Consider the following 57,671-nt stretch of genomic DNA (forward strand, 5'->3'; position numbering starts at 1 on the left):
GATGCCCGCCGCGAGCTTCGAGGAAACCGTGCTCCGTTCGCTGGGTCTCACGGCGGACGCGTTGCGAGGTCTGGTTTTGCAGGCAGAGACGACCGGCCTCGGCCTTGCCGAGACCGCCATCGATGCTGGTCTGGCGAGCGAGGAGGGCTGGACCCGCGCCCTCGCCGCCCGGCTCGGGGTCCGGGTCGTCGACCATATCGCGATAGGCCCGGCGATCGCGGACGCGGCACCATCGCCGGTCGCCGCCCCGCCCCCCGTGATGTTCGACCGGACCCGGCTGGTGAGCGTCCCCGGTCCGGACCGACCCGCCTATGTGTTCGCGGTCGGGGGCCGGGCCGCCGATCCGTTCCGGCGCGTGCTCGACGCTTCGCCGCAACACCGGTCGCTGGTCATGCTCGCGACGCGGGCCACGATCAGACGCTCGCTGATCGAACGGTTCCAGAGGCCACTGCTGGAGGTGGCCATCGACGGGCTGGCCCTGCGCTATCCGGCGCTCTCCGCCGCCCGGCCACTCGGCGCCGCGCTGATGCTGACCCTGATCATGCTGGCGCTAACCTTCCTCACCGCCATGATGCTGGCACCCGATGCCGTCGTCGCGACGGTGGCGAGCCTGTTCCTGCCGGCGGGCCTGCTACGCTTCGCTGCCGCGTGGCCCCCGGCAGCGAGCAACCCCGGAGCAGACGAGGCCTCTGATGGCGCAGCCGCGCTCTCCCTGTCGACCGAGTGGCCCCGATATGCGGTGCTCGTGCCGGTCTATCGCGAGACGGCGGCGACGATCGAAGGGTTGGTTATAGCGCTGGGAGCGCTCGACTACCCGCACCATCGCCTCGACATCCGCATCATCGCTGAAGCGGACGACGAGGCGACGGTCGACCTCGTCGAGGCGGCCGTTCGCGGCACCGGGATCGAACTGATCCGCGTTCCGCCCGGCGGACCGCGTACCAAGCCGAAGGCGCTCGCCTTCGCGCTCGGGACCGTCGTCGCCGATCTGGTCACGGTCTACGATGCCGAGGACCGGCCGGAGCCGGACCAGCTCAAACGCGCGGCGCGCCTGTTCGCGGCCGGCCCGCCGGATCTCGTCGCCCTGCAGGCGGCGCTGGTCATCGACCACCACGACGAGGATCGGACCTGGTTCGTCCGCCAGTTCGAGATGGAATATGCCGCGCTGTTCCTCGGTCTGCTGCCGCATCTGGCGCGGCTCTCGGCCTTCCTGCCGCTCGGTGGCTCCTCGAACCATTTCCGCTATGCGCCGCTCGTCGCGGCCGGCGGCTGGGATCCGTTCAACGTCACCGAGGACGCCGACCTGTCGGTCCGGCTGGTCCGGCTCGGCGGTCGGATCGGCACATTCGACAGCCGGACCCGCGAGGAGGCGCCGGTCGACCTGTCGAACTGGATGGGCCAGCGCGTGCGCTGGTTCAAGGGCTGGATCCAGACGCTGATCGTCCACGCGGCGCGGCCCGGGCTCGCGGCGGGAGAAATGGGGATCCGGGCGTTTCTGGTGTTTCTGACCCTGATCGGGCTCGGGATCGTCTCGGCTCTGATGGTGCTGCCGGCCGCGATCACGATCGGGCTGGAACTCCTCGGCGCGATCCCGATGTTCGCCGACCGGCCATTTGCCGAGGATGTCGCGCTCGCCGCCTGCGTCGTCTCCGGGTTGATCGGCTGGGGTGGCTCGGCCGCACTGGCGCTCGCCGTCTGCCGACACAAGGGTCTCGGTCCAGGCGGCGCGCATGGCCGGCGGCCGCGCCTCGCCGACCTCATGACCATGCCGCTCTATTGGGGACTGATGTCGATCGCGGCCTGGATGGCGCTGCTGGAACTTTGCCGGAGGCCGTATCACTGGCGGAAGACCGCGCATGGCATCGCGCGGCGGAGCGATGCCACCGCCGCGCGGATCGGGGACGAGGGGGAAGCACCCGCGTCGGACTTCGCTCAGCCCTTGACCAGCGTCGCCGGATCGAACCGGTAGTGGGTCGAGCAGAACTCGCAGGTCACCACGATCTCGCCGTCGACGGTCATCTCGGACACGTCCTCGGCCGAAAATTGCTCGAGCATGCCCTGGACGCGCTCGCGCGAGCAGCGGCACTGGTCCTTCAGCGCCAGCGCGTCGAAGACGCGCACGCCGCGCTCGTGGAACAGCCGGAACAGCAGCCGCTCGTGGCTGACCTCGGGATCGGTCAGCTCGATGTCCTCAACGGTGTCGACCAGGCTCCGGGCTTCCATCCAGGCGTCGTCGTCGTCGAGCACCGGCGTGGCGGTGCCCTCCGGCCCGTCGCCGGGGTCGAGGTCACGGCGACGGACCCGGTCCTCGCTCTCCGGCAGGAACTGCACGATCAGGCCGCCGGCGCGCCAGCCATGCACCGGAGCGCCGCCCGGCGTGCGGGTCAGCATCTCGGCGACGGCGAGGCGCACGCGGGTCGGGATCTGCTCGGACTGGCGGAAATAGGTGTGTGCGACGTCCTCGAAGGTCGAACCGCCGTCGAGCGGCACGACACCCTGGTAGCGGCTCATGTCGCCGCCCTGATCGACCGTCATCGCGAGCTGGCCGCGGCCGAGCAGATCCGGGCTCGACGCCTTGCCGGCCGCGATCGCGGCGGCGACCGCATCGGCATCGAAGCTCGCATAGGCGCGGATCGCATCCGGCGTCGCGAAGTCGACCACGATCATCGAGACCGGACCATCGGTGCGGGTCTGCAGGATGAACCGGCCCTCGAACTTCAGCGACGAGCCGAGCAGGCTCGTCAGCACCACCGCCTCGCCGAGCAGGCGGGACACCGGCGCCGGATAATCGTGGCGGCCGAGGATGCGATCGAGTTCGGGGCCGAGATGGACCACGCGGCCGCGCACGTCAAGCGCCTCGACGGCGAAGGGCAGAACGGTGTCGTCGGCGACCGCGCGCGGCGGCCGGGTCTCGAGAATTGCGTCGGTCATTGGATCTGGCTCGCGTCGAGCGGGGGCGGGAGGCCGCCGGAAGAGCGCCCGATATAGGCGACGAACGCGCCGGATTTAAGGGGTCGCGGAGATTTGAGGGCCGCGCTGCATGGGCAGGAGCATCGCACGAAAACGGGCGCCGTGGCGCCCGTCGCTTGGTTGTTCACGCCGTGGCGCCCGTCGCCGGCGCTCACGCGGCCGTCGGCCCGAGGCACCCTCACGCGGCGCCGAGGCACCAGGCCAGGATACCCTTCTGCGCATGCAGCCGGTTCTCGGCCTCGTCGAACACCACCGACTGCGGACCGTCGATGACCTCGCTCGTGACCTCCTCCTCGCGATGGGCGGGGAGGCAGTGCATGAAGATGGCGTCCTTGTTGGCCGCCGCCATCAGCCGGCCGTTGACCTGATAGGGCTTCAGCAGGTTGTGGCGGCGCTCGCTCTCGTCGTCGCCCATCGACACCCAGGTGTCGGTAACGACGCAATCGGCGCCATCGACGGCCTCGAAGGCGTCGGCGGTCAGATGGACATTGGCGCCGTTGCGGCGCGCCCAGTTGACGATGTCGACCTTGGGTGCCAGCTCCGGCGGCGTCGCGACGCGCAGCTTGAAGTCGAAGCGCGCGGCGGCATGGATCCAGGAGGCCAGCACGTTGTTGGTGTCGCCGGTCCAGGCGACCGTGCGCCCGGCGATGCCGCCGCGATGCTCCTCGAAGGTCAGCACGTCGGCCATCACCTGGCACGGGTGCGAAACCTTGGTCAGGCCGTTGATGACCGGCACGGTCGCATTGGCGGCGAGCTCGGTCAGCGCCTGATGGTCGAGTATGCGGATCATGATCGCATCGACGTAGCGCGACAGCACGCGCGCGGTGTCGGCGATGGTTTCGCCGCGGCCGAGCTGCATCTCCTCGCCGGTCAGCATCAGCGTCTCGCCACCGAGTTCGCGCATGCCGACGTCGAAGGACACGCGGGTGCGGGTCGACGGACGTTCGAAGATCATCGCCAGCACCTTGCCGGCGAGCGGGCCCTCGCCGCGGCGGGCGCCGCGGCGCTCGCTCTTCAGCGTTTTGGCCGCATTCAGAATCCGCCGAAGCTCCTCGCCGGACACATCGGTCAGGTCGAGGAAATCACGCTTGTTACCATCCCGCTTCACGCTGCGGCTCCCTTTTCCCCCACGCGAGACAGTTCGACGGCCGCCTTCTCGGCGCGCGCCACCGCCTCGTCGATTTCCGCATCCGACACCGTCAGCGCCGGCAGGAATCGAACCACATTGTCCCCGGCGCCGACGCAGAGCAGTTTCTGCGCCCGGAACGCCGCCGCCACATCGGCGGACGGGACGACACATTTCAGGCCGACCAGCAGGCCCTCGCCACGCACGCCGGCGAACACGGTCGGATAGGTATCGACCAGCGCGGCGAGCTTCTGCTTGAGCTTCAGGCCGCGGCCGCGCACCGCCTCGAGAAAGGCCGGGTCGGCGACGATGTCGACGACCTTGCTCGCGACCGCCATGGCGAGCAGATTGCCGCCGAAGGTCGAGCCGTGCGAGCCGGGCGTCATGCCTTTGGCGGCATCCTCGGTCGCCAAGCACGCGCCGAGCGGGAAGCCGCCGCCAATGCCCTTGGCGACGCCCATGATGTCCGGCGTCACGCCCGACCACTCGTGGGCGAAGAACTTGCCGGTGCGGCCGACGCCGGTCTGCACCTCGTCGAAGATCAGGAGCAGGCCGTGCTCGTCGCAGAGCTCGCGCAGGCCCTTCAGGCACTGCACCGGCACCGGGCGCACGCCGCCCTCGCCCTGGATCGGCTCGACCAGGATCGCGGCCGTCTCGGGGCCGATCGCGGCGCGCACCGCCTCGTGGTCGCCGAAGGGAACCTGATCGAAGCCCGGGGCCTTCTCGCCGAAACCTTCCAGATACTTCTGCTGGCCGCCGGCCGCGAGCGTCGCGAGCGTCCGGCCATGGAAGGCGCCTTCGAAGGTGATGATGCGCGTACGCTCCGGCCGGCCGTTGACGAAGTGCCAGCGGCGCGCGGTCTTGATCGCGCATTCCATCGCCTCGGCGCCGGAATTGCAGAAGAACACACGGTCGGCGAAGGTCAGGCCGGCGAGCTTCTCGGCCAGCGCCTCCTGCTCCGGAATCCGGAACACGTTGGAGACGTGCCAGAGCTTGTGAGCCTGGGCGCTCAGCGCCTCGGTCAGCGCCGGATGGGCATGGCCGAGCGCATTCACGGCGACGCCGCCCATCATGTCGAGATAGGCGTCGCCTTCGGCCGTGTAGAGCCACACGCCCTCTCCTCGCTCGAAGGCCAGGCCGGCACGAGCGAAGGTCTGGAAGAGAGCATCTGCGGACATCGGTCGATCTCCGTGAACGGCGTGGGCAGCACGCCTTCTGGACGGCGCGGGCAGGCGCCATTTCCGATCTGAAATGTCTCCATCCGGCATCGTGCGGATGCCGTCAGGCCGGATGGGTCGAGCGGCGCTCCTCGGAGGCCGGCCCAAAAGAAAATGCCGCCTCTTCGGCGGCACCCTCGGACAACGGACGATTACGCGTTTTGTGGCGAAAAATCAACCCGGCCCGCCAGTTCGGAGCGGTCGGCGGCCATGCTTCACAACGCGGAGATTCAACCTTCGGGGCGCGCGTACGATAGGCTGCACCCGAGGTGTTGCACTTCGGACTCAGCTGTTGAAAAGCACGGGCTATTCACAGCCGTTCACGTCGCATCTGTTGCTGGCGAGTCTAGGGGTGGTGTAGGTTAACAACCAGTGAATACGACATGTCGTGAGCGACGGGCATCAACCGTCGTCCACAGACGTATGGTCCCCTTTCGAGTCGCGTCTCCAGCTAGTGCGCGCGGGCCTGAACCCCCGTGTGTGCACATGGCCGGATTCCGACTCCCTGCGGGAAGACAAGGAGCGGCGATGTTATCCTGGACAGACGAGCGGGTTGAGCTCCTCAAGAAGCTCTGGAGCGACGGCCTCAGCGCCAGCCAGATCGCCGGCGAGCTCGGTGGGGTGACGCGCAACGCCGTGATCGGCAAGGTGCATCGTCTCGGGCTCTCCGGTCGCGCCAAGGCGCCGGCGCCGCAGGCGCAGCGCCCGAAGAAGCCGAGCATCCGGACCGCCCAGCCGCAGTCGCGCCCGCACACCGGCCACGGCGCCACGATGGGCAATGTCGCGCTGAAGGCCGAGGTCGTGACGATCGCGCGGCCGCAGGTCGAGTACCAGCCGGCCATCTATGCGCTGAGCGAAGCGCCGCTGGTCGAAAACGCCTCGATCCTGCAGCTGACCGAGCAGACCTGCAAGTGGCCGGTCGGCGATCCGGGCGCGGACGACTTCCACTTCTGCGCCCGCCGGTCGGATACCGGCATCCCCTATTGCGGCTATCACGCCCGCGTCGCCTACCAGCCGGTCAACGACCGGCGCCGCGACTCGCCGCGCCGCCGCGCGCTGAGGTGAAGCCCCGCAGCCGGGTGTCGTTCGGGTCGGGAGGATCCGGATGGCGGAGGGGCGACGGAGCCCCCCCCCGGCGCGGCGCGCCTCGATCGAGCCGACGGCCAGCCGTCATGGACGGCGCCGACGGCGCCTAGAGTGTGTGGCGTACCTCCTCCCTGGACAGTTCCTGAGTCGTTGCGGCCGCGCCTCGCGAGAGACGCGGCCGTCTTTTCATTCAGAGGGAGAACATTCGGCCGCGACGCTGATCGCAGGCGGCGATCCGCGGCTCAAGCCGTGGCGGCAGCGGCGGCGTGGGCGAACTGATCGTTGAACGCATAACCGGAGCCGCGCACGGTGCGGATCGGATCCTTGTCGCGGGCGCGGTTGATCGCCTTGCGCAGGCGGCCGATGTGCACGTCGACGGTGCGCTCGTCGACGTAGACGTCGAGGCCCCAGACGCCGTCGAGCAGCTGCTCGCGGCTGAACACGCGGCCGGGCGACTGCATCAGGAATTCGAGCAGGCGGAACTCGGTCGGTCCGAGATGGATCTCGCGACCGCCGCGACGCACGCGGTGGGTCTCGCGGTCGAGCTCGAGATCGCCGGACTTCAGCAGCGTCGAGACCAGTTCCGGGCGGGCCCGGCGCAGCATGGCGCGGACGCGGGCCATCAGCTCGGGGATCGAGAACGGCTTGACGACATAGTCGTCGGCGCCGGTCGACAGGCCGCGGATGCGCTCGCTCTCCTCGCCACGCGCGGTGAGCATGATGATCGGCAACCGCTCCGTCTCCGACCTGCCGCGCAGGCGCCGGCAGAGCTCGATGCCGGACAGGCCCGGTAGCATCCAGTCGAGGATCAGAAGGTCCGGCGCCAGCTCGCGCAGCCGGGTGTCGGCATCGTCACCTCGGGCACAGACTTCGACGTCGTAGCCCTCGGCCTCGAGATTGTAGCGGAGGAGGAGGCTCAGGGCCTCCTCGTCCTCGACGATCAGAACGCGCGCCATCCGGCCTCGCTCCTTGCGGCTCGCCGATCGGCACGATCAGGCGGAGCGTTCGTTGTCTCAGATCCTCGTGCCACCCGGACGACCCCGACGGCGGCACAACGCTGCGAGGGCCCGACCACGGCGCGAGGCGCCGGCCGGGCCGCCCGCGATCACTCCTGACCGGCGACCTTGAGCAGGCTCGAGGCGTCGCTCTTCGGACGCTCATCGGTCATCTGCTCGCCGGTGACGACGTAGTGCACGGTCTCGGCGATGTTGGTGGTGTGATCGCCGATGCGCTCGATGTTCTTGGCCACGAACAGGAGATGCGCGCAGGACGAGATCGAGCGCGGATCTTCCATCATGTAGGTCAGCAGCTCGCGGAACAGCGAGGTGTAGAGCGCGTCGATCTCGTCGTCGCGGTCGCGCACCTTGAGCGCCGATGCGTCGTCGCGCGCCGTGTAGGCGTCGAGAACCGCCTTCAGCTGCTCGAGCGCGATCTCGGAGAGATGCTCGACGCCGATCAGCGCGGTCTTGGCATTCAGGTTCGGGCCGATCGCCATGACGCGCTTGGCGATGTTCTTGGCGAGATCGCCGACCCGCTCCAGGTCGCTCGACACGCGCAGCGCGCCGACGACTTCGCGCAGGTCGACCGCCATCGGCTGGCGACGCGCGATGACCAGGATCGCGTTCTGCTCGACCTCACGCTGCAGGCGATCGAGGCGGGTATCGGTCAGGATGACCTTCTGGGCGAGCGCCGTGTCCATGCGCGTCAGCGCCTGAACGGCATCCGCGACCAGACCCTCGGCCATGCCGCCCATCTCGGCGATCTTCGCCGCGAGGCCACGAAGCTCGTTCTCGTAGGAGCTGACGATATGCTCGGCCATCGGACTTTCTCCTTCTCGTTTCCACGCCGGCCCGCCGGGCCGCGCCATATGCCGGTCGATCCGGCTTCGGACTGGTGCGTCGCGTCGAGCGCGACATCGGGAACGGCCGCCCCTGATCAGGACCGGTCGCCGAGCGCCCTTCTTCTATGACACGGACTCGTCAGTTTCGTGACAATGCAGAGCGCTGATTTTCCAGAATTTTTTGGGGTTTTTTCGAATCGGCGTCACGCTCGGCCGCCTCGAGCCGGACCGTGAAGGTCGATCCCTGCCCCGGCACGCTCTCGATCGAGAGCCGGCCGCGATGACGGGCGAGGATGTGCTTGACGATCGCCAGCCCGAGCCCGGTGCCGCGTTTCTCGCGGCTGGAGTCGATGTCGGCGCGATAGAAGCGCTCGGTCAGCCGAGGGATGTGGACCGGGTCGATGCCCGGGCCGAAGTCGCGGACGGCGACGGTCCAGGCGCCGTGGGCGCCCTCCCCGGTCGCTGGCGCGGCCAGGATCTCGACCCGCTTGCCGTCGCGCCCGTATTTGACCGCGTTCTCGACCAGGTTCGAGAACACTTGCGTGAGTTCGTCCCGGTCGCCGCAGAGCGGCATCGGCGCGACCTCGAACCGGGCCTCGATCTTGACGTCCGAGGCCTGGGCGAGCGGGGCGAGCGCATCGACGACGTTGTTGACGATCTCGGCGAGGTCGATGCGATCCTCGGGGCGCACGTGCGCCTTCATCTCGATGCGCGACAGCGACAGGAGGTCGTCGATCAGCCGCTTCATGCGCGCGGCCTGCTCGGCCATGATGCCGAGGAAGCGCTCGCGCGCCTTCTCGTCGGCGCGCGCCGGCCCTTGCAGCGTCTCGATGAAGCCCGACAGCGAGGCGAGCGGCGTGCGCAGCTCGTGGCTCGCGTTGGCGACGAAGTCCGCGCGCATGCGCTCGGCGCGGCGGCGCTCGGTCAGATCCTCGAGGCAGATCAGCACGAAGTCCGGCCGCCGGTCCGAGCCGGTCGGGTCGGGCGGGTAGTGGATGGGCGCCAGATGCACCTCCCACCAGCGCTCGGTCGGGATGCGGTCCTGCCACTCGATCGTCTCGGCCTGATCGAAGGCGACGACGCGGTCGAGCGCGTCGTGCAGCGCGGTGACGCGCAACTTGAACGACAGCGGGTCGCCGGGGCGCACCGCGCCGAAGCGGACCGTCGCCTCGCGATTGACGAAACGCACGATGCCGCTCGCGTCGGTGATGATGCAGGGGTCGGGCAGGCTGTCGGCGACGACGCGCATGCCCGTGTCGGGCCAGATCACGCCGCGCCGCGGCGTGCGCAGCACCGAGCGGCGCGCCTCGGGTATGTCGATCCCGCCGTAGGTGGCGAGCAAGACGACCACGACGGCGACGGCGAGCGCATAGAGCGGCACGGCATAGAAGACGCCCAGCACGGCGGCGACCGCCACCATGGCAACCGCCGTCCAGCGCAGCGGGCGCTTGGGGTCGGCGAAAGGAGCCGTCTCGCTGCCCCGTTCGCGATCGTCACCGTCGAGATTCGTCATCAGGTCTTCTCCGACCGCCGCGCGGGCGATCAGGTTGTCTACAATTGCCGGACAGGTAGAGCCAGTCCCCTAGCGACCGCCTCCGCCGCATCCTCGCCCGGATCGCGGCGTTTCGCTTCGACCGGCGCTTGTTCTAGACTCAGCCGAACCGGATGGCTCACACAAGTCATCGAACAACCAGAGATCGAATCGGATCGACCGAATGGGCAATCACGACGACAGCAAACCCGCCAAGGACGACAGTTCGAAGAAGGACCGCAAGGACAACGGGCATGTTTTCGATCTCGACGATCCGAAACTGCCGAAATGGGTGGCCGACAACGCCTTCGCCTCCGGCGGTTATCCCCATGCCAAGCCGCTCGACGACGAGGAATTCGAGACGACGCTGACGCGGCTCCAGATCGAGCTCGTGAAGCTCCAGCAATGGGCGATCGCCAAAGGCGAGCGGATCCTGCTCCTGTTCGAAGGCCGCGACGCCGCCGGCAAGGGCTCGGCGATCGGCGCGTTCCGACAGTACATGAGCCCGCGCCGGACCCGCGTCATCGCGCTCGACAAGCCGAGCGAGACCGAACGAGGGCAATGGTATTTCCAGCGCTACGTGCCGCATCTGCCCTCGGCCGGCGACGCCGTGCTGTTCGACCGCTCCTGGTACAATCGCGCCGGCGTCGAGCGGGTGATGAACTTCTGCACGCCCGAGCAGACCGAACTCTTCCTCAAGGAAGTGCCGCGCTTCGAGGACATGCTGGTCGACGAGGGCATTCGGCTGGTGAAGTTCTACATCGAGATCGGTCGCGAGATGCAGCTGAAGCGCTTCCACGAGCGCCGGCACGATCCGCTCAAGGTCTGGAAGATCTCCTCGATCGATCATGCGGCGATCCAGAAGTACGACGACTACACCGCCGCGCGCGATCGCATGCTGGAGATGACCCACCGCGACAACGCCCCCTGGACCGTCGCGCTCGGCAACGACAAGAAGCGGCTGAAGCTCAACGCGCTGCGGCACCTGCTCGGGCTGTTCGACTATGCGGGCAAGGACCGCAAGGCGATCGGTGAGATCGACGAGAGCGTGCTCGGCCGCGGACCGTCGCTGCTGACGCGCCGGGAGTAAGGGCCGGCGCCCGGCATCGGCCGCGGGAGCCTCGGCGAAAAAATCTCGTCGCGCATGTCACATCCGCGGTCCCCGTCTCGTCATTGGAGGTGCAACACCATGACCACAGATGGAGACCGAAGATGTCGCCGAGACTGGAAAACCCGATCAAGCTCGCCCCGGACGCGCTCAAGGCCATGATGGCGCTATCGGCCGCGATCGAGAAGAGCGGCCTCGAGCACTCGCTGCTCGAGTTCGTGAAGCTGCGGGCCTCGCAGATCAATCATTGTGCATTCTGCATCCATATGCATGCGAGCGATCTGCGCCGGCATGGCGAGAGCGAGATGCGGCTCTACATGCTCGATGCGTGGCGCGAATCCACGCTCTACACGCCGCGGGAACGCGCTGCACTGGCCTGGACCGAGGCATTGACGCGCGTCGCCGACACCGCCGCCCCTGATGCCGACTACGCCTTGATCGAGGCCGAGTTCACCGAGACCGAGCGCGTGCATCTGACGCTGGCGATCGGCGCGATCAACGTCTGGAACCGGCTTCAGGTCGGCTTCCGCGTGGATCATCCGAAGGAGGACACGCGTGTCGCGGTCTGACGACCTGGACCTCGCGATCTTCGAGGGCGAGCGCGCACGGCTGGTGCGCCTCGCCTATCGCATGCTCGGCTCGCGAGCCGCGGCCGAGGATATCGCGCAGGAGGCATGGTTGCGCTGGAGCACGACCGCCACGGTCGATGTGCGCGAGCCGGCGGCGTTCCTGTCGCGCACGGTGACGCGGCTCTGCCTCGACGAATTGAAATCGGCCCGCACCCGGCGCGAGACCTATGTCGGCGAGTGGCTGCCGGAGCCCTTGGTCGAGCCCGAGGATCCCGGCCCCGACGCCGACGACCTGACGCTGACCCTGATGCTGGCGCTCGAACGGCTGTCGCCGCTCGAGCGCGCGGCGTTCCTGCTACACGACGTGTTCGGCCGGCCGCTCGACGAGGTCGCGACCACGCTCGACCGCGCCGCGCCAGCGGTACGCCAGCTCGCGGCGCGCACGCCGCCACGTGCAGGAGGCGCGGCCGCGCTTTCCGGTCGATCGCACCGAGGGCGAGCGGATCGCGCGCGCCTTCTTCGCGGCGTCCCACAGCGGCGACGTGGCAGCGCTCGGCACTCTACTCTCGCAAGCCGTAGTGATCCGCGCCGACGGCGGCGGCAAGGTCAACGCCTTCCGCAATCCGATCGTCGGCATCGATCGGGTCTCGCGGCTCTACGAGCGGCTGGCGCGCAAGAACGGCTGGGGCGCGGCCGAATGGCTCGGCCTTGCCCGCATCGACGGGCTGCCCGGCTATGTGAGCCGGGAGCGCGGCGGCATCGTGCAGACGACCGCGTTCGAAATCGAAGCCGGCCGCATCGTCGCGATCTACATCACGCGCAACCCGGACAAGCTCGGCCATGTCCTCGCCGCGGTCGGAAACCGCGCCGCAATCGGCTCGCCGGGCGGCTCCGCGCACTGAGTGATCGGGCGCCGGCCGGACGCCCGCCCCTCCATGTCGTCGAACCGCGTCTTGCGGTTCACGCCGCCTTCGGGTGCCGCTGGCGCTCGTAGAGGAAGCGCATTACGGCCGAGCGGCAGCGGATGTATTCCGGATCGTCGGCCAGCTCCAGGCGCCGGCGCGGCCGATCGAGCTTGACCTCGCAGATTTCGCCGATGGTGGCGGACGGGCCGTTGGTCATCATCACGATGCGGTCGGAGAGCAGCACGGCCTCATCGACGTCGTGGGTGATGATGATCACGGTGTTGCCGAGCTTGGCCTGGATCTCCATCAGCGTGTCCTGCAGCGTCGCGCGGGTCAGCGCGTCGAGCGCGCCGAACGGCTCGTCCATCAGCAGGATCTTCGGCTCCATGGCGAGCGCGCGGGCGATGCCGACGCGCTGCTTCATGCCGCCGGAGATCTCGTGCGGGTGCTTGTCGAGCGCGTGGCCCATGCCGACCAGCTCGAGATTGTGCACGGTCCAGTCATGCCGCTGGCGACGATCCATGCGCTTCGACAAGACCTTGTCGACCGCCAGCCGGACGTTGTCGTAGACGCTGAGCCAGGGCAGCAGCGAATGGTTCTGGAACACGACGGCGCGGTCGGGACCGGGGCCGGTCACTTCCTTGCCGTCGAGCAGCAGCACGCCGGCGGTATGCCTGTTCAGGCCGGCGACGATGTTGAGCAAGGTCGACTTGCCGCAGCCGGAATGGCCGATGATCGAGACAACCTCGCCGCGGGCGAGCTTGAGGTCGACATCGACCAGGGCCGTGAACTTGCCCTTCTGGGTGTCGAAGGTCATGCCGACCTTCTCGATCGACAGATAGGGGCGCGGGGTTGCGGTGGTGGGCATCGTGCTGTCCTCGCGCTCAGAAGGTGCCGGGTCCGCCGACGAGGCGGCCGAGATAGGTGATCAGGCGATCGAGCAGCAGGCCGACGAGGCCGATGTAGACGAGCGCCAGGATGATCTCGGAGATCAGCGACGAGTTCCAGCTGTCCCAGAGGAAGAAGCCGATGCCGACGCCGCCGACCAGCATCTCGGCCGCGACGATCGCCAGCCAGCTGAGACCGATGCCGATCTTCAGGCCGGTGAAGATGTAGGGCACCGTCGCCGGCAGCACGATCTTGAAGAAATATTCGAAGCCGTTGAGCTGCAGCACGCGGGCGACGTTCCGGTAGTCCTGGGGCAAGTTCCGGATGCCGACCGCGGTGTTCATCATGATCGGCCAGACCGCGGTGATGGCGATCACGAAGATCGCCGCCGGCTGGGCCTCGCGGAAGGCGGCGAGCGCGATCGGCAGCCAGGCGAGCGGCGGCACCGTGCGCAGGACCTGGAAGATCGGATCGAGCCCGCGGAAGGCGAGGCTCGACGAGCCGATCAGCACGCCGAGCAGGATGCCGGTCACGGCCGAGATCGAGAACCCGATCGCGACGCGCTTGAGACTGGCCAGGATGTGCAGCGCCAGACCCTTGTCGAGGCCGCCGCGATCGAAGAACGGGTCGATGATCAGGCCCCAGGTGTCGGTGACGACCTTCCATGGGGTCGGCAGCGGCGAGCCCTTGGCGGAAAAGGCGATCTGCCAGATCGCCAGCAGCACGGCGAGGGTGACGAGCGGCGGGATCACGACGCGCGCGGTCTCGATCGCACCCCTGGCGAGTCCCCCGAGCACGGCGTCGCGGCTCGGGAGCGTGAAGCGCGATCGGCGCGGTTCGGGCATGGTTTCGGCTTCGACGGCCATGGAACGGGTTCCTTATCGAGAGAGGATCAGCCGACGAGCTTCTTGATCTTCAGGCCGTCGAGATAGGCGGTCGGGTTCGCGGGATCGAACTTGACGCCGTCGAAGAAGGTCTCGACGCCGCGCGAGGTCGAAGCCGGGATCGCCGCCACGCCGATCTCCTTGGCGGCCTCGCGCCACAGATCCTCGCGATTGACCTTGGCGATCAGCGCCTTGGTGTCGGTGGTCGCCGGCAGGTAGCCCCAGCGGATGTCCTCGGTCAGGAACCACAGATCGTGGCTCTGGAACGGATAGGAGGCATCATCGCGCCAGTACTTCTGCATCAGATCCTTGTTCTCGAACGAGCGCAGGCCGAGGTCGAACTTGCCCTTCGAGCGGTCGAGGATGTCCTCGACCGGCACCTTGAACCACTCGCGCTTGGCGAGGATGGCGCACATCTCGTCCTTGTTCTCGTCCTTGTCGGCCCATTGCGCCGCCTCGAGCACGGCGGCGAGGATCGCCTTGGTGGCGATCGGGTTCTTCTCGACGAAGTCCGAGCGCATGGCGAAGGACTTCTCCGGATGGTTCTTCCAGAGTTCGCCCGTGGTGATCGCGCAGTAGCCGACGCCCTGGTTCACGGTCTGGAGCGGCCAGGGCTCGCCGACGCAATAGGCCTCCATCGCGCCGACCTTGGCATTGGCGACCATCTGCGCCGGCGGGACGACGATGGTCTGGCAATCCTTGTCGGGATCGATGCCACCGGCGGCCAGCCAATAGCGGATCCAGCAATCATGCGTGCCACCCGGGAAGGTCATCGCGACCTTCACGTCCTTGCCGCCGGCCTTGAGGCCGGCGAAGCGCTCCTTCAGCGCGGAGGTATCGAGACCGATCTTCAGATCCTTGTGCGCATTGGCGAGCATGATGCCCTGACCCTGCGTGTTGAGGCGCGACAGGATCGACATCGGCACGCCGCCCGGCGTCTTGGTGATCTTGCCGGCGGTCATCAGGTAGGGCATGGGCGTCAGGATATGCGCGCCGTCGATGCCGCCGGCGCCGCCACCGAGCTCGAGGTTGTCGCGGGTGGTGCCCCAGGACGCCTGTTTCTGCACGTCGACGTCGGGCACGCCGTACTTCTTGAAGAAGCCCTTCTCCTTGGCGACGATCAGCGGCGCGGCGTCGGTCAGGGCGATGTAGCCGAGGATCGCCTTGGTCGTCTCCGGCGCGGCGCCGGCGGCAAAGGCGCCGCCCGGGAACGCGGCGCGCACCGAGGTCAGGAGCGCCGTGGTCGCCAGCGTGGCGGCGGAGCCTTTCAGGAAGTCTCGACGGCTGCGGCCGACCGGGATCAGCGTCTTCTCGGTATCGCTCATGGCGCGTCGCCCCTCATGCGTAAGGACAAAAAAAGACGGCGCCAAAGGCGATCGGAATTGCTTCCGAAAACCATTGGACGCCGTTGTGCCGATGCGGCCGTCGTTGGCCGCGCAGTTGCCGCCGGGAAAGCGGATTTCGACTAAGTGGAATGCAGGGCCTGTGCCAGATCGAGGTACCGGAACCGATACTGTTTTATTTCAAATAGTTGGGCCGTAACGCCCGGCAGAACGACTTTGCCACGTCCGGCTCGGACTGCCTCTCACAGACGCAGAGCCCGATGGGTCGCCCAGAAAAACGGCATAAATCATCGCCGCCGCGATCTTGGGCAGAAGCTGCAGATGACGATCACACCCACTGCCGCGACAATCTGTCCGTGCATGCCAATCGAATGGATTGAAATCAGCGATCCGCCCCCGCGCCCTGCGACAACTCGGACCAGAAGCCACGGGCTCGACCTGCCTAGATCTTGATCTCTGCTCAAGCCATTAGCACTACAGCCGCGACGCGCCTGCTTCGTGAGCGCAATCGAGGTGCGCAGTGCGGCCACACTGGCGGATCGGCATGGCGAAAACGCCCGGATTTCCAGCACTTTCCCACATTCACACCAGCGTGGCACATCAGTTGCTTCAGGAAGGACCGAATGATCGCGCCGATGCTGGCGCGGTCGATCAGGCACCTTCCTTGCCGCACCAGCAAAGCCGCTGACCCGGCCGTCTCCCCGACGGCCGACCAGGTCAGTGGCTTTTTTGCGTTGCGGCGGTTCGCACAGGACCAGACCGATGAACGCCGCTCTCGCTCCGCTCTCAGGCTCGCTGGCAGGCGCCTCACGCGAAAGACTGCTCGTGGTCGGCAACGGCATGGCCGCCCACCGCCTGCTCGACCGGCTCACCGGCTCGGATGCCGCCGCGCGCTTCGCCATCACCGTGGTCGGCGCCGAGCCGGTCGCGGCCTATAACCGGGTGCTGCTCTCCGCCGTGCTCGCCGGCGAGACGACGCGCGCGGCGATCGGCTTCGGTTCCGAGGCCTGGTACGCCGCGCGCGGCATCACGGCGCTCGTCGGCGACGGCGTCGCCGCGATCGATCGGACCGCGCGCACGGCCACCCTCGCTTCGGGCCGCGTGCTCGGCTGGGATCGGCTGGTGCTCGCCACCGGCTCGCGGGCGATCCGCCTGCCGATGCCGGGCGCGGATCTCGCCGGTGTCGTCACCTTCCGCGACCTCGCCGATCTCGACGCGATCGAGGCCTTCGCCGCGACGGGCAGGCCGGCCGTGGTGATCGGCGGTGGCCTGCTCGGCATCGAGGCCGCGTTCGGCCTCGCCGCCAAGGGCATCGCCGTCACGCTCGTGCATCTGATGGACCGGCTGATGGAGCGCCAGCTCGATCCGCGCGGCGCGGCGTTGGTCGCCCGCGCGCTGACGAGGCTCGACGTGCGCGTCGAACTCGGCGCGACCTCGCAGGCGATCGAAGGCGATACGCGCGTCCAAGGCCTCCGGCTGGGCGACGGCCGCGTACTCCCGGCCGGGCTCGTCGTCATGGCCGTCGGCGTCCGGCCCGAAACGGCGCTCGCCGCCGAGGCGGGCCTCGCGGTCGGCCGCGGCATCGCGATCGACGACGGATTGCGGACGTCGGACGACCGCATCTTCGCGATCGGCGAATGCGCCGAACATCGCGCCCAGACCTACGGCCTCGTCGCGCCGGCCTATGACATGGCCGAGACGCTCGCGGCGACGCTCATCGGCCGGAACGCGACCTTCGAGGGCGCAGTGCTCGCGACGAATTTGAAGGTCTCCGGCCTGCCGGTGTTCTCGGCCGGCGATTTCCAGGGCGTGGCCGGCACCGAGACGATCGTGTTCGAGGACCGGCCGCTCGGCCATTACCGCAAGCTGGTCGTCGCCGGCGACCGGCTCGTCGGCGTCGTCATGGTCGGCGAGACCACCGACGGGCCCTGGTACCTCGATCTGATCCGCGACGGCGCCTCGATCGCCGCGATCCGCCGCGACCTCGTCTGCGGCCGACCGTTCTGCGAAGCCGCGTGAGGAGACCGACCATGACCACACCGGCGACCATGGGCCCCGCTCCTTTCGACGACGAGCAGAAGCGCTACCTCGAAGGTTTCGTTTCCGGCGTGAACGCGGCCCGTATCGCGCGTGGGGCCGGCCCGCTCGGTGCGATCGGTGCCACGAAGCCCGCCGGCCCGGGGGTACCGACCGGCCCGGACGCACCGCATCTGATCGCGCAGGCGAAGGTCGAGGCGGCGGGCCGCAAACTCGCCGCGCAAGAGATCGCCAAGCGCGACGAGCACCCGCTCGACGCCTATCTCCGGCTCAAGACGGACGCACGCGCCGGCAAATTCCCGAAGCCGATGGATGACTTCCGCTGGCGCTTCCACGGGCTCTTCTACGTCGCGCCGGCGCAGGACAGCTTCATGTGCCGGCTGAAGATCCCGAACGGGATCGTCAGCCATTGGCAGTTCCGCGCGGTCGCCGACCTCGCCCGTCGCTTCGGCGGCGGCTACACGCACGTGACGACACGCGCGAACCTGCAGATCCGTGAGATCCCGGCCGCCGCCGGCCCGGACCTGATCGAAGGCCTCTACGCGGCCGGGCTCGCGCCGAAGGGTTCGGGCTCGGATAACATCCGCAATGTCACCGGCTCGGCGACCGCCGGCATCGATCCGCGCGAACTGCTCGATACGCGACCGCATGCGATCGACTGGCACCAGCATGTGATCAACTCCCGCACGCTGATGGGCCTGCCGCGCAAGTTCAACGTCGCCTTCGACGGCGGCGGACCGATCCCGGTGCTCGAGGACACCAACGACATCGCCTTCCAGGCCGTCGCGGTGAAGGACGGTTTCGGCGTCGAACCGGGCATCTGGTATCGCCTCGCGCTCGGCGGCATCACCGGCCACAAGGATTTTGCCCGCGATACCGGCGTGGTCGTGCGGCCCGACGAAGCGACGGCCGTCGCCGACGCGATCGTGCGGGTCTACATCGATCATGGTGACCGCACGGATCGCAAGAAGGCGCGATTCAAATACGTGCTCGATACATTTGGCTTCGACAAGGTTCTGAGTCTCACCGAGGAGAAGCTCGGCCGGCCGCTTCTGCGCGTCCCGACGCAAGCCGTGGCGCCCCGCGAAAACCACGATCGCTTCGGCCACGTCGGCGTGCACCCGCAGGCGCAGCCGGGCCTCAACTGGATCGGCGTCGTGCTGCCGGTCGGCAAGCTGACATGCGCCCAGATGGACGCGATCGCGGCCATCGCCCAGGAGCTCGGCGACGGCGACATCCGGCTGACCGTCTGGCAGAATCTGCTGATCTCGGGCGTGGCCGACGACAAGCTCGATGCCGCGCTCGCCCGGATCGCCGCGATCGGCCTCAGCCATGAGGCGACCTCGGTCCGCGCCGGCCTGGTCGCCTGCACGGGCAACCGCGGCTGCAAGTTCGCCTCGGCCGACACCAAGGGCCACGCGCTCCAGATCGCGGACTGGCTCGATGCGCGCGTCGCGCTCGACCAGCCGCTCAACATCCATGTCACCGGCTGCCACCACTCCTGCGCCCAGCACTATATCGGCGACATCGGCCTGATCTCGACGCGCGTCGCGATCGACCCGGACGGCGAGGACACGGTCGAGGGCTATCACATCCTGGTCGGCGGCGGCTTCGGGTCCGACGCCGCGATCGCGCGCGAGATCTACGCCTCGGTGCCGGCGACAGACTGCCCCGCGCAGATCGAGGCGCTGGTCCGCGCCTATCTCGTCCACCGCGCCGGCCCGCCCGAGAGCTTCCACGCCTTCACCGCCCGCCACGACGTCGAGACGCTGAAGCGGCTCGCCGCGCGCGCGTCCGAGACCCTGCCGACCCGCGAGGCCGCCGAATGAACGCCCCGACCCGTTCGCCCGAGATGGTGCCGCTCCTGCCCGACAACGCCCCGTTCAATCCGGAACAGCGGGCGTGGCTCAACGGCTTCTTCGCCGGTCTGGTCGGCTTCGATGCCGGCACCGCGATGCCGATGGCGCTGGCCGGCGGTGACGGCGTCGCGCCGCCCTCCGCGGCCGAGCTGGACGACGGCGCGCCCTGGCACGATCCGGCCATGCCGATCGACGAACGCATGGCGCTCGCCGAAGGCAAGCCGGTCGCGCGCAAGCTGATGGCCGCGATGGCGCAGCAGGACTGCGGCCAGTGCGGCTATGTCTGCGAGACCTATGCGAAAGCGCTCGCCGAAGGCGCCGAGACCAAGCTCAATCTCTGCGCGCCGGGCGGCAAGGACACCCATCGCGCGGTCAAGCGACTGATGGAGGAAGTCGCGGTCGGCGCGACAACCAGTTCGGGGCCAGCCGCCGCCCCGCCGGTCGCTGCGCCCGAACCGGCGCCGAAGCCCTCCGCCCTGCCCGGCTATTCGCGCGAGACGCCGGTCGAGGCGACCTTCGTCTCGGCGACCCGGCTCAATGGCGAGGGGTCGGCCAAGGAGACGCTGCATGTGGTCTGGCGCCTGCCGGACGGGCTCGACTATGTGCCCGGCGACAGTTTCGGCGTCTTCCCCCAGAACGATCCCGCACTCGTCGATGCCATCCTCGACGCGCTCGCCATGCCGGCGGACTTCCCCGTCGCGGACAAGACCGTCCGCCTGGCCCTGATCGAGGATTATGCGCTGTCGCCGGCGCCGGACATGCTGTTCCAGCTCGTCTCCTACATCACCGGCGGTGACAAGCGCCGGCAGGCGCGGGAACTGGCGAGCGGCGGCGATCCGTTCGGCGATGCCGCCACGCTCGATGTGCTGGCGGCGCTCGAGCATTTCCCCGGCCTGCGCGTCGATCCCGAGGCATTCCTCGAATGCCTGGAGCCGCTGCAGCCGCGGCTCTATTCGATCTCGTCGAGCCCGAAGACCACGCCCGGCGAACTGACGCTGACGGTCGATGTCGTGCGCTATCCGGTCGGCGACCGCACGCGGCTCGGCGTCGCCTCGACCTCGATCGCCGATCGCTGGCGGCCGGGCGACAAGGTGAAGGTGTTCGTGTCGAAGGCGCACGGCTTCGCCCTGCCGGCCGACGGTGCGATCCCGATCGTGATGGTCGGGCCGGGCACGGGCATCGCGCCGTTCCGCTCGTTCCTGCACGAGCGCGTCGCCTGCAAGGCGCCCGGTGATGCCTGGCTTTTCTTCGGCCACCAGCGCGAGGCGACCGACTTCTTCTACCGCGACGAGTTCGAGGCGATGCTCGCCGATGCGCGGCTGACGAGGCTCTCGACCGCGTGGTCGCGCGACGCGGGCCCGAAAACCTACGTCCAGGACCGCATGCGCGAGGCCGGCGCCGAGCTGTTCGCCTGGCTGGAGCGCGGCGCGCATGTCTATGTCTGTGGCGATGCCAAACGCATGGCCGCCGATGTCGACAGGGCGCTCGCCGAGATCGTCGCCGCGCACGGCGGGCTCTCGGCCGAGGACGCAAAAGCCTATGTGAAGCGGCTCGCGAGCGCCGGCCGCTACCAGCGCGACGTCTATTGAAAGGGGGCGACCATGGCCGACGGCTCGATCCCTGACACCGCGCTGAGCATTCCGGATGACAGCATCCGCACCACCTGCCCCTATTGCGGCGTCGGCTGCGGCGTGATCATGCGCCCCGACGCCGAGGCGCCGAACGGCTGGCGCACAGCCGGCGATCCGGAGCATCCGGCCAACTTCGGTCGGCTGTGCTCGAAGGGCTCGGCGCTGTCGGAGACCATCGACCTCGACGGCCGGCTGCTGCACCCGGAAATCGGCGGCGCGCGCGTCGGCTGGGACGCCGCGCTCGACGCGGTCGCGGACGGGTTCCGGCACACGATCGAGACCCATGGGCCCGATGCGGTCGCCTTCTACCTCTCGGGACAGTTGCTGACCGAGGACTATTACATCGCCAACAAGCTGATGAAGGGCTTCATCGGCTCTGCCAATGTCGATACCAACTCGCGCCTGTGCATGGCCTCCTCGGTCGCCGGCCACAAGCGCGCCTTCGGCACCGACACGGTGCCGGGCAGCTATCGCGATCTCGACGAGGCCGACCTGCTGGTGCTGGTCGGCTCGAATGCGGCGTGGTGCCATCCGATCCTGTTCCAGCGCATGCTGAAGAACCGCGAGACGCGCGGCGCCAAGATCGTGGTGATCGATCCGCGCGGTACCGCCTCGAGCGAAAGCGCCGATCTGGTGCTGGCGCTGAAGCCGGGTACGGACGCCCGGCTGTTCGAGGGGCTGCTCGCGCATCTGGCGCGCGAAGGGCGGATCGATCGCGATTTCGTCGACGCGCATACGACCGGCTTCGAGGCCGTGCTAGCCGAGGCCGAGGCGCGGACGCCGGGGCTCGATGCCGCGACGGCGGCCTGCGGGCTCGATCCGGCGGCGCTGGCAGAGTTCTTCGAGCTGTTCGCGCGCACCGAGAAGGTGGTCACACTCTATAGCCAGGGCGTCAACCAGTCGGCCGCCGGCACCGACAAGGTCGCGGCCATCCTCAACGTCCATCTCGCCACCGGCCGGATCGGCCGGCCGGGGCTCGGGCCGTTCTCGCTGACCGGCCAGCCGAACGCCATGGGCGGCCGCGAGGTCGGCGGCCTCGCGAACCAGCTCGCCGCGCATATGGATTTTTCGGCCGAAGCGATCGAGCGGGTCGGACGGTTCTGGAGCGCCGCGCGTATGGCGGAAGCGCCGGGGCTCAAGGCCGTCGACATGTTCGACGCGGTCGATGCCGGACGCATCAAGGCGCTCTGGGTCATGGGCACCAACCCGGCGGTCAGCCTGCCCGACGCCGACCGCGTCCGCGCGGCGCTGGAAAAACTCGACCTCCTGGTCGTGTCCGAGAACGTCCGCTCCAACGACACGATCGGCGCCGCGCATATCCGCCTGCCGGCGGCGGCCTGGGGCGAGAAGGACGGCACCGTCACCAATTCCGAGCGTCGCATCTCGCGCCAGCGGGCCTTCCTCGCCCTGCCCGGCGAGGTCAAGCCGAACTGGTGGGCGATCGCCGGCGTGGCGCGCCGGCTCGGCCATGGCGCGGCCTTCGCCTATGCGAGCGCGGCCGACATCTACCGCGAACACGCCGCGCTGTCGGCCTTCGAGAACGACGGCGCGCGCGACTTCGACATCGGCGCGCATGCCGGCCTCTCGACGGCGGATTATGACGCGCTCGTGCCGTTCCAGTGGCCGCTCGCCGCCGGCAGGCTGTCGCGCGAGCGGTTCTTCGCCGACGGGAAGTTCTACACGCCGGACGGGCGGGCGCGATTCCAGATCCCGGCGGTCGCCGCGCTGGCCGCGGAGCCCGATGCACGGCATCCGTTCACGCTCAACACCGGCCGCATCCGCGACCAGTGGCACACGATGACCCGGACGGGCAAAGCCCGACGCTCGGCAGCCACCTGCCGGAGCCCTTCGTCGAAATCAACCCACGCGACGCCGCGCGGCTCGGCATCGCCGATGGCGATCTGGCGCGGCTCACGAACGATCTCGGCACGGCGGTGCTGCGGGCGGTCGTCACGCCCCGGCAGCAGCCGGGCTCGCTGTTCGTGCCGATCCATTGGTCGGCCGAGAACGCGAGCCTCGGCCGGGTCGGCGCGCTGGTCGCCGGTCGCACCGATCCGTGGTCGGGCCAACCGGAGGCGAAAGGGACGCCGGCCGCGATCGCGCCGCTCGCCATCGCGTTCGAGGGCGCCGTGCTCGGTGCTGCGCCGATCGCGCGCGACCGCCTCGTCGCATCGGGCGCCTGCTTCTGGGCCTCGGCACGCTCGAAACACGGCTGGACCACCACCCTCGCATTCGATGCCGCGCCCGCGGAGGGTTGGGAGCGGGTCGCGGCGACACTGCTCGGGGCCGACGTCGATGCGCTCGTCGACGCGAGCGATCCCGCCCACGGCCTCTATCGCGCCGCGCGCTTTGCGACGGATGGGCGGCTCGAGGGCGCCATCGTCGTGGTGCCGGCACCGGAGAAGCCGACCGTCGGGCATCTGAAGCCGATCTTCGGCCGCGCAACCGTCGAGGGCCTGATGCGCCGCGCCTCGGTCGCCTCGCGATCGGCCGACGGCGCCCAGGATCCCGGCCCGACCGTCTGCGCCTGCTTCGGCGTCGGCCGCAACACGATCGAGACGCTGGCCAAGGGCGGTTGCCGAACGACGCAGGCGATCGGTGCGGCGGTCAAGGCCGGAACCAACTGCGGTTCGTGTCTGCCGGAGATGCGGGCCATTCTGGAAGCCATGGCGCAGGTGTCGACGGCGGAGTGAGCACGCGGGCGGGCTCATGCGCGCCGGCGTCGCCCCGGAAATGGAAATTCACTCGGCAATGTAACATGTTACGCCTTGCCTTTTGACCCGCGACCCGCTATCGCCCGCCACACTGGCCGCACTTGCAACGGCGGAACGGGAGATCGGCATGGGCGGGCACTCGGCAGGCTTGGCATTCGACATCGTCGCGATGGGCGAGCCGATGTACGAGTTCAACCAGCGCAAGGGTGCGGGCCCGCGCGACTGGCTCGGCGGCTTCGGCGGCGATGCCTCGAACACGGCCATTGCGGCGGCGCGGCTCGGCGCCCGGGTCGCCTTCGTGACCGGTCTCGGCGACGATGCGTTCGGCACCGCGTTCCGGGAGCTCTGGACCGCCGAAGGTGTCGACCACTCGGCCGTGAAGACCGATCCGGCCGCCCATACCGGCGTCTATTTCGTCACCCACGGCCCCGAAGGCCACGCCTTTTCCTATCTGCGCGCCGGCTCGGCCGCGAGCCGGATCGCGCCGGCCGACGTGCCGCACGAGCTGATCCGCGGCGCGCGCGTGCTGCACGCCTCCGCGATCAGCCAGGCGATCTCGGCCTCGGCCTGCGATGCGGTGTTCTCAGCGATCGAGACGGCCCGCGCGGCCGGCGTGACGGTCTCCTACGACACCAACCTGCGGCTCAGGCTCTGGCCGCTCGATCGCGCCCGCGCCATCATCGAGGCGACGGCGGCGCTGTCGGACATCCTGCTGCCCGGTCTCGACGACGCGCGGCTCCTGACCGGGCTCGAGGCGCCCGACGCCATCGCCGATCATTATCTGGCGAAAGGCGTGAAAATCGTCGCGCTGACCATGGGCAAGGACGGCGCGCTGATCGCGACCCCCGAACGTCGCGAGATCGTGGCGCCGATCAAGGTCGCGGCGGTCGATGCGACCGGCGCCGGCGATGCCTTCGACGGCGGCTTCCTGGTCGAATGGCTGGCCTCGGGCGATGCCTTCTCGGCCGGACGCTTCGCCAATGTCGCGGCCGGTCTGTCGACCGAGGGCTATGGCGCCGTCGACCCGTTGCCGCGCCGCGCCGCGGTCGAGGCCCGGCTCGCGCGCTGACGCGCGCCAGACCTGCGCTTTGCGGAGCCGCGCCGCCGAATTAGCTTCGCCGAACGCAGCGGTGGGCGATTCGGGGCGGGAGCTGGCATGAATCCGAAGACGATCAAGGCGCTGACCGAGGCCTCCCGCCTGATCGGCGAGGGACGCAAGGACCGGGCGCTGGCGCATCTCGAAGCCCGCATCGAGCATGTGAAATCGACGCCGATCGGTCTGACCCTGCTCGGGCTGCTGCTCGCCGAGGCCGGGCGCCACGGCGAGGCGCTGGAGCGCATCGAGCGGGCGCTGAAACTCGACCCTGCCTATGTCGAAGCCTACCGGCAACAGACGCGCAGCCTCGGCACCGTCGGCCGTGATCAGGACGCGCTCGCCGCAGCCGAAGCCGGCCTGAGGTTGGCGCCCGGCGATCCGGACCTCCTGCTGCAGAAGGCGGTGTCGCTGCAGGAACTGAAGCGCCTGGACGAGGCGGCCGACACCTATGCGGCCGCCCTCGCCCTGCATCCCGCCAATCCGCATCTGCTCGCCGGGCTCGGGCTGCTGCTCTTGCGCCTTGACCGGCCGGCCGAGGCGCTGAACGCGCTCGAACACGCCGAGCAACACGCCGGCGCCGCACCGGGCTACGACGGCGCGGCGATCGCGCGCAACCGCGCCGCCGCGCTCGAGGCGCTCGGCCGCGACGAGGAAGCGCTCGCCGCGATCGAGACCGCGCGCGCAGGCCGCGGCGATCCGCAGATCGAGCTCAGCCGCGCCCTGCTGCTGCTGGCGCTCGGCCGCTGGCAGGAGGGCTGGGCGGCCTACGAGGTGCGCGACATGAGCGCCGCGCGCGGCGACGTCGCCACGATCGAGAGCCTGCGCGCCCATCTGCGTGCCAACGGCTTCACCGTGCCCGAGATCGGCAACGACCCGCTGGCGCGCACGCCGGTCTGGGCCCCGGACGCACCCGAAGGCTCGACGCTGATCGTGACCGCCGAGCAGGGGCTCGGCGACATCCTGCAGATGGCGCGCTATCTGCCGATCCTGGCGGCGCGGGCCAAGGTCACGATGCGCGCGCCGAAACCCTTGCATCGGTTTCTCGCGAGCGTCGATGCGCCGATCGAGTTCGTCGATCGGATCGAGAAGGGCCGCCGCTTCGACCACAAGATCGCGATGTTCTCGATCCCCCGCGTGCTCGGCACCACGCCGGAGACCGTGCCGGTGACCGTGCCCTATCTCCGGGCCGATCCGGAGCGGGTCGCGGCATGGCGTGACCGGCTCGGGCCTGAAGGCTTCAAGGTCGTGATCGCCTGGCAGGGCAATCCGCTCGGCACGATCGATCGCGGCCGGTCGGTGCCGCTCACCGCCTTCGCGCCGCTCGCGGCGATCCCCGGCGTGCGCCTGATCTCGGTGCAGAAGACCTACGGGCTCGACCAGCTCGACCGGCTGCCGGACGGCATGCGGGTCGAGACGTTGGGCACCGAGTTCGACGGCGGCGAGGACGCGTTCCTCGACACCGCCGCGGTGATGGCGGCCTGCGATCTGGTGGTGACCACCGATACCTCCGTCGTGCATGTCGCCGGCGCGACCGGGCGGCCCACCTGCGTGGCGCTCAAGTTCCAGCCGGACTGGCGCTGGCGCCTCGGCGGCCACACCTCGCCCTGGTATCCGACCGTCACACCGGTGCGGCAGAGCCGGCCGGGCGCGTGGGACGACGTGTTCGAGCGCATCGCTGCCCTGGTCGCCGCGCGGGCCGCGGCGGTTTGAAGCGGTGGGCACTGCGGGCTCGCATGCCTATTTTGCCGCCTTGCGGCAAGCTGTCCGCCCGCGCCATAATGCCGGGGCCGCGAAAGCGAAGAACATTGGCTGTGCAAATGGATAGGCCGTGGTCGACACGACGCTGACCATCCTGGTGATCGACGAGAATCCGGTGCGCGCGGCCATCCTGACGGACGGCCTGCGCGAGGCCGGATTCACGAATGTCGTCCACTTCGACACGACGCAGGAACTGCTGCGCAAGGTGTTCCAGATCGATCCGGACGTGATCCTGATCGATCTCGCGAACCCGAGCCGCGACGTGCTCGAGCAGATGTTCCAGGTCTCGCGCACCGTCAAGCGGCCGGTCGCGATGTTCGTCGACCAGTCCGATACCGCGATGATCGAGGCCGCCGTCGATGCCGGCGTCTCGGCCTATGTTGTCGACGGCTTGCGCAAGGAGCGCGTCAAGCCGATCATCGACATGACCGTGTCGCGGTTCAACGCGTTCGACAAGCTCGCGCGCGAGCTTGAGCAGGCGCGCGCCGAACTCGCCGAACGCAAGGTGATCGAGCGGGCGAAGGGCATCCTCATGAAGTCGCGCGGCATCACCGAGGAGGAGGCCTACGCGCTGCTGCGCAAGACCGCCATGAACGAGAAGAAGAAGCTCGCCGAGATCGCCCAGAGCGTGGTGACGGCCGCAAGTCTGCTCGGCTAGAGCAAGGCCCGATCGGCGTGATTCACGCCGATCGGAACAGGCTTGCGTTTACAAGTCGGCTGGAGCGGCATGCCGCTCCAGCGCCTCATCAGGAGACAGACACCCTTGTTTTCCGAAGACACCGATCCGGCCCGCGACCTCCTCGCCCGCACCGCGGCGACGGACGGGTTGCCCGTGCTGCGGATCGGCTTCATCCCGCTCGCCGACTGCGCGCCGATCATCGCCGCGCATGTGAAGGGCTTCGCCGCGGCCGAGGGCCTGGCGCTCGATCTGGTGCGCGAGACCTCCTGGGCCAATATCCGCGACCGGGTCGCGCTCGGCCATTTCGACGCCGCGCATATGCTCGGGCCGATGCCGATCGCCGGCCGGCTCGGCCTCGGCCATTGGAAGACGCCGATGCTGGCGCCCTTCGTGCTCAACGAGGGCGGCAACGCGGTCACGGTCGGGATCGGGCTGCACGAGGAGATGCTGGCGACCGGCGAGACCGTCGACGTGTTCGAACCGGCCTCGACCGCGCGTGCGATCGCGACGGTCGTCGCCCGCCGGGCCACCGAGGGCCGGCCGCCGTTGACCGTCGCTACCGTCTATCCGTTCTCGGCGCATAACTACGAGATGCGCTACTGGCTCGCCGCGGCCGGCCTCGATCCCGACCGTGACATCCGCCTCGTCGTCGTGCCGCCGCCGCTGATGGTCGATGCGCTGACGAGCGGCAATATCGAGGTGTTCTCGGTCGGCGCGCCGTGGCCGAGCCTCGCGGTCGAGGCCGGCGTCGGCCGGATCGTCGCGACCAAGCAGGCGGTCTGGCCGCACAGTCCCGAGAAGGTGCTCGGCGTGCGCGAGCATTTCGCGCAGCGTTCACCCGAGAAGCTGGCCGCGCTGATCCGCGCACTCGCCCGTGCGGCGGCCTGGTGCGCGGATCCCGATCATATGACCGAACTCGCGGCGATCCTGGCGCGCGCCGAGATCATCGGCGTCGAGGCCGAGATCATCCTGCGCGGCATCACCAGCCGGCTCGTGACCCGGCTCGGGCAGCCGGCGACGCCGATCCCGCACTACATGGATTTCGCCTTCGACGGCTCGAACCGGCCCCGCATCGCAGACGGCATGTGGTTCGCGAGCCAGATGGTGCGCTGGGGCCAGGTCGCCGATCCCGATGCGGCCTATGAGGCGGCGCGCCGGGCCTTCGATCCCGCCTATTTCGATGCCGCACTCGGCGCGGATGCTCCGCCCGCGCCGGCCGAACGCCCGCCGCAGTTGTTCGACGGCCCGGTGCTCGATCTCGCCGATCCGGGGACTTACGTCGCCGGCTTCGCGATCCGCCGCTCCGCGCGGCCGGACGAAACATTTTGATCACACCCGACGCTGCGTTATCCGCCGCGCGGTCGCATCGGTTGATCGCTCCGGCCGGTCATGGTTAACCGCGCGTTGACATGCGTCCGGTATCGATCGTCGGGCGTTCTTTCGACAGCCAGACCCGCGACATCGAGATTGGTCTCATGCGTTTCCACGCCGCTCTCCCGTTCGCCCTTGCGACCGCCGCCGCCATTTGCGCCACCGCCGTCTTTGCCACCGCGCCGGCGCGCGCCTCCGACCCGGCCGAGGAATCGCTGAAGAGCCTCTACCGGATCGCACTCAGCGCCGAGGTCTGCGAGTTCGCGCTGCCGACCCGCGAGGCCAACGCGGTCGGCAAGGCGATGAACCAGATCATCGCGACCCTGTCGCTCGACGAGGACAAGGCGGAGGCGTTCTACCTCAAGGTCGAGGCCGAGATGCAGGCCGAGGGCTGGGACAAGCTCTGCGCCAAGAACGGCCAGTGGGCGCAGACCTATCGGCAGCTGATCTCGTCCTACGCGAAGAAGTGAGCCGCGCGACCCTCGGGACGTTCATCGCAAATTCCCGGAAGCTTCATAACCGCGCCAGTTCGGGCGGATAGACGTCCGCCGACCGCTTCGGTGCCGCCCGCGCGGCGACCTCAAGGAGGCAAGGCGATGACGATGTCCCTCGATCTCACCCGCCGCGACGCGCTCGTCGGTGCCGCCGCGCTCGGGCTGTCGCTCTCCGGCGGCCGGGTGTTCGCCGCCGAAGCGACCCAGGCGCAGGGCACGGTCTTCGAAGACAAGGACGGCTCCGGCAAGCCCGGACCGGCCAATCCCGGCCTCGCGGACGTTCTGGTCTCGAACGGCGTCGATGTCGTTAAGACCGACGCGCAGGGGCGCTGGTCGCTGCAGATCGCGGCGGGGGAGTCGATCTTCGTGATCAAGCCGACCGGGTTCATGACGCCGGTCGATCCCGAGACGAACCTGCCGCGCTACGCCCATATCCATGCGCCCGAGGGCACGCCGGATCCGGAGCGCTACCGTTTCGCCGGCGTCGCACCGACCGGAGCGCTGCCGCAGACCATCGACTTCCCTCTGAAGCGCCAGGACGAGGCCAGGCGCTTCAACGCGATCCTGTTCACCGATCCGCAGCCGGAAAGCCTCGCGGAAGTCGCCTTCGTGCGCGACGACGTCGTCTCGCGCACCACCGGCATCGATGCCGCTTTCGGCATCACGCACGGCGACATCATGTTCGACGACCTGTCGTATTACGGCCGGTACAACAAGATCATCGGCACGATCGGGCTGCCCTGGTACAATTGCCCTGGCAATCACGACATCAACTACGAGGCCGTCGACAATCTCCTGTCGCGCGAGACCTACAAGCAGGTGTTCGGCAGCCGCCATGCGGCGTTCCAGTATGCCGGCGTGACCTTCTTCCTGCTCGACAACGTCGATTATCTCGGCACCGATCCGGCGAAGGCGACCGGCGCGGGCAAATATCGCGGCCGGTTCGGCGAGCGGCAGCTCGCCTTCGTGCGCAATGTGCTCGCGCACGTGCCGAAGGACGCGCTCGTCGTGTTCTCCTTCCACATTCCGCTGAAGACGCTGCAGGGCAGCGAGCCGGGCACCGCGAACACCGATAACAAGGCGTTCTTCGAGGCGATCTCGAGCCACCCGCGCACGGTCAGCTTCTCCGGCCACACGCATACGAACGAGCATTGGTACTTCGGCGCCGCCGACGGCTACGCGGCAGGCGAGCACCACCACCACGTCATGAGCGCGGTGTCGGGCAGCTGGTGGAGCGGCCCGATCGACGAGCGCGGCATCCCGGTCGCGGTGCAGAGCGACGGCGCACCGAACGGCTTCAAGCTCCTGTCGATCGACGGCGACCGCTTCACCGTGACGCTCGTGCCCGCGCACGAGCGCGCCGGCGGGCACATGCGCATCATGCTCGAAACGCAGGTGCATGCCGGCAGTCACGAGGTGATGAAGGCGTATGCCGTCGGCGCGCTGCTGCGCGGTCCGATCGAGCGCGCCGCGCTCGAGCGGCGCGGCTGGTGGTCAACCTGTTCGACGGCGGGCCGAAGAGCGCGATCGAGGTCGCATTCGGCAAGGGCGGCTTCGCGCCGATGAAGAAGGTCGAGCGCAAGGATCCGTTCGTGGTCGAGCTCTACGCCCGCAACGAGGCGACCAAGAAGCCGTGGGTGAAGCCGGCGAACGCCTCGCACCTCTGGGAACTGCCACTGCCGCGCAACCTGCCGGCCGGGACCCATCGCGTCACCGTGCGCGCGACCGACGAATACGGCCGGACGGCTGTCGATTCGATGGTGCTCGAAGTCCTCGGCTGAAGGCGCCGTCGACGCGCTCCCCCTCGCCCCGGACCGGCGCTGGAGCGCCGGCTCAGGCCGCGAACACGTAGGGCGCGACGCCGCGCGCGCCGGTCTCGATCGCGACCACCGCGCCGGTCGCAGGCTTCGCGGCGATCCGCTCGGGCGAGACGCCATCGGTCAGGCTGGTGACGAAGAGGGTGGCGAAGTCCTCGCCGCCGAAACAGGCCATGGTCGGGGCGGCGACCGGCAGGTCGACCGAGCCGACCAATCCGCCATCGGCGCGGAAGCGGTTCAGCCGCCCCGCGGTGACGCCGGCGCTCCAATAGAAGCCGTCGCGATCGCAGGTGGCGCCGTCCGGCCGGCCGGTCGCGTCGTCGAGCGTGGCGATGCGCGTGCGATTGGTCATCGCGCCGGTCAGGGGGTCGAAGTCCCACCGATCGATCCAGGGGCCGCGCGTGTCCGAATGGAACATCGTGCGCCCATCCGGCGTCCAAGCGAGGCCGTTCGAGACCTTGATGCCGTCGAGCTTCTTCTCGGCGCGACCCTCGGGCGTGATGCGCCAGAGCGCGGCCGTCGGCAGGCGCTCGGGTCGCTCGTGCATCGAGCCGACCCAGAAGCAGCCGTCGGGGCCGACCTTGCCGTCGTTGAGGCGGTTCGTGTCGATCCCTTCCTCGACACGGCAGAGGAGATCGAAGGCGCCGGTCTCGGGGCTCCAGAGATGGATGCCCTTCGCGCAGGCGACGACCAGGCCGGTTTCGGCGAGGCCGAGCGCGGTCGGCCGATCGGGCAAGGTCCAGTGCCGGTGCTGCGTGCCGTCGGCGGCGACCGCGTGGATCTCGGCACGCTCGATATCGACGAAGAACAGCCGCTCGCGCGCCGGATCCCAGAGCGGGCTCTCGCCGACCCGGGCGCGGATGTCGAGCAGGATGCGGGCGGTGCCGGTCATCATCGGTCTCCCGTTGCGGCCCGGCTCAGAGCGCCGAGGCGCCCTCGTCGGCCGGGCCGACCACACGGCGGAAGTTGGCGAACAGGTCGCGGCCGACGCCCCAGCCGTTCGCCGAGAGATCGGCGACCACCGGTTCGCGCGCCGCGAATTCGGCCGCGTCGACCAGCACTTCCAGCGTGCCGGCGACCGCGTCCAGACGCACGATATCACCGTCCCGCACGCGCGCGATCGGCCCACCATCGGCGGCTTCCGGCGTCACATGGATGGCGGCCGGCACCTTGCCCGAGGCCCCGGACATGCGGCCGTCGGTGACCAGCGCCACGCGCTGGCCCCGGTCCTGCAGCACGCCGAGCGGCGGGGTCAGCTTGTGCAGCTCCGGCATGCCATTCGCCTTCGGACCCTGGAAGCGGATCACGGCCACGAAGTCGCCGGTCAGTTCGCCGGCCTTGAAGGCCTTTTGCAGGCCCTCCTGGCTGTGGAACACGCGCGCCGGCGCCTCGACGATCTGGCGATCCGGCTTCACGGCCGAGGTCTTGATCACCGAGCGACCCAGATTGCCGGTCAGCACGCGCAGGCCGCCGGTCGCCTGGAACGGGTTGGCGACGCCACGCACCACGTTGGTGTCGGCGCTCTCGGTCGGGCCGTCGACCCAGGTCACGGAACCGTCCTCGCCAAGCTTCGGCTCGGCGGTGTAGCCCGAGAGGCCGGTGCCCGCGACGGTGCGCACGTCCTCGTGCAGCAGGCCTTCCGACAGCAGCTCGCGGATCAGATACTGCATGCCGCCGGCGGCGTGGAAATGGTTCACGTCGGCCGAGCCGTTCGGATAGACGCGGGCGAGCAGCGGCACGACCTCGGCGAGGTCCGAGAAGTCGTGCCAGGTGAGCCGGATGCCGGCCGTGCGGGCCATCGCGACGAGGTGGAGCGTGTGGTTGGTCGAGCCGCCGGTTGCGTGCAGGCCGATCACGCCGTTGACGAAGGCGCGCTCGTCGAGGATCTCGCCGACCGGCGTATAGCCGTTGCCCGAAGCGGTGATCTCGAGGCTGCGCTTGACGGCGGCCCTGGTCAGCGCGTCGCGCAGCGGCGTGTTCGGGTTGACGAAACTCGCGCCCGGCAGATGAAGCCCCATGATCTCCATCAACATCTGGTTGGAGTTCGCGGTGCCGTAGAAGGTGCAGGTGCCGGGCGAATGGTAGGACTTGCTCTCGGATTCGAGCAGTTCCGCGCGGCCGACCTTGCCCTCGGCATAGGCCTGGCGGACGCGCGCCTTCTCGTCGTTGGAGATACCGCTCGGCATCGGACCCGCGGGCACGAACACGCCCGGCAGATGGCCGAAGGACAGGGCGCCGATCACGAGGCCCGGCACGATCTTGTCGCAAATGCCGAGATAGAGCGCGGCGTCGAACATCTGGTGCGACAGCGCGACCGCCGTTCCCATCGCGATCACGTCGCGCGAGAACAGCGACAGTTCCATGCCGGCCTCGCCCTGGGTGACGCCGTCGCACATGGCCGGCACGCCGCCGGCGACCTGCGCCACCGCGCCGGACTCGCGCGCGGCGGCGCGGATCAGGTCGGGGAAGCGCTCATAGGGCTGATGCGCCGACAGCATGTCGTTGTAGGCGGTGACGATGCCGACGTTCGGCACCTCGCCGGCCTTGAGCGCGTCCTTGTCGTGCGGACCGCAGGCCGCGAAACCGTGCGCGAGATTGGCGCAGCCGAGCTTGTTGCGGGTCGGCTTCTTCTCGGCGGCGGCGCGGATGTGGTCGAGGTAGCGGGCGCGCGTGTCGCGGCTGCGCTCGACGATACGCTCGGTGACTTCGCCGATGCGGGCGTGGATGGTCATCGCGAACTCCTCGTGGCTGGCGGCCGTTGCGGGGTTACGGCCGCGTTCCGCGCGGGCCTCGGCGACGCGCGGTCTTTGAGACTGGAAGCAAAAGCCGCCTCCGGGGGGCGGCCCCGGAGGCGGGAGATCAGGCGCCGTCCTCGTGCCAGGTGCGGCCGTCGCGTTCGATCAGGGCGATGGCGGCCGACGGTCCCCAGGTACCGGACCGATAGGCCTTCGGCCCGTCGGGGGCCTGCGCCCAGGCCTCCAGGATCGGGTCGATCCAGCGCCAGGCCTGCTCGACCTCGTCGCGGCGCATGAACAGGGTCTGGTTGCCGCGCACGACGTCCATGATCAGGCGCTCGTAGGCATCGGGGTTCCGGACCGCGAAGGCCTCCGCAAAACTCATGTCGAGCGGCACGCGGCGCAGGCGCATGCCGCCGGGGCCGGGATCCTTGATCATCAGGTGCAGCTTGACGCCCTCGTCGGGCTGCAGGCGGATGACCAGCTCGTTGCGCGCGATCGGGCCGGCGCCGTCGCCGAAGATCGAGAACGGGATCGGCCGGAACGAGATCACGATTTCCGAGCAGCGCTGCGCCAGCCGCTTGCCGGAGCGCAGGTAGAACGGCGTGCCGGCCCAGCGCCAGTTGCCGATCTCGGCCTTGAGCGCGACGAAGGTTTCCGTCCGGCTCTCGGGCTTGCCGATCTCCTCCAGGTAGCCGGCGGCCGGACCGCCCTCCGAGGCGCCGGCCGTGTACTGGCCGCGCACGGTCAGATGATCGACGTTGGACTCGTCGATCGGCTTCAGTGCCTTCAGCACCTTGAGCTTCTCGTCGCGCACCGAATTGGCGTCGAGGCTCGACGGCGGCTCCATGGCGACCAGACAGAGCAACTGCAGAATGTGATTTTGAACCATGTCGCGCAGCGCGCCGGCCGTGTCGTAGTAGCCGCCGCGGCCTTCGACGCCGAGCGACTCCGCGACCGTGATCTGCACATGGTCGATATGGGCGGCGTTCCAGATCGGCTCGAACAGCGCATTGGCGAAACGCAGCGCCATCAGGTTCTGCACCGTCTCCTTGCCGAGATAGTGGTCGATGCGGAAGATCGACTGCTCGGGGAAGACCGCGCCGACCGCCTTGTTGACGACGTTGGCCGACTTCAGGTTCTTGCCGACCGGCTTCTCGACCACGACGCGGGCCTTGTCGGTGACGAGGCCCGCGGCGCCGAGCCGCTGGCAGATGCCGCCGAACAGATCGGGGCTCGTCGCCAGATAGAAGACGCGGATGCGGTCCGGCTCGAGGTTCAGGAGCTTGCCGAGGTCGGCCCAGCCGCTGTCGCCGAGCGCATCGACCGCGACATAGTCGAGCCGGTCGAGGAAGTGCTCGAGCGCCTGCGGATCGCGCTCGGCCTCCTTGACATGCGCCTCGATCGCGGTGCGGGCGAAGGCGCGGTATTCCTCGCGCGTCATGTGGGCGCGGGCGACGCCGATGATGCGGGTCGGGCCCTCGATCTGGCCGACCACGTCGCGCTGGAACAGCGCCGGCAGCAGCTTGCGCCGGACGAGATCGCCGGTTCCGCCGAAGGCGACGAAATCGAAGGTCTCGACCGAGATGATGCGACTGACCATGCGTACCTCCGGTTCGGGGGCCGGTCGGTCGCCCAGGACGTCAGGCCCGGCGACCGGATGCGATCGGGAAAGGGCCGCTCAGCTCGAGCCGCCCTCGTGATGTTCGTCGAGAAAGGCGGCGACCTCGTCGCGGCGCGGCAGGTCGGCGCCGAGGCGGGTGCAGGTGATGGCGGCGGCGGCGGTGCCGAAACGGGCGATGTGGCTCATGGTCTCGAAGCGTCACCTTGCGGATGCGCTCCTTGGACAAAAGGCCCATCTCGTCGAGGCGGGTCAGCACGGCGGCCTGGAACGTGTCGCCGGCGCCGACCGTGTCGGTGACTTCAACTGCGAACGACGGCACGAACACGCTCTCGCCGTCGACCGCGACGGCGACGCCGCGGCCGCCGTCGGTCACGAAGGCGACCGCCGGGCCTTCGGTCGACCAGCGGCGCGCGACCTCCTCGGCGTCGGCATCGTCGCCCTCGATCCAGGCGACGTCCTCGGCGCTCGCCTTCACGATATCGGCATGGGCGCGCATGGTGGCGAAGCGCTCGAGCCAGAGCGTCCGGTCGGCGATGATCGAGGCGCGTACGTTGGGATCGAGCGCGACGACCCGGCTCGCCGAGACCTGCTTCAGGAACGAGAACAGCGTGGTCGCGGTCGGCTCCAGCGCGAGCGAGATCGAGCCGAAATGCACCGCCTTGATCGCCGGATCGAGCGCGGCCGGCAGATCCGCCTCGGTCATCGAGCGATCGGCGGCGCCGGCGGCGTAGAAGGAATAGGCCGGATGGCCGGCACCGTCGAAGGCGACGAAGGCAAGCGTCGTCTGCGCGCCGGGCGCGCGGACGACGAAGCGGGTGTCGATGCCCTCGCGGACCATGAAATCGTGCAGCGCCTCGCCGAAATAATCGGTCGAGAGCTTGGTCAGATAGGCGACCGAGCGGCCGAGCCGCGACAGGCCGAGCGCGACGTTGAGCGGCGAACCGCCGTAGACGGGCAGGAACGCCTGACCGGCCCCGACCGGGGTGCCGATCATGTCGAACAGTGCTTCGCCGGCCGCCAGAATCATCGTCGTCCTCCGCTGGCCCCGTTCTGTCGCGGGGCATTGGGCGGTTCCTCGGTGCGAGGCCCGCGCACCTCAAGAATTCGCAATTTCTTTCAAGCGCGACTGTGATTGCAGAAACCACGATCATCGCGCTCCGTCAAGAGCGACAGCGCGGGCGCGCCGTCGCTCCTGGTACGTCGCCAGGATATCAGGTGTCGTCGGATCCGATCACCTCACGTGTCCGCCACCGTCCGGGCGCCACGCGCGGCCCCGGCTTCTCGGCGAGGCGGCTTATCGGATCGCCTCGTCGGGCCGGACGACGCCCTTGCGCAGGATCAGATTGCCATAGAGACGGCGCTCGGTCGTGGCCACGATCGCATAGGCGCCGCGCACGCGGTCATAGAAGGCATCGCCGTGCAACGGCTCGACGCCGAAGCCCGGTTCGCGGCGGGCGACGACGGCCTCGAAGTCGTCAAAGATCGGCTCGCGCCGGTCCGGCGCGCCGCGAATGCCGGGCCGGAAGGCGGCATGGTCGACGAAATCGTCGAGCGGCATGACCGAGAGGATCGCGTCGGCGATCCGCACCGCGTCGAGCCCATCGGCGCGGACCAGCCGGCTCGCATGGGCGTCGGCCGGGTAGTTGCCGTCGACGATGGCGATCTCGTCGCCGTGACCCATGGCCCGCAGGACCGACAAGAGATCGGGGCCGAGGACGGGGTCGATCCCCTTCAACATCAGGGTGTCTCCTTGAACAGCACTTCGCGATCGACCGCGAAATTGGCCAGAAGCGGCAGGCAGCCGGCGCCGATCTCGCGGGCACGGGCGCCGATCGAGCCGGGCAGCACCGAGACCGGCGACAGGCCCTGGCGATCGAAGCGGTCGAGCGCGGCGGCGACGGCCTCGACGAGTCGGTCGCGCACGCGCGCCGGGAAGGCGCCGTCGAGGACCACGGCCTGGACGTCGAGCACGGCAGTCGCGGCCGTCACCGTGAAGGCGAGGCTCTGCGCGGCCTCGGCGATCCAGGCCTCGAGTTCGGCCTCGGCCTCCTCCCAGGCGTCCGGATCCTCCCAGAGCCAGCCGGTCGTCCGGCCGGCGGCGGTCAGGCGCTCCTCGAGCTTGTAGAGCGAGGCGGTGCGGATCAGCTGCTGGACGCCGCCGGCGCCGTCGGGCACCGGCATCGAGCCGAGCGCGGCGGCATTGCCGGCGCGGCCCGGCACCAGCGTGCCGTTGAGAACGAGACCGCCGCCGGCAAAGGAGCCGATGAACAGATAGAGGAAATCGAGCACGCCGCCGTGCTCGCCGAACACGAGTTCGGCCGCGCAAGCCGCCGTCGCATCGTTGCAGACGTAGACGGGCCGGCCGAGCGTCTCGGCGAGATCGGCGCGCAGGTCGGTGCGGCGCCAGACCTCCAGCGCGCCGGGCGGACTGCCGACTTCGTAAGCCCAGTTCCAGAGCTCGTGCGGGGTGCCGATGCCGAGGCCGACGACGCGGTCGAGCTGGGCCTCGGTCAGGGTCGCATCCATGCGCGCGACGCTGTCGCGGGCGAAGGCGATCAGGCGCTCGGGCAATGGATAAGCATAGGTCGTGTGGGCGCGCTGGACGAGCTTGCCGTCGAAGCCGACCAGCACGAGATCGGCCGACCGGCGGCCGACCTTGAGGCCGTAGGCATAGGCGCCTTCCGGATTGAGCGAGAACGGCACCGACGGCTGGCCGACCCGGCCGCGCATCGGTTCTTCCTTGCGCAGGAGCCCGTCGGCCTCGAGCTGGTTGACGATCACGGTCGCGGTCTGCGGCGACAGGCCGGTCAGGCGGGCCAGCTCGGCCTTCGGCAGCGCACGGTGCCGCCTGACCAGCGACAGGACCAGCCGCTCGTTGTAGAGGCGCACGCCGCTCTGACTGGTGCCACGGACGGGATCGCCCGGTCGGAACCGTCCCTCGCCGGACGGGCCGCTCGCCATGCTCATGGGTCCGACTTCCTCCCTCGCCACCCGTTCTCGACCTCGTCCGCGAACTTAGCGGGTGGCCGGCGGATCGGTCGATCTCTCAAGGAGCATGATCCGGGTTACCCCTTGGGTCAATAGTAAATCAGATGGATTTATTTATTGACAGGCACGAGGGGCCGTGGCACCCCTAGATGCGATCGAAGGTGGCGCAACCCGCGACCGACGACACGAGAAGGGCTCTCGAAATGCTCTTCCAAGAGGCGAGAAGCCCGCCATATCCAGGGAGGAATTCGATGATTTCCGCGACCAACGCGCTCCGTGGCGCGCTTCTCGGCGCTGCCGCGCTCGTCGTTCTCGGCGCCGGCTCGGCCAACGCCGCCGGCGTGAGCGCCTGCCTGATCACCAAGACCGACACCAATCCCTTCTTCGTCAAGATGAAGGAAGGCGCGACCGCCAAGGCCAAGGAACTCGGCGTCGAGCTCAAGGCCTATGCCGGCAAGATCGACGGCGACAGCGAGAGCCAGGTCGCCGCGATCGAGAGCTGCATCGCCGACGGCGCCAAGGGCATCCTGATCACCGCCTCGGACACCAAGGGCATCGTCCCGTCGGTCAAGAAGGCGCGTGACGCTGGCCTGCTCGTCATCGCGCTCGACACGCCCCTCGATCCGGCCAATTCCGCCGACGCCACCTTCGCCACCGACAACCTGCTCGCCGGCAAGCTGATCGGCCAGTGGGCCGCGGCCACCCTCGGTGACAAGGCGAAGTCGGCCAAGGTCGGCTTCCTCGACCTGACGCCGTCGCAGCCGACCGTCGACGTGCTGCGCGACCAGGGCTTCATGATCGGCTTCGGCATCGACCCGAAGGATCCGAACAAGATCGGCGACGAGACCGATCCGCGCATCGTCGGTCACGACGTGACCAACGGCAACGAGGAGGGCGGCCGCAAGGCTATGGAGAACCTCCTCCAGAAGGATCCGGACATCAACGTCATCCACACGATCAACGAGCCGGCAGCGGTCGGCGCCTATCAGGCGCTCAAGGCCGTCGGCAAGGAAAAGGACGTGCTGATCGTGTCGGTCGACGGCGGCTGCCCGGGCGTGAAGGCCGTGCAGGCGGGCCAGATCGGCGCCACCTCGCAGCAGTATCCGCTGCTGATGGCCTCGCTCGGCATCGAGGCGATCAAGAAGTGGGCCGACAGCAAGGTCAAGCCGGAGCCGACCCCGGGCAAGACCTTCTTCGACACGGGCGTGAACCTCGTGACCGATAAGCCGGCGAAGGGCGTCGAGTCGATCGACGTCAAGACCGGCCTCGCCAAGTGCTGGGGCTGATCCGGCACCACCGCACCGCCTGAACGGTACGTTGCATCTCCTCCGGCGCAGTCTCATGCTGCGCCGGAGACGAGAAGGCCGTGCAATCGGCCCCGCCCGGGAGGACCATCCATGAGCCAGGCGCAAGAATTCGAGAAGGTGATCGAGAAGAGCGACAAGACCGTCGCCTCCTTCGAGACGCACCGCTCGCCGCTCCGGCGCATCCAGCATTTCCTGCATTCGACGCCGTCGGCGATCCCGCTGATCGTGCTGGTCGTCGCGATCGCGGTGTTTGGCCTCCTCAAGGGCGAACGCTTCTTCTCGTCCTACACGCTGACGCTGATCTTGCAGCAGATCGCCGTGGTCGGCATTCTCGGCGCCGCGCAGACGCTGGTGATCCTGACCGCCGGCATCGACCTGTCGATCGGCGTGATCATGGTCATCTCGTCGGTGATCATGGGCAATTGCGTGCTGACCTACGGCCTGCCGGCGCCGCTGGCGATCGCGATCGGCCTCGGGGTCGGCGCCTTCTGCGGCGCGCTCAACGGCGTGCTCGTCGCCTACATGAAGCTGCCGCCGTTCATCGTGACGCTCGGCACCTGGAATATCGTCATGGCGACGAACTTCATCTATTCCGCCAACAACACGCTGCGCGAGGCCGACATCGCCGCCGCCACGCCGTGGCTGCACGTGTTCGGCACCAGCTTCAAGGTCGGATCGGCGGTGCTGACACTCGGCGTCCTCGGCATGGTCGTGCTGATCCTGACGCTCTGGTACGTGCTGCACCAGACCGCCTGGGGCCGGCATCTCTACGCGGTCGGCGACGACCCGAACGCGGCCGAACTGTCGGGCGTCCGGGTCAATCGCATGCTCGTATCGGTCTATGCGCTGGCCGGCCTGATCGCCGCCTTCGCCGCCTGGGTCTCGATCGGCCGCAACGGCTCGATCTCGCCCTCGGCCGCGGTGACCGACTACAACCTGCAGGCCATTACGGCCGCGGTGATCGGCGGCATCTCGCTGTTCGGCGGGCGCGGCTCGATCCTCGGCACGCTGTTCGGCACGTTGATCGTCGGCGTCGTGTCGATGGGCCTCAACATGCTCGGCGCCGACCCGCAGTGGAAAGTGTTCCTGACCGGTGTCCTGATCATCTCGGCGGTGGCCGTCGATCAGTGGATCAGAAAGGTGAGCGCGTGATGACTGCGACCCCGATCCTCTCCGCCCGCGGTCTCGTCAAGCGCTACGGCCGCGTGACCGCCCTCGACCATTGCGACTTCGACCTGATGCCCGGCGAGATCCTCGCCGTGATCGGCGACAACGGCGCCGGCAAGTCGTCGCTGATCCGCGCGCTGTCCGGCGCGATGACGCCGGACGAGGGCGTCATCGAGCTCGACGGCCAGCCGGTGAAGTTCGCCTCGCCGCTCGAGGCGCGCGGTGCCGGCATCGAGACCGTCTACCAGAACCTCGCGCTGTCGCCGGCGCTGTCGATCGTCGACAACATGTTCCTCGGCCGCGAACTGAGGAAGCCGGGTCCGCTCGGACAGTACCTGCGCATGCTCGATCGTCCGGCCATGCGCAAGTTCGCCCGCGACAAGCTCAACGAGCTCGGCCTGATGACGATCCAGAACATCGATCAGGCGGTCGAGACGCTGTCGGGCGGCCAGCGCCAGGGCGTCGCCGTGGCACGCGCCGCGGCGTTCGGCTCGCGCGTCGTGATCCTCGACGAGCCGACGGCCGCGCTCGGCGTCAAGGAGAGCCGGCGCGTGCTCGAACTGATCCAGGACGTCAAGCGGCGCGGGCTGCCGATCGTGCTGATCAGCCACAACATGCCGCATGTGTTCGAACTGGCCGACCGGATCCACATCCATCGGCTCGGCAAGCGGCTCTGCATCGTCGACCCGAAGAAGATCTCGATGTCGGACGCCGTCGCCATGATGACGGGCGCCCTGGCGCCGCCGAGCGAGGCGCTGGCGGCCTGACGCCGGCGGCTCGTCACAACCATCGCGATTCTTCTTTCCTATTTTCCCGTCCCCTGTTTAACTGGTCATTAATATCAGTTCTCCGGGGGGCGGGGACATGGTCCGGGTGAGGAAAGCGGCCCGACTGCTGGCGATCTCGTTGACGATCGTCACGAGCGGATGCAGTGCGGACAGTTTCGACAAGCGTTATGGCATCAAGCCCACGCTCGACGCCGCCGATGTCAAAGCAGCCACACAGAACAAGACCGGCGTTCTGCTCGCGCTCGCCGAAGACGCAGGCGTCGGTTATCCGACCTTTACGCGTGACTATTATCTGATCGCCGAAGCGGGCTTCAATTACATCGACGATCAGTGCAACGCCTATTTCGACCAGCTGTTCTACCTAGACCGCAAGCGGGAGGCGCTGAAGAGCGGCGTGGCCTCCTTCGGACAGACCACCAACGCGATCCTGCAACTGACCGGCGCCAGCAAGCTGTCGATCGGCGTCGTCGCCCAGGCCTTCGGTCTCGCCTACAACATGACCGACGTCGTGACCGGCACGTACCTCTACCAGCTGCCGCCCGCGACCACGCAGAGCTTCGTCAAGCAGCTTCAGACCGTGTTCCGCAAGGATCTCGCCAGCCGGCCGGGTGATATTTCCAACCCGACCTCGGCGTATCACGCGATCCAGCAGTATCTCGACCTCTGCCTGCCGCCGACGATCGAGGCCAATATCGTCAAGCACTTGAGCTCGGCAACGGTGGTTTCAACCGGTACCGGAACCGGCGTCACCGTGATGAGCGCCACGACGCCGGCGACCGTGCCGGCGACGGAGCAGCCTCCGCGGACCAACACGGCACAGGTCACGGTTTCGGTCGCATCGAACGCGGATCTCCAGAGCCAATACGACGGCCTGTGCAAACGGGTCCGCGCGGTGCAGGCCCGGCTCTCGCGGTATCAGGCCGACCCGAATCCGCCCGCCAACAACGCAGTGCTCATCGCCAGTGCCGAGAAGGCGCTGACCACGCTCACGGCCGCGCAATCCGCGTTGCAGACACGCTCGACGGCGAAGCTCGTCTGCCACTGACGATCGGCGCCTCATCGAACACGACGATGTCTTCGCCAAGAGGGGGATCCCGCCATGCCAGGGCAATGGATGGGTAGATCCGATATCGACGTACTAGGCGACCCGGATGGTGGCGACAAGATTTTCGCGCTGCCGGCCGGCACGGCGGTCACGATCATCGTCGACGCCGGCGAAGCGGTCGACGGCGACGGCGTCACCTTCGTCGAGATCCTGACCGGCGACGGTCTCGCCGGCTGGGTGCCGCGGGCGGCACTGGTGCTCGCGCCGGATCCGCTCGGCGGGTCGTCCTCGACGGGCACGAACACAACGGGCGGGGCAGCAGGAGGCGCCACCGGCGGAGGGACGGGAGGCGGCCAGACCGGCGGCGCCCAGACCGGCGGCACCCAGACCGGTGCCGGTCCGTTCCGGGCACTGGTCGCCGGCGGCTCGTTCTCGTCCGACCCGTACGACCGCAAGGTTCCGGTCGCGATCCGCTGCAACAATGCCGGCGCGATCAACGCGAGCGACTGGATCAAGGCCCTGCCCGGCTACATCGCTCGGGCCGAGACCACGCCCGGCAACAAGACCGCAATCTTCTCGGCACCGGAATATGGCGTCGCCGCCTGGTGGCTGCTGCTTCAGCGCTATGCAGGCAAGGGCGTGACGACGCTGCAGGACATCATCGACACCTATGGCGGCGGGCAGAACTATTCCGAGTATGTCGGGTTCGTCGCGAAGAAGACCGGCTTTGCGCTCACCAAGCCAATCCCGCTCAAGGGCGGCGACGCCGATCTGCTCGCCTTTGCCAAGGCCATGTTCCATTACGAGGCGGGCCGCGCCACGCCGCTGCTCGACGCCCAGATCCTCTATGGCTTCGCGCTCGGCCGCGGCGAGACGGGCGCGCCGCCGGCGGTCGCCACCGGCCGCGGCTGCGAGAAGACCGAGACGCAACCGGTCTGGACGGAGATCGTGGTTCCGCCGCCGGCGCCGACGGGCACCTTGCCGGACACGCGGTCGATGGATGGCGTCAAGGCCTTGCAGGCCATCCTGATCCGCCTCGGCTACCTCGATCCGCCGGCCGATGGCGCGTTCGGCCGGGTGTCGCGCTGGGCGCTCCGGACTTTCGCGGCCGATCGCGGGCTGTCGCTGACCCTGCCGGGGGGCGATCTCGATCCGAGCACGAACCTGATCGACGCTCCGCTCGCGGCGGCTCTCGCGGCAGCGCAGCCGCTGCCGCTCGTCCCGGGCACCGATCTCGCGGGGCTGATCGTCAAGGCCATGCTCAAGAGCGGCTACTGGATCGCGCGGCATCCGAGCTGCGTGAACATCGTCTATGTCGAGGGCATGGGCCTCGACGAAAAGCCGAACGACAATCGCAACAACGCCTTCAACGACCTCCGAATCGTGTTCCGGGTCGGCGCCGACGGCGTGCCGCGCATCGAGGGCAAATGGGACGGCACCACGGAGCCGGGCAAGCACTTCACCGATGAGCCCATGGATCCCGGCGGGGCTTTCCACATCAAGTTCCAGCAGTACAAGGCCTGGTGCCACGGCACCCATCATGGCCACGAGGCGCTGGTGCAGGTCGGCGACATCGAGGGTTATCGCGACCCGCACAAGACCTACAAACGGGACTACACCTACCCCGTCCACGGCTCCGGCTTCGGCGTGAACCAGCACTGGGGCTATGATCTGCCGGTCAACGACCTGAAGAACTCCAGCGCCGGCTGCCTGGTCGGGCGCACGACCGCCGGCCATCGCGCCTTCATGGCGCTGGTCAAGGCCGATGCACGTTTCGTCGCCTCGCCGACCTACCGGTTCATGACCGCGATCATGCCGGCAGGTGATCTGAAGCCCACGTCATAGCTGCGCAAACTCGGGGCGGAGCGCCGCATAGAGCCGGCGGAACCGGGCGACGCGCGGCGCATAGGCATCGCGCAGTGCCGGATCGGGCCGGATCTCGGCCTCGACCGGCGGCCGCAGGCAGACCGATTCCGGCGGCTCGCCGGTCGCCGCCAGCCGGGCGAGCATGGCCGCGCCGAAGGCCGGGCCCTTGTCGCCGCCGGCGAGTTTCAGGACCGGGCGGTCGAGCACCGCGGCGATCATCTCCAGCCACAGCCGGCTGCGCGCGCCGCCGCCGACCGCCGCGACCGCGCCGATCTCGGTGCCGCCGCCGACGAGCGCATCGCGCGCGTCCGCGAAGGTGAAGGCGACGCCCTCCATCACCGCACGGGCGATGTCGAGCGCATCGGTCGCGGCCGAAAGGCCGAAGAACACGCCGCGCGCGTGCGGATCGTCGTGCGGTGTCCGTTCGCCGGTCAGGTAGGGCAGAAACGTGACCGGTGACGGGCCGGTCGCGCGGGCCTCGACCGCGGCGACGAGATCGCCGACCGGGCGGCCGAGCACGTCCGCCGCCCAGGCGAGCGCCGAGGCGCCGTTCAGCATCGCCGCCATCTGGAACCAGCGGCCGGGCAATGCATGCGCGAAGGCATGGACCAGCGCGGCGACATTCGGCCGATAGGACGCGGTCGAGGCAAACAACTGCGCCGAGGTGCCGAGCGACAGGATAGTGTCGCCCTCGTCGATCGCCCCGACGCCGAGCGCGCCGGCGGCCGCGTCGCCGGCACCGCCGGCGACCGGAATGCCGGCGTCGAGACCCCAACGCCTGGCAATCTCGGGGCTGAGGCGACCGGAGACGGCCGAACCTTCGACGATCCGCGGCAGCTTGCTTCGCGCCAGGCCGACGGCGGCCAGCGCCGCCTCGTCCCAATCGCGGCGTGCCTCGTCGAGCAGCCAGGCGCCGGCGGCGTCGCACGGGTCGGTCGCGTGCTCGCCGGTCAGTTTCAGGCGGATGTAATCCTTGGGCAGGACCAGCATCGACAGCCGGTCGAGGCTCGCCGGTTCGTGACGGGCGAGCCAGAGCAGTTTCGGCGCGACGAAGCCGGCCATCGGCTTGACGCCGAGACGCAGGGCGAGATCGGGGCGGGTGGCGGCGAGATCCGCCGCGTCCGTATGGGCGCGACCATCGTTCCAGAGGATGGCGGGACGCAGCGGCCGGTCGTCGGCGCCGAGCAGCACGGCGCCGTGCATCTGGCCGGAGAGGCCGATGCCGCCGACGCGGGCAAAGGCACCGGGTGCGGCGTTGGCGAGACGGGCGACCGCGGCCTCGACCGCGAGCCACCAGGCGTCCGGATCCTGCTCGGACCATAGCGGCTCGGGATGCGCGATCGCCAGCGGCTCGGCCGCCTCGGCCAGCGCGTGGCCGTCTGCATCGACGACCAGGGCCTTGACCGCCGAGGTGCCGATATCGATTCCGAGCCAGGTCCGTTCCGCCACTTCACCCCTCCCCGATCGTTTTGCACCCTTTATCGGCAGACCGCGGGGGCGGATCAAGGCGGGGCGGGCGAATGGCTCGATCCCGAAAGCGACCTCAAAAATGCGAAGGGGCGGCACGAGGCCGCCCCTGTCGGGAATTTCGTCCTGAGACGAGGAGATCAGGCGGCCTTGCGGCGGACGATCTCGCGGATCTGACCGCGGGTCAGACCGATATCCGAGAGCTGGCGATCGTCGAGCGACGAGAGCTGACGAACGGCCTCACGATAGGCGAGGAACTCACGGACCGAGTTGGCGATGTTGCTGATCGACATAGTTCTTACTCCGAAATAGGCGTTTTGCCGGATCTGGTGCGCTGCGGCGGCGTTTGCATCGCGCTGCAGCATCTGCGTCTTGAATAGGCAAACTCGTGATCAGAAGGAAGGCACGAAATTCGGTTTCGGAGCTGCATTTTTTGCATGGCTCATCGGGCATTGGTTAATGAGCCGTTAACGATGCCGAACCGCAGAAAGAAAGGATTATGACCGGAATACGAAGCTTTGCGGAGTCATGACGGCGCAAGCGACCGAACGGCCCCGCCAAAGCCATAATTCGCCATCCATGCGCTCAATGATTGGCTCGTTCATTGGTCAGGTGAATATTTGGGCATTTTGCGTTGCCGTAAACAGCCTGTTCAGCATCCGGCGAAGATTTCGCTGATCGCGTCGCTCGTCGGTCGTTCCGGCCCTCGGCCACCCTCTCCCGGACGACCGGGCGGCCCGCCCCGGAGCGGCGGTCCGGTGCTTAAGAGCCCTGGCGACGGCCGTTGCGTTCGCCGGCAGTCAAATTGGTCAGGCCACCTTGCCCCTTGATCATCATTCCGAAAGGCGATACAGCCGATCCTGCTAACATGTTTGAAGGACCGCGATGCCGTTCCAGGCGATCGAGACCCAGCGCCTCTATCAGCAGGTCGCCCAGCAGGTGGCCGGCCTGATCCATGGCGGCGAGCTCGGTCCCGGCGAGCGGCTGCCGCCCGAACGCGACCTCGCGCGCCGGCTCGGCGTCAGCCGGCCGACCGTGCGCGAGGCGATGATCGCGCTCGAGATCGCCGGTCTGGTCGAGGTGCGCGTCGGCTCGGGCATCTATGTCCGGCAGCCGAACGGCGCCGACGGCGCGGCGCCGAGCTTCGACGAGGGGCCAAGCCCTTACGAGATCGTCGATGCGCGTCTGATGATCGAGCCCCTGATCGCGGCCGACGCGGCGCGTAATGCCACCGCGGCCGACGACGCCGCGATCGCCTCGACCCTGGCCGAACTCGAAGCCGCGGGCACGCGCGAACTGCGCGAGGCGGCGGATCGGCGTTTCCATACGCTGATCGCACGGGCGGCCGGCAACTCGGTGATGGTGACCTTCGTCGAGTCGCTCTGGGCCGGGATGAGCAGCACGCTGTTCGCCGCGCTCGCCGACCGCACCGGCCTGCCGGAGATCCGCGCCATCACGCTCGCCGATCACCGCGCCATCGCGACCGGCATCCGCGCCCGTGATCCGGGCGAGGCGGCGGAGGCGATGCGGGCGCATCTCGCCCAGGTCCGCAAAGTACTCGACACCACCGCCGACCCACCCGCCGGCAGTGCCGCGACCCGACGCTGAAGCAACAAGAACACCGCCAGGGAGAGAAGCCGATGTCCCTCGTCCACCCCGACCGCCTGCTGCCGGCCGATCCCGCGACCCGCGACGTCGCGCGCCGGCTCTATGCTGCGGTCCGCGACCTGCCGATCGTGAGCCCGCACGGGCACACCGATCCGGCCTGGTACGCGCTCGACGAGGCGTTCCCGGACCCCGCCAAGCTGTTCGTCGTGCCGGACCACTACATCTACCGCATGCTCTATTCGCAGGGCGTCAAGCTCGAGGACCTGGGCATACCGACCCGCGACGGCGCGGCGGTCGAGACCGATCCGCGCACGATCTGGCGCCGCTTTGCCGGCCACTATCATCTGTTCCGCGGCACGCCGACGCGCTTCTGGCTCGACCACACGTTCGGCACGCTGTTCGATCTCGACGTCCGGCTCTCGGCCGAGACCGCCGATCTCTATTACGACCGCATCGCCGAGCGGCTCGCGACCCCGGCGTTCCGGCCGCGCGCGCTGTTCGAGCGGTTCAAGATCGAGGCGATCGCCACGACCGAGAGCCCGCTCGACGACCTCAAGTACCACCGGATCGTCCGCGACAGCGGCTGGACCGGCAAGGTCGTGACCGCCTATCGGCCCGACCCGGTCGTCGATCCGGACTTCGAGGGCTTCGCCGACAATGTGAAGGCGTTCGGCGCGCTGACCGGCGAGGACACATCCACATGGGCCGGTTACCTCGCCGCCCACCGCACGCGCCGCGCCTATTTCCGGGCGTTCGGCGCGACCTCCACGGACCACGGCCATCCGACCGCCGCCACCGCGGATCTGTCGAAGGCCGACGCGGAAGCGCTCTACGCCAAGGTGATCTCCGGCAAGCACACGGCGGCCGAGGCCGAGCTGTTCCGCGCACAAATGCTGACCGAGATGGCCGGCATGAGCGTCGAGGATGGCATGGTGCTGCAGATCCATCCCGGCTCGTTCCGCAACTACAACAAGCCGGTGTTCGAGCGTTTCGGCCGCGACAAGGGCTGCGACATCCCGACCGCGACCGATTACGTGAAGGCGCTGAAGCCGCTGCTCGATCGCTACGGCAACGAGCGGGATCTGACCATCATCCTGTTCACGCTCGACGAGACATCCTACTCGCGCGAACTGGCGCCGCTCGCCGGCCACTTCCCGGCCCTGAAGCTCGGGCCGGCGTGGTGGTTCTTCGACAGCCCGGAGGGGATGCGCCGCTTCCGCGAGCTGACCACCGAGACCGCCGGCTTCTACAACACCGTCGGCTTCAACGACGACACCCGCGCCTACCTGTCGATCCCGGCCCGCCACGACATGGCCCGTCGGGTCGACTGCGGCTATCTCGCCGAACTGGTCGTCAAACATCAGATCGGCGAGGACGAGGCCTTCGAGGTCGCCCACGACCTCGCCTACAGGCTCGCTAGGCAAGCCTACAAGCTCTGAAATCGGACCGTCGGACCGGGAGATCCGACGGGACCACCAAGGGAGGAACAATGATGAATAACTTCGAAATCTCACGCCGCGGCCTTCTGATGAGCGGTGCCGGCGCCGCCGGCCTCGCGCTCGCCGGCCGTCCGGCCTTCGCGGCGCTGTCGAAGCCCGCCTCGCCGGTCACGATCAACGTGGTCGACGTCGCCGGCAATCTGGCGCTGACCCAGAAGGCGATCGAAAACTATCGCAAGGCCAAGCCGGACTGGGTCTCGAAGATCACCTTCTCCAAGGCGCCGGCGCCGGAGCTGCCGGGCAAGATCAAGGCGCAGCAGGACGCCAACCGCGTCGACATCGACCTCGTGCTGACCGGCACCGACGTGCTGTCGGCCGGCATCGACCAGAAGCTCTGGATCGAACTGGTCTCGGCCAAGGCCGCCGACCTGCCGAAGCTGCAGGACATCTATCTGGAGCCGGCGTGGCGCATGCAGAGCCTCGCGCAGGGCTTCGGCGTCTGCGTGACCTACTATCCGTCCGGCCCGCTGCTCGAGTATGCCCCCGAGCGCGTCGCCAAGGTGCCGACCACCACCGACGAACTCTTGGCCTGGGCCAAGGCCAACCCGAAAAAGTTCCAGTATGCCCGCCCGGCCAACTCCGGCCCGGGCCGCACCTGGCTCATGGGCCTGCCCTACCTGCTCGGCGACAAGGATCCGAAGGATCCGATCGGCGGCTGGGACAAGACCTGGGCCTACCTGCGCGAACTCGGCGAGACAATCGAGAACTATCCGGCCGGCACCACGCCGACCATGAAGGCGCTCGGCGAGGGCACCGTCGACATGATCGTCTCGACCACGGGCTGGGACATCAACCCGCGCGTGCTCGGCGTCGTGCCGAAGTCGGCCGAGGTCGCGGCGCTCAAGGGTTTCCGCTGGGTCGCCGACGCGCATTACATGTGCGTGCCGAAGGGCGTCTCGGACGAGAAGCTCGCCGTCATCCTCGACCTGATGAACTGGCTGCTCAAGCCCGACCAGCAGGCCTACACCTATGACGAGGGCTACTTCTATCCGGGCCCGGCGGTGAAGGGCGTGACCCTCGACATGGCCCCGGCGGAGAGCCAGGCCGCGATCAAGGAATTCGGCCGGCCGGCCTACGACAAGCTGATCGCCGACAACCCGATCGAGCTGCCGCTGACGCCCGACAAGATGGTCCTCGCGTTCCGCAAGTGGGACGAGGAGATCGGCGCGCGCAAGGGCAAGTGAGCCCTGCCGGTCGCGCCGGCGGGCCCTGCCCCACGGCGCGACCGGTCTTGTTCAAAATCCCCAGGATCGTTCACCGCATCACCCGCCGTCGAGGCGCGTGACCCCGCGGGCCAGCCCGACACGGATGTCTCCGATGGCTCTTTCGCATGCCGCGTTCCGGCAACTCCGCCTCGAAGGCCTGCAGCGCAACTTCGGCGCCTACAATGCCCTGAAGGGGCTCGACCTCACCATCGAACGCGGCGAATTCATCGCACTGCTTGGGCCGTCGGGCTGCGGCAAGACCACCGCGCTCAACTGCATCGCCGGCCTGCTCGCGGTCACCGGCGGCCGCATCATGCTCGACGACAAGCGCGTCGACACGCTGCGCCCGGAAGAGCGCGGCTTCGGCATGGTGTTCCAGAACTACGCGCTGTTCCCGCACATGACGGTCGCCCGCAACGTCGGCTTCGGCCTTCGGATGCGCGGCGTGCCGAAGGCGGAGGCCGACAAGCGCATCGCCGAGGCGCTGGCGCTGGTGCGGCTCACCAATCAGGCGGAGAAGCTGCCGGGCCAGCTCTCCGGCGGCCAGCAGCAGCGCGTGGCCATCGCGCGCGCCATCGTCATCGAGCCGCCGCTCGTGCTCATGGACGAGCCGCTGTCGAACCTCGACGCCAAGCTTCGGCTCGAGATGCGCGCCGAGATCCGCCGCATCCACCAGTCGCTCGGCTCGACCACGATCTACGTCACCCACGATCAGGAGGAGGCGCTGTCGCTCGCCGACCGGATCGTGGTGCTGCGCGAGGGCGAGATCCGGCAGGTCGGCACGCCCGAGGACCTTTATGCCCGGCCGGCGCATGTCGATGTCGCCGAGTTCATGGGCTACCGCAACCGCATCGCCGGCCGCGTCGTGGCGCGCGACGGCGAGACGGTGACGGTCGACATCAACGGCGCCCGTGTGACCGGAACCGCGCGCGAGGCGCTCGCCGGCGAGGCCGCGGTCGTCGCGCTGCGCCCCGACGACCTCTGCCCGGCCGAGACCGACAACGCCATTCCGGCGACCGTCGAGGCGATCGAATATCGCGGCCGCGAGTTCCACGGCATCGCCCGCTCGGCGACCGGTGTCGAACTGCACTTCTCGTCCGAGCATGGCGTCCGGCCGGGCGAGACGGTCCGGCTCGGCGCCGATCCGGCGCGCACGCTGGTGTTCGCGGGAGGCGCGGCATGAGCTCGACCGCTCTTCCAGATCGCGGCCCGACGCTCGGCCAGCGCCTCGCGGCGCGCGGGCTCGACGGCGTCACGCTCCTGGTGCTGCCGGCGGCGCTCTTCATCGTCGGCCTGTTCATCTACCCGTTCCTTTACGGGCTGGTGCTCTCCTTCGAGCCGAAAGCCGGCGGCGGCTGGCTCGCCAATTACGAGAAGTTCTTCTCCGATCCGTTCCTCTACAAGACGATCTGGATCACGCTGCGCCTCGCCCTGCCGGTCACGCTCCTGAACATCCTGCTCGCGATCCCGATCGCGTTCCGGGTCCGCCTGCTGCGCCGGCAGCGGCTCCTGACCACCATTCTCGTCCTGCCGATCACGCTCGGCACCGTGCTGGTCGCCGAGGGCATGCTGTTCTACTTCGGGCCGCAGGGTTGGTTCAGCCGGACCTTGATGTTCCTGCACATCACCTCCGGCCCGGTGAAGCTCACGCTCGGCTATTGGGGCGTGTTCCTGTCGCTGATGATCACGGGCTTTCCCTTCACCTTCCTGCTGACGCTCTCCTACGTGACCGGCATCGATCCGAGCCTCGAGAGCGCCGCCGCGACGCTCGGCGCGAGCCCGGCGGCGCGGTTCCGCGAGGTGTTCCTGCCGCTGCTGGTGCCGGGTCTGGCAATCACCTTCTGCCTGTCGTTCGTGCAGGCCTATTCGGTGCTGCCCTCGGCAGTGCTGGTCGGCGACCCCGCCAACGCCACGCGCGTGATCTCGATCGCGGCCTATCAGGCGGCGTCCGAGGAGTACGACTACTCGATGGCCTCGGCGATCGCGATGATCATGGGCGCGGTCCAGCTCGGCGTCGTGACGATCGTGCTGATGCTCCGGTCGCTGTTCTATCGCGGCCCGGCCGGCGGCGCGAAGGGTTGAGGAGAGCGGCATGAACAATCGCTTCGACACGCTCTCCACCCGCATCTGGGCGATCGCCGTCTGGGTCGTGGTCGGCTTCTTCATCGTCAACCTGATCGGCCTGATCGGCTCGGTCGTGGTGTCGTCCTTCGGCACGCGCTGGCTCGGCACCTGGCTGCCGGCCGGCTGGACCACCCGCTGGTACTATTCCGCCTGGGACGAATTCCAGCTCGGCGACGTGCTTTGGACGACCTTCCAGGTCGTCGGCTCGGTCGTCGCGCTGTCGGGCCTGATCGGCGTGCCGGCGGCCTATGCGATGGCGCGACGCGCGTTTCCCGGCAAGCGGCTCGTGATGCTGATCTTCCTCTTGCCGCTGCTCGTGCCGCCGGTCACCTTCGGCATTCCGCTCGCGACCGTGCTCTACAAGGTCGGGCTCGGCGGCACGCTGATGGGCGTGATCCTCGCCAATCTGGTGCCGACGGTGCCGTTCGTGATCCTGGTGATGATCCCGTTCATCGAGCAGGTCGATCCCCGCATCGAGGCGGCGGCGCGGGTGTTCGGCGCCAACACGTTCCGCGTCTTCGTCCATGTCCTGGTGCCGATCCTGATGCCGGGCGTGCTCGCCGCGTTGCTGCTCGTGCTCGTCCGCACCATCGGCATGTTCGAGCTGACCTTCCTGACCGCCGGCCCGAGCTCGCAGACGCTGGTGGTGGCGCTCTACTACGCGGTGTTCGCCGCCGGCGTCCGCGCCGTGCAGTCGATCGACGCCATGGCGGTGATCTACATGGTCACGACGCTGATCTGGCTGATCATCGCGCTCAGGTTCGTCAACCCGACGCAGATCGTGGCGCGGGCGAAACGCTCCGACGCGCATTGAGTCTGTCAGGCGGAAGGCGTGCGACCAGATGAAGGCCGCACGCATATAAGCAAGCAAGAAAGAAGGCCCCCGATGACCCTGCCCCGGCTCTCGAACGCCACGCTCGCCGACCTGCCCGCCGCCGTCGAACGCCCGGCCTATGACCGCGCCGCGATCGAGACCGGCATCGTCCATCTCGGCGTCGGCGCCTTCCACCGGGCGCATCAGGCCGTCTACACCGACGCGGTGCTGAAGGACGATCCGCGCTGGGGCATTCTCGGCGTCAGCCTGCGCAACCCGGACACGCGCGACGCGCTCGAGCCGCAGGACGGCCTCTATACGGTCGCGGCGGTCGACGGCGCCGGCGCGCGGCTCAAGATCGTCGGGTCGTCGACCGGGCTCGTCGTCGCGCCCGAGGATCCGGCCCGGCTGGTCGAGATCCTGGCGCGGCCGACCACCCGGATCGTCACGCTGACCGTCACCGAGAAGGGCTATTGCCACGATCCGGCGACCGGCCGCCTCAACGAGAGCGACCCCGGCATCCGCCGCGATCTCGAGCATATCGACCGGCCGAAGACCGCGATCGGCTTTCTCGCCGCCGGGCTGAAGCGGCGCTTCGAGGCCGGTGTCGCGCCGTTCACGGTGCTCTCCTGCGACAACCTGCCGGCCAATGGCGAGACCGTGAAGCGGATCCTGAGCCGCTTCGCCGAGTTGGTCGATCCGGCGTTCGGCCGCTTCGTGGCGAGCGAGGTCGCGTTTCCCTCGTCGATGGTCGACCGGATCGTGCCGGCGACCACCGAGGCCGATCATGCGACCATTGCCGCGGCGCTCGGCGTCGCCGACCACTGGCCGGTCATGACCGAGCCGTTCTCGCAATGGGTGATCGAGGATCATTTTACGCTCGGCCGGCCGGACTGGGCCTCGGCCGGCGCTGAGTTCGTCTCGGATGTGAAGCCCTACGAGCTCATGAAGCTCAGGCTGCTCAACGGGTCGCACTCGACCATCGCCTATCTCGGCTATCTGATGGGCCGCGGCACCGTCTCCGAAGCGATGGCCGTGCCGGCGCTGAAGCAGCTCGTCGCCGGCCTGATGGACGAGGAGATCACGCCGACCCTGCCGACGCTCTCCGGCTTCGACGTCGGCCGGTACAAGCGCTCGCTGGTCGAGCGGTTCGAAAATCCGGCGCTCAAGCACCGGACCTGGCAGATTGCCATGGACGGATCGCAGAAGCTGCCGCAGCGGCTGCTCGGCACGATCCGCGACCGGATCGCGGCCGGCGCGTCGTTCGAGCGGCTGGCGCTCGGTGTCGCCGCCTGGATGCGCTACGTCACCGGCCTCGACGAGGACGGCGCGCCGATCGACGTGCGCGATCCGCTCGCCGCCCGGCTCAAGGCGATCGGCGAGGCGGGACGCGGCGATGCGCGCCACATGGTCGCCGGCTATCTCGAGGTGCGCGAGGTGTTCGGCGCCGATCTCGCCGGCCATGCCGATTTCCGCGCGACGCTGGAGCGCCATCTCACGAAGCTGCTGGCGCAAGGCGCGAGGGCGACCGTCGAAGGCCTCGCCTGAGCCCGATCCGGCCCGAGAACGCGATCAGGCCAGAGAACCGGCCAAGAAAAAGGGCCCCGCTCATCCGAGCGGGGCCCCTCGCAATTCAGCCGATCCGCCAGAGGATCACTGTCGGTTGGCGGCGACCGAGGCCGGGACCTGGATGTTGTCCTGCAGGGACACCCAGCGGTTCTGGTCGTCCTGCGCCTGGCGCTTGACGAACTTGTAGCCGGTCGCGGTCCAGCCGATGATCTCGTCGCGCATGTTGTCGAGGATCAGGTCACCGTGATCGGTCTTGGCGGTCAAAACCGCGTGACCGGCACCCTGAAGATCGATGACGACGGTGATCAGCAGCGCCCCGCGCGGAAAGCCGCGCTGGATCAGCAGCTTGCGCTTCAGCAGGACGTAGTCCTCGCAGTCGCCCTTGCCGTCGTCGGGATAATCCCAGCGATCCGGCTGGCCCCAGTGTTCCTGGTCGGTCACCGGCACGATGGACTGATTGACCATGCGGTTGACGTCGTCCATGACCGCCCAGGCGGCCGCGTCGAGCTTGATGTCTTCCGCACGGGCGCGACCGCTGTCGCATTCGCCGCGGTAGCGCCGGCAGAAATCGACCCAGCCCCACACCGGCTTCGTTTCGGCACCAGGCACGGCCGCAGTCGCCTCGGGCAGGCGCGCGATCCTGATCTTCTCTTTGGCTTCCGCAGGACTTCCCACCAGCACGGCGACGCAGACTGCGGCAAACAATACTTTCGTCCGGAGCGTCATTGACGAGCATCCCCCTATCCGATGAGAGGATACTCGCACAGTCGAATTAGATTGACGTCAAAACTCCAACCTCAATTTCCATGGTCGACGCAATGATTCGTTATCTTCACTTGGATCGACATTGAATACATTTTATCGAAAATTTTATTCTTTATTTTAAGGATACATTAACCACGGACAGGAAGCCGACAGGGGCCTTGCTCTATGGTCCGCGGCGTCGCACCGGCCCGCCGCCGGGCAGAGACGAGGATCGCGCCCGTGACCATCTCCACCGACAAGCCGTCCGAAACCCCGGACACCGAACAGGCGATCTCGGCCCGCGTGCTGATCGGCCTTCTGCTGCTGGCGGCCGTTGCGGCCGGCATTCTCGGCTACGCGCTCTTCATCGGCCAGGGTGTCGGCGGCGACTGACCCGACCCGGACCCGGCGGTTCGTCCGAACGGACTTTCCGGTCCGAGGTCCAACCGCTAGGAAGGATCTTGCCGCGGTCGACGTGGCGACCGATTCTCCACGGGCGGATTTTCATGGCGAGCGCTTGCACCAACGGCATCGATACGGGCTTCCTGGCTCTCGGTTACGAGAAGGTCGCCATTCTCGGCGTGTTCCAGGGCATCACCGAGCTGCTGCCGATCTCCTCCACGGCGCATATGCGCGTCGTACCGACGCTGCTCGGCTGGCCGGATCCCGGCTCGGCCTTCTCGGCGGCTATGCAGCTCGCGGCGCTGGCCGCGGTGATCGGCTATTTCTGGAACGATATCCGCGAACTGGTGTTCGGGTCGGTTCGCGCGGTCGTCACCCGCGAGTTCAACAGCTTCTATTTCCGCCTCGCCGTCGGCATCGTGATCGGCACGATCCCGATCGGCATCGGCGGCATCCTGCTCGCCAAGACGCTGAACAGCTGCGGCTCGCCGCTGCGCGGGCTGATGGTGATCGGCGCCGCCTGCATCGTGATGGGCCTGCTCCTCGCCGTTGCCGAGCTGACCGCCAAGCACACGCGCGACATCCACACCGTGCGCCTGCGCGATGCGCTGATCGTCGGCCTCGCCCAGGTCGGCGCGCTGATCCCCGGCGTGTCGCGCTCGGGCTCGACGCTGACCGCCGCGCTGTTCCTGAACCTCAAGCGCGAGGACGCCGCGCGCTTCTCGTTCCTGCTCGGTCTGCCGGCAATCACGCTGGCCGGTCTCAAGGAACTGGTCGAGCTCTACCACGCCGGCCTGTCGCTGCACGGCTGGATGGTGCTCGGCGTCGGGCTTCTGACCGCGAGCCTCTCGGCCTTCATCGCGATCTGGTCGCTGATGCGGGTGCTCGAGAAGTTCTCGGCCTGGCCCTTCGTGATCTACCGGATCGCGCTCGGCGTGTTCCTGGTCTGGGGCTCGCTCAGCGGGTTCCTCGACAACTGATCCGGAGGGTGTCGAGGCCGCTCGTGATCCTCGGCGCGGCTCGCGCCGTACGGGAATTGGTATCGCGGCTTGCGCCGCTCAGGCGTCCTCGACCAGCGCCTCGATCCAGCGCCGGAACACTTCCGGCGCCGGACAGGAATATTGTGCGTAGGTCCGGCGCGGCGGGCCGACCAGCACGCCGACGCCGCCGAGGCCGGCGACCGCCTGGAACGCGTCTTCGTCGGTGACATCGTCACCGGCATAGAACGGCCGCCGGCCGGCGTAGCCGGGGCTCGCGAGCAGGCGCTCGACCGCCGTGCCCTTGGTCGCATCGCGGCGGGCGATCTCGATGACGCCCTTGCCCTGGATCAGCCGCCAGTCGCGGACATGGCCGGCGACCGCGATCCTGACCGCGCGGGCGAGATCGCCGGCTGCTTCGGGCACGCGCCGCCAGTGCACCGCGACCGAATGGGACTTTCGCTCGATCCAGGCGCCGGGATAGGCCGCGATCGCAGGTTCGAGCGCTGTCGCGATCCCGTCGAGCAGCAGGTCGTCGGCCGCGGCGACCGCATCGAGCGTGGTGCCGAGCCTGAGCGTCGCGCCGTGATTGCCGGCACAATCGAAGTCGGCGCCAAACAGCCGGTCGGCCGAGCCAAGACCGCGGCCGGTGACGAGCGCGAGCGCGCCGCCGGCGAGCGCCTTCAGCCGCCGCAGGGCCGGCAGCAGCGTCTCCGGCACGACAACCCGATCCGGATGATCGGCGAGATCGAGCAGCGTGCCGTCGATGTCGAACAGGAAGGCCCAGCCGCCACGCGGATCGATGCCGAGGCTCGTCAT

47 protein-coding genes and 2 pseudogenes (2 of these 49 only partly in view) are annotated in these 57,671 nt (G+C 68.7%); 30 read left to right on the plus strand and 19 right to left on the minus strand.

Features of this window, described 5'->3' with window-relative positions; all coding sequences use genetic code 11:
- Positions 1–1,969, plus strand: partial view of a glycosyltransferase gene (locus ABS361_14590; protein XBY43317.1) — the 3' portion only. Its footprint begins 158 nt before the window's first position; 1,969 of the gene's 2,127 nt are visible here — the last part of the coding sequence; its start codon lies beyond the left edge, outside the window; the stop codon is at positions 1,967–1,969.
- Here ABS361_14590 and ABS361_14595 read toward each other — a convergent pair.
- From ABS361_14595 to ABS361_14605, 3 genes are all read right to left on the minus strand, one after another.
- Positions 1,933–2,931: an Hsp33 family molecular chaperone gene (locus ABS361_14595; GenBank protein ID XBY43318.1), complete on the minus strand. Its 999-nt coding sequence runs from the start codon at positions 2,929–2,931 to the stop codon at positions 1,933–1,935. The genes ABS361_14590 and ABS361_14595 overlap by 37 nt on opposite strands.
- Before the next feature lie 217 nt (positions 2,932–3,148).
- Positions 3,149–4,078 carry an ornithine carbamoyltransferase gene (gene argF / locus ABS361_14600; GenBank protein ID XBY43319.1) on the minus strand — a complete coding sequence of 310 codons (930 nt, stop codon included), beginning with the start codon at positions 4,076–4,078 and terminating at the stop codon, positions 3,149–3,151.
- Positions 4,075–5,274: an aspartate aminotransferase family protein gene (locus tag ABS361_14605; protein ID XBY43320.1), complete on the minus strand. Its 1,200-nt coding sequence runs from the start codon at positions 5,272–5,274 to the stop codon at positions 4,075–4,077. The genes argF and ABS361_14605 overlap by 4 nt, the downstream gene beginning before the upstream one ends.
- 567 nt (positions 5,275–5,841) lie before the next feature.
- Here ABS361_14605 and ABS361_14610 point away from each other — a divergent pair.
- Positions 5,842–6,378: a GcrA family cell cycle regulator gene (locus tag ABS361_14610; protein ID XBY43321.1), complete on the plus strand. Its 537-nt coding sequence runs from the start codon at positions 5,842–5,844 to the stop codon at positions 6,376–6,378.
- 263 nt (positions 6,379–6,641) lie between these two features.
- Here ABS361_14610 and phoB read toward each other — a convergent pair whose 3' ends face one another.
- The 3 genes from phoB to ABS361_14625 form a co-directional block, all read right to left on the minus strand.
- The gene (phoB, locus tag ABS361_14615; GenBank protein ID XBY43322.1) at positions 6,642–7,355 is read right to left on the minus strand and encodes a phosphate regulon transcriptional regulator PhoB; all 714 of its coding nucleotides are present in this window, start codon (positions 7,353–7,355) and stop codon (positions 6,642–6,644) included.
- Positions 7,356–7,504: 149 nt separating this feature from the next.
- Entirely contained in the window at positions 7,505–8,218 is a 714-nt protein-coding gene (gene phoU, locus ABS361_14620; protein XBY43323.1) for a phosphate signaling complex protein PhoU, read from the minus strand.
- 160 nt (positions 8,219–8,378) lie between these two features.
- Entirely contained in the window at positions 8,379–9,752 is a 1,374-nt protein-coding gene (locus tag ABS361_14625) for an ATP-binding protein (protein XBY43324.1), read from the minus strand.
- A 202-nt stretch (positions 9,753–9,954) separates the two neighbouring features.
- Here ABS361_14625 and ppk2 point away from each other — a divergent pair, with 202 nt between their 5' ends.
- From ppk2 to ABS361_14640, 3 genes and pseudogenes are all read left to right on the plus strand, one after another.
- On the plus strand, positions 9,955–10,860 hold the full coding sequence (ppk2, locus tag ABS361_14630; protein ID XBY43325.1) for a polyphosphate kinase 2: 906 nt from the start codon (positions 9,955–9,957) through the stop codon (positions 10,858–10,860).
- Positions 10,861–10,982: 122 nt separating this feature from the next.
- A complete protein-coding gene (locus ABS361_14635; GenBank protein ID XBY43326.1) occupies positions 10,983–11,447 on the plus strand; it encodes a carboxymuconolactone decarboxylase family protein in 465 nt (154 codons plus the stop codon).
- A pseudogene (locus tag ABS361_14640) lies at positions 11,434–12,349 on the plus strand (sigma-70 family RNA polymerase sigma factor). The gene ABS361_14635 and the pseudogene ABS361_14640 overlap by 14 nt, the downstream one beginning before the upstream one ends.
- Before the next feature lie 58 nt (positions 12,350–12,407).
- On the opposite strand, the gene ABS361_14645 reads toward ABS361_14640, so the two are convergent.
- The 3 genes from ABS361_14645 to ABS361_14655 all read right to left on the minus strand — a co-directional run bounded on the left by ABS361_14645 (position 12,408) and on the right by ABS361_14655 (position 15,449).
- Positions 12,408–13,169 (minus strand): ABC transporter ATP-binding protein, encoded by a 762-nt coding sequence (locus ABS361_14645; protein XBY46903.1) that lies wholly within the window; start codon positions 13,167–13,169, stop codon positions 12,408–12,410.
- A 67-nt stretch (positions 13,170–13,236) separates the two neighbouring features.
- Positions 13,237–14,106: a nitrate ABC transporter permease gene (gene ntrB, locus ABS361_14650; protein ID XBY43327.1), complete on the minus strand. Its 870-nt coding sequence runs from the start codon at positions 14,104–14,106 to the stop codon at positions 13,237–13,239.
- A 26-nt stretch (positions 14,107–14,132) separates the two neighbouring features.
- On the minus strand, positions 14,133–15,449 hold the full coding sequence (locus tag ABS361_14655; GenBank protein ID XBY43328.1) for a CmpA/NrtA family ABC transporter substrate-binding protein: 1,317 nt from the start codon (positions 15,447–15,449) through the stop codon (positions 14,133–14,135).
- 780 nt (positions 15,450–16,229) lie between these two features.
- On the opposite strand from ABS361_14655, the gene ABS361_14660 reads away from it, so the two are divergent.
- From ABS361_14660 to ABS361_14710, 11 genes and pseudogenes are all read left to right on the plus strand, one after another.
- The gene (locus tag ABS361_14660; protein ID XBY43329.1) at positions 16,230–17,486 is read left to right on the plus strand and encodes an FAD-dependent oxidoreductase; all 1,257 of its coding nucleotides are present in this window, start codon (positions 16,230–16,232) and stop codon (positions 17,484–17,486) included.
- A gap of 11 nt (positions 17,487–17,497) precedes the next feature.
- Entirely contained in the window at positions 17,498–19,333 is a 1,836-nt protein-coding gene (locus ABS361_14665; protein XBY43330.1) for a NirA family protein, read from the plus strand.
- Positions 19,330–20,952, plus strand: a complete 1,623-nt coding sequence (locus ABS361_14670) for a sulfite reductase subunit alpha (protein XBY43331.1) — start codon at positions 19,330–19,332, stop codon at positions 20,950–20,952. The genes ABS361_14665 and ABS361_14670 overlap by 4 nt, the downstream gene beginning before the upstream one ends.
- A 12-nt stretch (positions 20,953–20,964) precedes the next feature.
- Positions 20,965–23,687: pseudogene (locus tag ABS361_14675) on the plus strand (molybdopterin-dependent oxidoreductase).
- A 148-nt stretch (positions 23,688–23,835) separates the two neighbouring features.
- Complete coding sequence (locus ABS361_14680; GenBank protein XBY43332.1) at positions 23,836–24,777, plus strand: sugar kinase; 942 nt, start codon at positions 23,836–23,838, stop codon at positions 24,775–24,777.
- Positions 24,778–24,864: 87 nt separating this feature from the next.
- Positions 24,865–26,514 (plus strand): tetratricopeptide repeat-containing glycosyltransferase family protein, encoded by a 1,650-nt coding sequence (locus tag ABS361_14685; protein ID XBY43333.1) that lies wholly within the window; start codon positions 24,865–24,867, stop codon positions 26,512–26,514.
- A 118-nt stretch (positions 26,515–26,632) separates the two neighbouring features.
- Positions 26,633–27,220 (plus strand): ANTAR domain-containing protein, encoded by a 588-nt coding sequence (locus ABS361_14690; GenBank protein ID XBY43334.1) that lies wholly within the window; start codon positions 26,633–26,635, stop codon positions 27,218–27,220.
- A 105-nt stretch (positions 27,221–27,325) separates the two neighbouring features.
- A complete protein-coding gene (locus ABS361_14695; GenBank protein ID XBY43335.1) occupies positions 27,326–28,570 on the plus strand; it encodes a CmpA/NrtA family ABC transporter substrate-binding protein in 1,245 nt (414 codons plus the stop codon).
- Between the two features lie 146 nt (positions 28,571–28,716).
- The gene (locus ABS361_14700; protein XBY43336.1) at positions 28,717–29,082 is read left to right on the plus strand and encodes a hypothetical protein; all 366 of its coding nucleotides are present in this window, start codon (positions 28,717–28,719) and stop codon (positions 29,080–29,082) included.
- A 126-nt stretch (positions 29,083–29,208) separates the two neighbouring features.
- Positions 29,209–30,672 carry a calcineurin-like phosphoesterase C-terminal domain-containing protein gene (locus tag ABS361_14705; protein XBY43337.1) on the plus strand — a complete coding sequence of 488 codons (1,464 nt, stop codon included), beginning with the start codon at positions 29,209–29,211 and terminating at the stop codon, positions 30,670–30,672.
- Positions 30,597–30,887 carry a calcineurin-like phosphoesterase C-terminal domain-containing protein gene (locus tag ABS361_14710; GenBank protein ID XBY43338.1) on the plus strand — a complete coding sequence of 97 codons (291 nt, stop codon included), beginning with the start codon at positions 30,597–30,599 and terminating at the stop codon, positions 30,885–30,887. Before ABS361_14705 ends, ABS361_14710 begins: the two co-directional genes overlap by 76 nt.
- A 52-nt stretch (positions 30,888–30,939) precedes the next feature.
- Here ABS361_14710 and ABS361_14715 read toward each other — a convergent pair whose 3' ends face one another.
- The 6 genes from ABS361_14715 to ABS361_14740 all read right to left on the minus strand — a co-directional run bounded on the left by ABS361_14715 (position 30,940) and on the right by ABS361_14740 (position 38,249).
- Positions 30,940–31,815 (minus strand): SMP-30/gluconolactonase/LRE family protein, encoded by an 876-nt coding sequence (locus tag ABS361_14715; protein XBY43339.1) that lies wholly within the window; start codon positions 31,813–31,815, stop codon positions 30,940–30,942.
- A 25-nt stretch (positions 31,816–31,840) separates the two neighbouring features.
- Positions 31,841–33,655, minus strand: a complete 1,815-nt coding sequence (gene edd / locus ABS361_14720) for a phosphogluconate dehydratase (protein XBY43340.1) — start codon at positions 33,653–33,655, stop codon at positions 31,841–31,843.
- Positions 33,656–33,782: 127 nt separating this feature from the next.
- The gene (zwf, locus tag ABS361_14725; protein ID XBY43341.1) at positions 33,783–35,261 is read right to left on the minus strand and encodes a glucose-6-phosphate dehydrogenase; all 1,479 of its coding nucleotides are present in this window, start codon (positions 35,259–35,261) and stop codon (positions 33,783–33,785) included.
- Between the two features lie 40 nt (positions 35,262–35,301).
- Positions 35,302–36,309: a carbohydrate kinase gene (locus ABS361_14730; protein XBY43342.1), complete on the minus strand. Its 1,008-nt coding sequence runs from the start codon at positions 36,307–36,309 to the stop codon at positions 35,302–35,304.
- Positions 36,310–36,576: 267 nt separating this feature from the next.
- Positions 36,577–37,020: an RbsD/FucU domain-containing protein gene (locus tag ABS361_14735; GenBank protein XBY43343.1), complete on the minus strand. Its 444-nt coding sequence runs from the start codon at positions 37,018–37,020 to the stop codon at positions 36,577–36,579.
- Positions 37,020–38,249: an ROK family transcriptional regulator gene (locus ABS361_14740; protein XBY43344.1), complete on the minus strand. Its 1,230-nt coding sequence runs from the start codon at positions 38,247–38,249 to the stop codon at positions 37,020–37,022. Before ABS361_14740 ends, ABS361_14735 begins: the two co-directional genes overlap by 1 nt.
- Before the next feature lie 272 nt (positions 38,250–38,521).
- Between ABS361_14740 and ABS361_14745 the strand changes: the two genes are divergently transcribed.
- The 5 genes from ABS361_14745 to ABS361_14765 all read left to right on the plus strand — a co-directional run bounded on the left by ABS361_14745 (position 38,522) and on the right by ABS361_14765 (position 44,422).
- A complete protein-coding gene (locus ABS361_14745; protein XBY43345.1) occupies positions 38,522–39,556 on the plus strand; it encodes a sugar ABC transporter substrate-binding protein in 1,035 nt (344 codons plus the stop codon).
- Positions 39,557–39,667: 111 nt separating this feature from the next.
- Positions 39,668–40,729, plus strand: coding sequence for an ABC transporter permease (locus tag ABS361_14750; protein ID XBY43346.1), 1,062 nt, complete (start codon positions 39,668–39,670; stop codon positions 40,727–40,729).
- Positions 40,729–41,511 carry an ATP-binding cassette domain-containing protein gene (locus ABS361_14755; GenBank protein ID XBY43347.1) on the plus strand — a complete coding sequence of 261 codons (783 nt, stop codon included), beginning with the start codon at positions 40,729–40,731 and terminating at the stop codon, positions 41,509–41,511. Before ABS361_14750 ends, ABS361_14755 begins: the two co-directional genes overlap by 1 nt.
- Positions 41,512–41,650: 139 nt before the next feature.
- A complete protein-coding gene (locus ABS361_14760) occupies positions 41,651–42,577 on the plus strand; it encodes a hypothetical protein (GenBank protein XBY43348.1) in 927 nt (308 codons plus the stop codon).
- Between the two features lie 69 nt (positions 42,578–42,646).
- Positions 42,647–44,422, plus strand: a complete 1,776-nt coding sequence (locus ABS361_14765) for a peptidoglycan-binding domain-containing protein (protein ID XBY43349.1) — start codon at positions 42,647–42,649, stop codon at positions 44,420–44,422.
- Here the strand turns inward: ABS361_14765 and xylB are convergent.
- Together xylB and ABS361_14775 are read right to left on the minus strand one after the other, a co-directional pair.
- A complete protein-coding gene (gene xylB, locus ABS361_14770) occupies positions 44,417–45,892 on the minus strand; it encodes a xylulokinase (protein ID XBY43350.1) in 1,476 nt (491 codons plus the stop codon). The genes ABS361_14765 and xylB overlap by 6 nt on opposite strands.
- A 158-nt stretch (positions 45,893–46,050) precedes the next feature.
- Entirely contained in the window at positions 46,051–46,275 is a 225-nt protein-coding gene (locus tag ABS361_14775; protein XBY43351.1) for a DUF1127 domain-containing protein, read from the minus strand.
- 520 nt (positions 46,276–46,795) lie between these two features.
- Between ABS361_14775 and ABS361_14780 the strand changes: the two genes are divergently transcribed.
- The 7 genes from ABS361_14780 (at position 46,796) to ABS361_14810 (ending at position 54,708) form a co-directional block, all read left to right on the plus strand.
- A complete protein-coding gene (locus tag ABS361_14780; GenBank protein ID XBY43352.1) occupies positions 46,796–47,518 on the plus strand; it encodes a FadR/GntR family transcriptional regulator in 723 nt (240 codons plus the stop codon).
- Between the two features lie 32 nt (positions 47,519–47,550).
- The gene (gene uxaC / locus ABS361_14785) at positions 47,551–48,957 is read left to right on the plus strand and encodes a glucuronate isomerase (GenBank protein ID XBY43353.1); all 1,407 of its coding nucleotides are present in this window, start codon (positions 47,551–47,553) and stop codon (positions 48,955–48,957) included.
- 53 nt (positions 48,958–49,010) lie between these two features.
- A complete protein-coding gene (locus ABS361_14790) occupies positions 49,011–50,201 on the plus strand; it encodes an extracellular solute-binding protein (protein XBY43354.1) in 1,191 nt (396 codons plus the stop codon).
- 133 nt (positions 50,202–50,334) lie between these two features.
- On the plus strand, positions 50,335–51,405 hold the full coding sequence (locus tag ABS361_14795) for an ABC transporter ATP-binding protein (protein XBY43355.1): 1,071 nt from the start codon (positions 50,335–50,337) through the stop codon (positions 51,403–51,405).
- Positions 51,402–52,304: a sugar ABC transporter permease gene (locus ABS361_14800; protein ID XBY43356.1), complete on the plus strand. Its 903-nt coding sequence runs from the start codon at positions 51,402–51,404 to the stop codon at positions 52,302–52,304. The genes ABS361_14795 and ABS361_14800 overlap by 4 nt, the downstream gene beginning before the upstream one ends.
- Before the next feature lie 10 nt (positions 52,305–52,314).
- Positions 52,315–53,160 carry an ABC transporter permease gene (locus ABS361_14805; GenBank protein XBY43357.1) on the plus strand — a complete coding sequence of 282 codons (846 nt, stop codon included), beginning with the start codon at positions 52,315–52,317 and terminating at the stop codon, positions 53,158–53,160.
- A 72-nt stretch (positions 53,161–53,232) separates the two neighbouring features.
- Entirely contained in the window at positions 53,233–54,708 is a 1,476-nt protein-coding gene (locus ABS361_14810) for a mannitol dehydrogenase family protein (protein ID XBY43358.1), read from the plus strand.
- Positions 54,709–54,813: 105 nt separating this feature from the next.
- Here ABS361_14810 and ABS361_14815 read toward each other — a convergent pair whose 3' ends face one another.
- A complete protein-coding gene (locus ABS361_14815; protein ID XBY43359.1) occupies positions 54,814–55,455 on the minus strand; it encodes a transglutaminase-like cysteine peptidase in 642 nt (213 codons plus the stop codon).
- Positions 55,456–55,713: 258 nt separating this feature from the next.
- Between ABS361_14815 and ABS361_14820 the strand changes: the two genes are divergently transcribed.
- Together ABS361_14820 and ABS361_14825 are read left to right on the plus strand one after the other, a co-directional pair.
- Positions 55,714–55,866, plus strand: a complete 153-nt coding sequence (locus tag ABS361_14820) for a hypothetical protein (GenBank protein XBY43360.1) — start codon at positions 55,714–55,716, stop codon at positions 55,864–55,866.
- A 113-nt stretch (positions 55,867–55,979) separates the two neighbouring features.
- Positions 55,980–56,855 (plus strand): undecaprenyl-diphosphate phosphatase, encoded by an 876-nt coding sequence (locus tag ABS361_14825; GenBank protein XBY43361.1) that lies wholly within the window; start codon positions 55,980–55,982, stop codon positions 56,853–56,855.
- Positions 56,856–56,933: 78 nt separating this feature from the next.
- On the opposite strand, the gene otsB is transcribed toward ABS361_14825, so the two are convergent.
- A protein-coding gene (gene otsB / locus ABS361_14830; protein XBY43362.1) for a trehalose-phosphatase crosses the window boundary here: on the minus strand, positions 56,934–57,671 show its 3' portion. The gene runs 105 nt beyond the window's last position; only the last 738 of its 843 coding nucleotides appear in the window; the start codon falls outside the window, past its right edge; its stop codon occupies positions 56,934–56,936.

It is taken from the genome of Ancalomicrobiaceae bacterium S20 (assembly GCA_040269895.1).
Taxonomy (GTDB): Bacteria; Pseudomonadota; Alphaproteobacteria; order Rhizobiales; family Ancalomicrobiaceae; genus Methyloraptor; species Methyloraptor flagellatus.

Excerpts from the sequence above, each read along its gene's own strand:
- ABS361_14595 (XBY43318.1), bottom strand. The coding sequence starts at position 2,931 with ATGACCGACGCAATTCTCGAGACCCGGCCGCCGCGCGCGGTCGCCGAC.
- ABS361_14605 (XBY43320.1), bottom strand. The coding sequence starts at position 5,274 with ATGTCCGCAGATGCTCTCTTCCAGACCTTCGCTCGTGCCGGCCTGGCC.
- ABS361_14610 (XBY43321.1), top strand. The coding sequence starts at position 5,842 with ATGTTATCCTGGACAGACGAGCGGGTTGAGCTCCTCAAGAAGCTCTGG.
- phoB (XBY43322.1), bottom strand. The coding sequence starts at position 7,355 with ATGGCGCGCGTTCTGATCGTCGAGGACGAGGAGGCCCTGAGCCTCCTC.
- phoU (XBY43323.1), bottom strand. The coding sequence starts at position 8,218 with ATGGCCGAGCATATCGTCAGCTCCTACGAGAACGAGCTTCGTGGCCTC.
- ABS361_14625 (XBY43324.1), bottom strand. The coding sequence starts at position 9,752 with ATGACGAATCTCGACGGTGACGATCGCGAACGGGGCAGCGAGACGGCT.
- ppk2 (XBY43325.1), top strand. The coding sequence starts at position 9,955 with ATGGGCAATCACGACGACAGCAAACCCGCCAAGGACGACAGTTCGAAG.
- ABS361_14635 (XBY43326.1), top strand. The coding sequence starts at position 10,983 with ATGTCGCCGAGACTGGAAAACCCGATCAAGCTCGCCCCGGACGCGCTC.
- ABS361_14645 (XBY46903.1), bottom strand. The coding sequence starts at position 13,169 with ATGACCTTCGACACCCAGAAGGGCAAGTTCACGGCCCTGGTCGATGTC.
- ntrB (XBY43327.1), bottom strand. The coding sequence starts at position 14,106 with ATGGCCGTCGAAGCCGAAACCATGCCCGAACCGCGCCGATCGCGCTTC.
- ABS361_14655 (XBY43328.1), bottom strand. The coding sequence starts at position 15,449 with ATGAGCGATACCGAGAAGACGCTGATCCCGGTCGGCCGCAGCCGTCGA.
- ABS361_14660 (XBY43329.1), top strand. The coding sequence starts at position 16,230 with ATGAACGCCGCTCTCGCTCCGCTCTCAGGCTCGCTGGCAGGCGCCTCA.
- ABS361_14665 (XBY43330.1), top strand. The coding sequence starts at position 17,498 with ATGACCACACCGGCGACCATGGGCCCCGCTCCTTTCGACGACGAGCAG.
- ABS361_14670 (XBY43331.1), top strand. The coding sequence starts at position 19,330 with ATGAACGCCCCGACCCGTTCGCCCGAGATGGTGCCGCTCCTGCCCGAC.
- ABS361_14680 (XBY43332.1), top strand. The coding sequence starts at position 23,836 with ATGGGCGGGCACTCGGCAGGCTTGGCATTCGACATCGTCGCGATGGGC.
- ABS361_14685 (XBY43333.1), top strand. The coding sequence starts at position 24,865 with ATGAATCCGAAGACGATCAAGGCGCTGACCGAGGCCTCCCGCCTGATC.
- ABS361_14700 (XBY43336.1), top strand. The coding sequence starts at position 28,717 with ATGCGTTTCCACGCCGCTCTCCCGTTCGCCCTTGCGACCGCCGCCGCC.
- ABS361_14705 (XBY43337.1), top strand. The coding sequence starts at position 29,209 with ATGACGATGTCCCTCGATCTCACCCGCCGCGACGCGCTCGTCGGTGCC.
- ABS361_14715 (XBY43339.1), bottom strand. The coding sequence starts at position 31,815 with ATGACCGGCACCGCCCGCATCCTGCTCGACATCCGCGCCCGGGTCGGC.
- edd (XBY43340.1), bottom strand. The coding sequence starts at position 33,655 with ATGACCATCCACGCCCGCATCGGCGAAGTCACCGAGCGTATCGTCGAG.
- zwf (XBY43341.1), bottom strand. The coding sequence starts at position 35,261 with ATGGTCAGTCGCATCATCTCGGTCGAGACCTTCGATTTCGTCGCCTTC.
- ABS361_14730 (XBY43342.1), bottom strand. The coding sequence starts at position 36,309 with ATGATTCTGGCGGCCGGCGAAGCACTGTTCGACATGATCGGCACCCCG.
- ABS361_14735 (XBY43343.1), bottom strand. The coding sequence starts at position 37,020 with ATGTTGAAGGGGATCGACCCCGTCCTCGGCCCCGATCTCTTGTCGGTC.
- ABS361_14740 (XBY43344.1), bottom strand. The coding sequence starts at position 38,249 with ATGAGCATGGCGAGCGGCCCGTCCGGCGAGGGACGGTTCCGACCGGGC.
- ABS361_14745 (XBY43345.1), top strand. The coding sequence starts at position 38,522 with ATGATTTCCGCGACCAACGCGCTCCGTGGCGCGCTTCTCGGCGCTGCC.
- ABS361_14750 (XBY43346.1), top strand. The coding sequence starts at position 39,668 with ATGAGCCAGGCGCAAGAATTCGAGAAGGTGATCGAGAAGAGCGACAAG.
- ABS361_14755 (XBY43347.1), top strand. The coding sequence starts at position 40,729 with ATGACTGCGACCCCGATCCTCTCCGCCCGCGGTCTCGTCAAGCGCTAC.
- ABS361_14765 (XBY43349.1), top strand. The coding sequence starts at position 42,647 with ATGGGTAGATCCGATATCGACGTACTAGGCGACCCGGATGGTGGCGAC.
- ABS361_14775 (XBY43351.1), bottom strand. The coding sequence starts at position 46,275 with ATGCTGCAGCGCGATGCAAACGCCGCCGCAGCGCACCAGATCCGGCAA.
- ABS361_14780 (XBY43352.1), top strand. The coding sequence starts at position 46,796 with ATGCCGTTCCAGGCGATCGAGACCCAGCGCCTCTATCAGCAGGTCGCC.
- uxaC (XBY43353.1), top strand. The coding sequence starts at position 47,551 with ATGTCCCTCGTCCACCCCGACCGCCTGCTGCCGGCCGATCCCGCGACC.
- ABS361_14790 (XBY43354.1), top strand. The coding sequence starts at position 49,011 with ATGAATAACTTCGAAATCTCACGCCGCGGCCTTCTGATGAGCGGTGCC.
- ABS361_14795 (XBY43355.1), top strand. The coding sequence starts at position 50,335 with ATGGCTCTTTCGCATGCCGCGTTCCGGCAACTCCGCCTCGAAGGCCTG.
- ABS361_14800 (XBY43356.1), top strand. The coding sequence starts at position 51,402 with ATGAGCTCGACCGCTCTTCCAGATCGCGGCCCGACGCTCGGCCAGCGC.
- ABS361_14805 (XBY43357.1), top strand. The coding sequence starts at position 52,315 with ATGAACAATCGCTTCGACACGCTCTCCACCCGCATCTGGGCGATCGCC.
- ABS361_14810 (XBY43358.1), top strand. The coding sequence starts at position 53,233 with ATGACCCTGCCCCGGCTCTCGAACGCCACGCTCGCCGACCTGCCCGCC.
- ABS361_14815 (XBY43359.1), bottom strand. The coding sequence starts at position 55,455 with ATGACGCTCCGGACGAAAGTATTGTTTGCCGCAGTCTGCGTCGCCGTG.
- ABS361_14825 (XBY43361.1), top strand. The coding sequence starts at position 55,980 with ATGGCGAGCGCTTGCACCAACGGCATCGATACGGGCTTCCTGGCTCTC.